The sequence below is a fragment of the Polynucleobacter yangtzensis genome, from assembly GCF_027924165.1.
Classification (GTDB): domain Bacteria; phylum Pseudomonadota; class Gammaproteobacteria; order Burkholderiales; family Burkholderiaceae; genus Polynucleobacter; species Polynucleobacter yangtzensis.
The window spans coordinates 970,975-1,028,149 of the sequence record NZ_AP026973.1; the positions used below are offsets into that span (position 1 = coordinate 970,975).

Annotated in this window: 56 protein-coding genes and 5 tRNA genes (2 of these 61 running past the window's edge); 29 read left to right on the forward strand and 32 right to left on the reverse strand. The window is 45.0% G+C overall.

The window, feature by feature from the left end; translation table 11 throughout:
* Both purL and QMF28_RS05060 read left to right on the forward strand, forming a co-directional pair.
* Positions 1 to 3,594, forward strand: partial view of a phosphoribosylformylglycinamidine synthase gene (gene purL / locus QMF28_RS05055; RefSeq protein ID WP_281743558.1) — the 3' portion only. The gene continues 444 nt to the left of window position 1, outside the view; the window shows 3,594 of its 4,038 coding nt (coding positions 445-4,038); its start codon lies beyond the left edge, outside the window; the stop codon is at positions 3,592 to 3,594.
* 11 nt (positions 3,595 to 3,605) lie between these two features.
* On the forward strand, positions 3,606 to 4,361 hold the full coding sequence (locus QMF28_RS05060; RefSeq protein WP_068322843.1) for a spermine/spermidine synthase domain-containing protein: 756 nt from the start codon (positions 3,606 to 3,608) through the stop codon (positions 4,359 to 4,361).
* 85 nt (positions 4,362 to 4,446) lie between these two features.
* Here QMF28_RS05060 and QMF28_RS05065 read toward each other — a convergent pair whose 3' ends face one another.
* Together QMF28_RS05065 and QMF28_RS05070 are read right to left on the reverse strand one after the other, a co-directional pair.
* A complete protein-coding gene (locus QMF28_RS05065) occupies positions 4,447 to 7,032 on the reverse strand; it encodes a bifunctional aconitate hydratase 2/2-methylisocitrate dehydratase (protein ID WP_281743559.1) in 2,586 nt (861 codons plus the stop codon).
* 209 nt (positions 7,033 to 7,241) lie between these two features.
* Positions 7,242 to 7,469: a superinfection immunity protein gene (locus QMF28_RS05070; protein ID WP_345739822.1), complete on the reverse strand. Its 228-nt coding sequence runs from the start codon at positions 7,467 to 7,469 to the stop codon at positions 7,242 to 7,244.
* 72 nt (positions 7,470 to 7,541) lie between these two features.
* Here QMF28_RS05070 and pyrG point away from each other — a divergent pair, with 72 nt between their 5' ends.
* The 4 genes from pyrG to ftsB are packed head-to-tail and all read left to right on the forward strand — an operon-like array spanning position 7,542 to position 11,738.
* Positions 7,542 to 9,203, forward strand: coding sequence for a CTP synthase (gene pyrG, locus QMF28_RS05075; protein WP_281743562.1), 1,662 nt, complete (start codon positions 7,542 to 7,544; stop codon positions 9,201 to 9,203).
* Between the two features lie 9 nt (positions 9,204 to 9,212).
* On the forward strand, positions 9,213 to 10,076 hold the full coding sequence (gene kdsA / locus QMF28_RS05080) for a 3-deoxy-8-phosphooctulonate synthase (RefSeq protein ID WP_281743564.1): 864 nt from the start codon (positions 9,213 to 9,215) through the stop codon (positions 10,074 to 10,076).
* 51 nt (positions 10,077 to 10,127) lie between these two features.
* A complete protein-coding gene (gene eno, locus QMF28_RS05085; protein WP_068322856.1) occupies positions 10,128 to 11,414 on the forward strand; it encodes a phosphopyruvate hydratase in 1,287 nt (428 codons plus the stop codon).
* Between the two features lie 18 nt (positions 11,415 to 11,432).
* Entirely contained in the window at positions 11,433 to 11,738 is a 306-nt protein-coding gene (gene ftsB, locus QMF28_RS05090; protein ID WP_068322859.1) for a cell division protein FtsB, read from the forward strand.
* 13 nt (positions 11,739 to 11,751) lie between these two features.
* On the opposite strand, the gene hslO is transcribed toward ftsB, so the two are convergent.
* Positions 11,752 to 12,717 (reverse strand): Hsp33 family molecular chaperone HslO, encoded by a 966-nt coding sequence (gene hslO / locus QMF28_RS05095; RefSeq protein WP_281743566.1) that lies wholly within the window; start codon positions 12,715 to 12,717, stop codon positions 11,752 to 11,754.
* A 65-nt stretch (positions 12,718 to 12,782) separates the two neighbouring features.
* Between hslO and gltX the strand changes: the two genes are divergently transcribed.
* The 4 genes from gltX (at position 12,783) to QMF28_RS05115 (ending at position 14,572) form a co-directional block, all read left to right on the forward strand.
* On the forward strand, positions 12,783 to 14,180 hold the full coding sequence (gene gltX / locus QMF28_RS05100; RefSeq protein ID WP_281743567.1) for a glutamate--tRNA ligase: 1,398 nt from the start codon (positions 12,783 to 12,785) through the stop codon (positions 14,178 to 14,180).
* 78 nt (positions 14,181 to 14,258) lie between these two features.
* Positions 14,259 to 14,334: transfer RNA gene (locus QMF28_RS05105), tRNA-Ala, on the forward strand.
* Positions 14,335 to 14,366: 32 nt separating this feature from the next.
* A tRNA-Glu gene (locus QMF28_RS05110) sits at positions 14,367 to 14,442 on the forward strand.
* A gap of 53 nt (positions 14,443 to 14,495) precedes the next feature.
* Positions 14,496 to 14,572, forward strand: a tRNA-Asp gene (locus QMF28_RS05115).
* 80 nt (positions 14,573 to 14,652) lie between these two features.
* Here the strand turns inward: QMF28_RS05115 and QMF28_RS05120 are convergent.
* Positions 14,653 to 15,252 (reverse strand): hypothetical protein, encoded by a 600-nt coding sequence (locus QMF28_RS05120; RefSeq protein WP_281743568.1) that lies wholly within the window; start codon positions 15,250 to 15,252, stop codon positions 14,653 to 14,655.
* Between the two features lie 154 nt (positions 15,253 to 15,406).
* Here QMF28_RS05120 and hyi point away from each other — a divergent pair, with 154 nt between their 5' ends.
* The 4 genes from hyi (at position 15,407) to QMF28_RS05140 (ending at position 18,462) form a co-directional block, all read left to right on the forward strand.
* Complete coding sequence (gene hyi / locus QMF28_RS05125; protein WP_281743569.1) at positions 15,407 to 16,183, forward strand: hydroxypyruvate isomerase; 777 nt, start codon at positions 15,407 to 15,409, stop codon at positions 16,181 to 16,183.
* 35 nt (positions 16,184 to 16,218) lie between these two features.
* Complete coding sequence (locus QMF28_RS05130) at positions 16,219 to 16,806, forward strand: YqiA/YcfP family alpha/beta fold hydrolase (RefSeq protein ID WP_281743571.1); 588 nt, start codon at positions 16,219 to 16,221, stop codon at positions 16,804 to 16,806.
* An 82-nt stretch (positions 16,807 to 16,888) separates the two neighbouring features.
* Positions 16,889 to 17,458, forward strand: a complete 570-nt coding sequence (locus QMF28_RS05135) for an HNH endonuclease (RefSeq protein WP_425594907.1) — start codon at positions 16,889 to 16,891, stop codon at positions 17,456 to 17,458.
* A gap of 101 nt (positions 17,459 to 17,559) precedes the next feature.
* A complete protein-coding gene (locus tag QMF28_RS05140) occupies positions 17,560 to 18,462 on the forward strand; it encodes a DUF3108 domain-containing protein (RefSeq protein WP_281741458.1) in 903 nt (300 codons plus the stop codon).
* Between the two features lie 2 nt (positions 18,463 to 18,464).
* Here the strand turns inward: QMF28_RS05140 and QMF28_RS05145 are convergent, their stop codons facing one another.
* The 6 genes from QMF28_RS05145 to mltG form a co-directional block, all read right to left on the reverse strand.
* Positions 18,465 to 19,022 (reverse strand): ion channel, encoded by a 558-nt coding sequence (locus tag QMF28_RS05145; RefSeq protein WP_281741460.1) that lies wholly within the window; start codon positions 19,020 to 19,022, stop codon positions 18,465 to 18,467.
* Between the two features lie 69 nt (positions 19,023 to 19,091).
* Positions 19,092 to 19,799 carry an ankyrin repeat domain-containing protein gene (locus tag QMF28_RS05150; protein WP_281741462.1) on the reverse strand — a complete coding sequence of 236 codons (708 nt, stop codon included), beginning with the start codon at positions 19,797 to 19,799 and terminating at the stop codon, positions 19,092 to 19,094.
* Positions 19,800 to 19,801: 2 nt separating this feature from the next.
* Positions 19,802 to 20,587 carry a TatD family hydrolase gene (locus QMF28_RS05155; protein ID WP_281741464.1) on the reverse strand — a complete coding sequence of 262 codons (786 nt, stop codon included), beginning with the start codon at positions 20,585 to 20,587 and terminating at the stop codon, positions 19,802 to 19,804.
* Positions 20,588 to 20,617: 30 nt separating this feature from the next.
* Positions 20,618 to 21,739, reverse strand: a complete 1,122-nt coding sequence (locus tag QMF28_RS05160) for a DNA polymerase III subunit delta' (RefSeq protein WP_281741466.1) — start codon at positions 21,737 to 21,739, stop codon at positions 20,618 to 20,620.
* Positions 21,740 to 22,378, reverse strand: a complete 639-nt coding sequence (gene tmk, locus QMF28_RS05165) for a dTMP kinase (RefSeq protein ID WP_281741469.1) — start codon at positions 22,376 to 22,378, stop codon at positions 21,740 to 21,742.
* Positions 22,379 to 22,389: 11 nt separating this feature from the next.
* Positions 22,390 to 23,463, reverse strand: coding sequence for an endolytic transglycosylase MltG (gene mltG, locus QMF28_RS05170; RefSeq protein WP_281741470.1), 1,074 nt, complete (start codon positions 23,461 to 23,463; stop codon positions 22,390 to 22,392).
* A 20-nt stretch (positions 23,464 to 23,483) separates the two neighbouring features.
* Here mltG and ygfZ point away from each other — a divergent pair, with 20 nt between their 5' ends.
* The gene (ygfZ, locus tag QMF28_RS05175; protein WP_281741471.1) at positions 23,484 to 24,491 is read left to right on the forward strand and encodes a CAF17-like 4Fe-4S cluster assembly/insertion protein YgfZ; all 1,008 of its coding nucleotides are present in this window, start codon (positions 23,484 to 23,486) and stop codon (positions 24,489 to 24,491) included.
* 10 nt (positions 24,492 to 24,501) lie between these two features.
* Positions 24,502 to 25,359, forward strand: a complete 858-nt coding sequence (locus tag QMF28_RS05180; protein ID WP_281741472.1) for an NRDE family protein — start codon at positions 24,502 to 24,504, stop codon at positions 25,357 to 25,359.
* A gap of 2 nt (positions 25,360 to 25,361) precedes the next feature.
* Here the strand turns inward: QMF28_RS05180 and QMF28_RS05185 are convergent, their stop codons facing one another.
* On the reverse strand, positions 25,362 to 25,844 hold the full coding sequence (locus QMF28_RS05185) for a PaaI family thioesterase (protein ID WP_068322895.1): 483 nt from the start codon (positions 25,842 to 25,844) through the stop codon (positions 25,362 to 25,364).
* Between the two features lie 53 nt (positions 25,845 to 25,897).
* Here QMF28_RS05185 and QMF28_RS05190 point away from each other — a divergent pair, with 53 nt between their 5' ends.
* From QMF28_RS05190 to QMF28_RS05210, 5 genes are read left to right on the forward strand one after another with little or no spacing between them, the layout of a single operon-like run.
* The gene (locus QMF28_RS05190) at positions 25,898 to 27,364 is read left to right on the forward strand and encodes a protein adenylyltransferase SelO (protein WP_281741475.1); all 1,467 of its coding nucleotides are present in this window, start codon (positions 25,898 to 25,900) and stop codon (positions 27,362 to 27,364) included.
* A 26-nt stretch (positions 27,365 to 27,390) separates the two neighbouring features.
* Positions 27,391 to 27,810, forward strand: coding sequence for a peptide-methionine (R)-S-oxide reductase MsrB (msrB, locus tag QMF28_RS05195; protein WP_281741477.1), 420 nt, complete (start codon positions 27,391 to 27,393; stop codon positions 27,808 to 27,810).
* 22 nt (positions 27,811 to 27,832) lie between these two features.
* A complete protein-coding gene (locus QMF28_RS05200) occupies positions 27,833 to 28,381 on the forward strand; it encodes a septation protein A (protein WP_281741478.1) in 549 nt (182 codons plus the stop codon).
* Positions 28,378 to 28,662, forward strand: a complete 285-nt coding sequence (locus QMF28_RS05205; protein WP_281741479.1) for a BolA family protein — start codon at positions 28,378 to 28,380, stop codon at positions 28,660 to 28,662. The genes QMF28_RS05200 and QMF28_RS05205 overlap by 4 nt, the downstream gene beginning before the upstream one ends.
* Before the next feature lie 45 nt (positions 28,663 to 28,707).
* On the forward strand, positions 28,708 to 29,502 hold the full coding sequence (locus QMF28_RS05210; RefSeq protein ID WP_281741481.1) for a peptidylprolyl isomerase: 795 nt from the start codon (positions 28,708 to 28,710) through the stop codon (positions 29,500 to 29,502).
* A 13-nt stretch (positions 29,503 to 29,515) separates the two neighbouring features.
* Here QMF28_RS05210 and QMF28_RS05215 read toward each other — a convergent pair whose 3' ends face one another.
* The 4 genes from QMF28_RS05215 to QMF28_RS05230 all read right to left on the reverse strand — a co-directional run bounded on the left by QMF28_RS05215 (position 29,516) and on the right by QMF28_RS05230 (position 33,229).
* Positions 29,516 to 30,673: an MFS transporter gene (locus tag QMF28_RS05215; RefSeq protein ID WP_281741483.1), complete on the reverse strand. Its 1,158-nt coding sequence runs from the start codon at positions 30,671 to 30,673 to the stop codon at positions 29,516 to 29,518.
* Positions 30,674 to 30,686: 13 nt separating this feature from the next.
* Positions 30,687 to 31,802: a chorismate synthase gene (gene aroC, locus QMF28_RS05220; RefSeq protein ID WP_281741485.1), complete on the reverse strand. Its 1,116-nt coding sequence runs from the start codon at positions 31,800 to 31,802 to the stop codon at positions 30,687 to 30,689.
* 43 nt (positions 31,803 to 31,845) lie between these two features.
* A complete protein-coding gene (locus QMF28_RS05225; RefSeq protein WP_216214898.1) occupies positions 31,846 to 32,301 on the reverse strand; it encodes a CBS domain-containing protein in 456 nt (151 codons plus the stop codon).
* Positions 32,302 to 32,380: 79 nt separating this feature from the next.
* Positions 32,381 to 33,229 carry a YhjD/YihY/BrkB family envelope integrity protein gene (locus tag QMF28_RS05230; RefSeq protein ID WP_281741487.1) on the reverse strand — a complete coding sequence of 283 codons (849 nt, stop codon included), beginning with the start codon at positions 33,227 to 33,229 and terminating at the stop codon, positions 32,381 to 32,383.
* A 22-nt stretch (positions 33,230 to 33,251) separates the two neighbouring features.
* Between QMF28_RS05230 and wrbA the strand changes: the two genes are divergently transcribed.
* From wrbA to QMF28_RS05250, 4 genes are all read left to right on the forward strand, one after another.
* Positions 33,252 to 33,869, forward strand: a complete 618-nt coding sequence (gene wrbA, locus QMF28_RS05235) for an NAD(P)H:quinone oxidoreductase (protein WP_281741488.1) — start codon at positions 33,252 to 33,254, stop codon at positions 33,867 to 33,869.
* 8 nt (positions 33,870 to 33,877) lie between these two features.
* Positions 33,878 to 34,264 (forward strand): DUF2069 domain-containing protein, encoded by a 387-nt coding sequence (locus QMF28_RS05240; RefSeq protein ID WP_281741489.1) that lies wholly within the window; start codon positions 33,878 to 33,880, stop codon positions 34,262 to 34,264.
* 4 nt (positions 34,265 to 34,268) lie between these two features.
* Positions 34,269 to 35,684, forward strand: a complete 1,416-nt coding sequence (locus tag QMF28_RS05245; RefSeq protein ID WP_281741490.1) for an FAD-binding oxidoreductase — start codon at positions 34,269 to 34,271, stop codon at positions 35,682 to 35,684.
* Between the two features lie 90 nt (positions 35,685 to 35,774).
* On the forward strand, positions 35,775 to 35,960 hold the full coding sequence (locus tag QMF28_RS05250) for a hypothetical protein (protein WP_281741491.1): 186 nt from the start codon (positions 35,775 to 35,777) through the stop codon (positions 35,958 to 35,960).
* Positions 35,961 to 36,016: 56 nt separating this feature from the next.
* Here the strand turns inward: QMF28_RS05250 and QMF28_RS05255 are convergent, their stop codons facing one another.
* The 6 genes from QMF28_RS05255 to QMF28_RS05280 form a co-directional block, all read right to left on the reverse strand.
* On the reverse strand, positions 36,017 to 36,910 hold the full coding sequence (locus QMF28_RS05255; RefSeq protein WP_425594912.1) for an alpha/beta fold hydrolase: 894 nt from the start codon (positions 36,908 to 36,910) through the stop codon (positions 36,017 to 36,019).
* 52 nt (positions 36,911 to 36,962) lie between these two features.
* Complete coding sequence (locus tag QMF28_RS05260; RefSeq protein ID WP_281741493.1) at positions 36,963 to 37,217, reverse strand: EF-hand domain-containing protein; 255 nt, start codon at positions 37,215 to 37,217, stop codon at positions 36,963 to 36,965.
* 9 nt (positions 37,218 to 37,226) lie between these two features.
* A complete protein-coding gene (locus QMF28_RS05265; protein WP_068322940.1) occupies positions 37,227 to 37,910 on the reverse strand; it encodes a DUF3313 domain-containing protein in 684 nt (227 codons plus the stop codon).
* Positions 37,911 to 37,975: 65 nt separating this feature from the next.
* A complete protein-coding gene (locus tag QMF28_RS05270) occupies positions 37,976 to 38,335 on the reverse strand; it encodes a hypothetical protein (RefSeq protein WP_281741494.1) in 360 nt (119 codons plus the stop codon).
* 78 nt (positions 38,336 to 38,413) lie between these two features.
* Positions 38,414 to 38,490 (reverse strand) — tRNA-Arg (locus tag QMF28_RS05275).
* Between the two features lie 38 nt (positions 38,491 to 38,528).
* Positions 38,529 to 38,605: transfer RNA gene (locus QMF28_RS05280), tRNA-Pro, on the reverse strand.
* A gap of 60 nt (positions 38,606 to 38,665) precedes the next feature.
* On the opposite strand from QMF28_RS05280, the gene QMF28_RS05285 reads away from it, so the two are divergent.
* Both QMF28_RS05285 and QMF28_RS05290 read left to right on the forward strand, forming a co-directional pair.
* Positions 38,666 to 39,034: a hypothetical protein gene (locus QMF28_RS05285; protein WP_281741495.1), complete on the forward strand. Its 369-nt coding sequence runs from the start codon at positions 38,666 to 38,668 to the stop codon at positions 39,032 to 39,034.
* Positions 39,035 to 39,116: 82 nt separating this feature from the next.
* Complete coding sequence (locus tag QMF28_RS05290; protein ID WP_281741496.1) at positions 39,117 to 41,213, forward strand: TonB-dependent receptor; 2,097 nt, start codon at positions 39,117 to 39,119, stop codon at positions 41,211 to 41,213.
* A 14-nt stretch (positions 41,214 to 41,227) separates the two neighbouring features.
* Here the strand turns inward: QMF28_RS05290 and glmM are convergent, their stop codons facing one another.
* The 4 genes from glmM to QMF28_RS05310 form a co-directional block, all read right to left on the reverse strand.
* Positions 41,228 to 42,571 (reverse strand): phosphoglucosamine mutase, encoded by a 1,344-nt coding sequence (glmM, locus tag QMF28_RS05295; RefSeq protein WP_281741497.1) that lies wholly within the window; start codon positions 42,569 to 42,571, stop codon positions 41,228 to 41,230.
* Positions 42,572 to 42,588: 17 nt separating this feature from the next.
* Positions 42,589 to 43,464, reverse strand: a complete 876-nt coding sequence (folP, locus tag QMF28_RS05300) for a dihydropteroate synthase (RefSeq protein ID WP_281741498.1) — start codon at positions 43,462 to 43,464, stop codon at positions 42,589 to 42,591.
* A 22-nt stretch (positions 43,465 to 43,486) separates the two neighbouring features.
* Complete coding sequence (gene ftsH, locus QMF28_RS05305) at positions 43,487 to 45,364, reverse strand: ATP-dependent zinc metalloprotease FtsH (protein WP_068322957.1); 1,878 nt, start codon at positions 45,362 to 45,364, stop codon at positions 43,487 to 43,489.
* Between the two features lie 136 nt (positions 45,365 to 45,500).
* Positions 45,501 to 46,175 carry an RlmE family RNA methyltransferase gene (locus tag QMF28_RS05310; RefSeq protein ID WP_281741499.1) on the reverse strand — a complete coding sequence of 225 codons (675 nt, stop codon included), beginning with the start codon at positions 46,173 to 46,175 and terminating at the stop codon, positions 45,501 to 45,503.
* Between the two features lie 125 nt (positions 46,176 to 46,300).
* Here QMF28_RS05310 and QMF28_RS05315 point away from each other — a divergent pair, with 125 nt between their 5' ends.
* Positions 46,301 to 46,927: a YhbY family RNA-binding protein gene (locus QMF28_RS05315; RefSeq protein ID WP_216214927.1), complete on the forward strand. Its 627-nt coding sequence runs from the start codon at positions 46,301 to 46,303 to the stop codon at positions 46,925 to 46,927.
* A 28-nt stretch (positions 46,928 to 46,955) separates the two neighbouring features.
* Here QMF28_RS05315 and QMF28_RS05320 read toward each other — a convergent pair whose 3' ends face one another.
* From QMF28_RS05320 to gloB, 7 genes are all read right to left on the reverse strand, one after another.
* Complete coding sequence (locus tag QMF28_RS05320; RefSeq protein ID WP_281741500.1) at positions 46,956 to 47,429, reverse strand: DUF4149 domain-containing protein; 474 nt, start codon at positions 47,427 to 47,429, stop codon at positions 46,956 to 46,958.
* Positions 47,429 to 47,905, reverse strand: coding sequence for a transcription elongation factor GreA (gene greA / locus QMF28_RS05325; protein WP_068322970.1), 477 nt, complete (start codon positions 47,903 to 47,905; stop codon positions 47,429 to 47,431). Before greA ends, QMF28_RS05320 begins: the two co-directional genes overlap by 1 nt.
* Positions 47,906 to 47,961: 56 nt before the next feature.
* Positions 47,962 to 51,225, reverse strand: coding sequence for a carbamoyl-phosphate synthase large subunit (gene carB, locus QMF28_RS05330; RefSeq protein ID WP_281741501.1), 3,264 nt, complete (start codon positions 51,223 to 51,225; stop codon positions 47,962 to 47,964).
* Positions 51,225 to 52,412 carry a glutamine-hydrolyzing carbamoyl-phosphate synthase small subunit gene (gene carA / locus QMF28_RS05335; RefSeq protein ID WP_281741502.1) on the reverse strand — a complete coding sequence of 396 codons (1,188 nt, stop codon included), beginning with the start codon at positions 52,410 to 52,412 and terminating at the stop codon, positions 51,225 to 51,227. The genes carB and carA overlap by 1 nt, the downstream gene beginning before the upstream one ends.
* 245 nt (positions 52,413 to 52,657) lie before the next feature.
* Complete coding sequence (locus QMF28_RS05340) at positions 52,658 to 54,541, reverse strand: propionate--CoA ligase (protein WP_281741503.1); 1,884 nt, start codon at positions 54,539 to 54,541, stop codon at positions 52,658 to 52,660.
* Positions 54,542 to 54,574: 33 nt separating this feature from the next.
* Positions 54,575 to 56,008 (reverse strand): transglycosylase SLT domain-containing protein, encoded by a 1,434-nt coding sequence (locus tag QMF28_RS05345; RefSeq protein WP_281741504.1) that lies wholly within the window; start codon positions 56,006 to 56,008, stop codon positions 54,575 to 54,577.
* Complete coding sequence (gloB, locus tag QMF28_RS05350) at positions 56,008 to 56,817, reverse strand: hydroxyacylglutathione hydrolase (RefSeq protein ID WP_281741506.1); 810 nt, start codon at positions 56,815 to 56,817, stop codon at positions 56,008 to 56,010. Before gloB ends, QMF28_RS05345 begins: the two co-directional genes overlap by 1 nt.
* A 36-nt stretch (positions 56,818 to 56,853) precedes the next feature.
* On the opposite strand from gloB, the gene QMF28_RS05355 reads away from it, so the two are divergent.
* A protein-coding gene (locus QMF28_RS05355; RefSeq protein ID WP_281741508.1) for a class I SAM-dependent methyltransferase crosses the window boundary here: on the forward strand, positions 56,854 to 57,175 show its 5' end (the start). The gene runs 467 nt beyond the window's last position; the window shows 322 of its 789 coding nt (coding positions 1-322); the start codon lies at positions 56,854 to 56,856; its stop codon lies off the right edge, out of view.

The window sequence follows — 57,175 nt, forward strand, 5'->3', positions numbered from 1 at the left end:
ACTGAAGCGGTTATCGATTCAACCGATGCGGCTAATGCTTTGTATCAATCTTTAGAGGACAAGCCTTTAGCACGCATTCCAGTAATGACTGAGGGCAGAGCAGCTCTTGATAAGGCAAATCAAGATTTAGGTCTTGCCTTATCGGATGATGAAGTTGTTTACCTTGTAGAAAGTTTTACTCGTCTTCAACGCAACCCATCTGATGTTGAGTTGATTATGTTTGCTCAGGCAAATAGCGAGCATTGCCGTCACAAGATCTTTAATTCAAGCTGGACAATTGATGGCGATGATCAAGAACGCTCATTGTTCGCCATGATTCGCAACACTCATCAGCTACATCCAGAGGGTACGATTGTTGCCTACTCCGATAACTCTGCAGTAATGGCTGGATGTGAGGCAGAGACTTGGGTTCCCCAGGGTGCAGATCATCGCTATCAAAAAGATACGCGTTTAGTTCATACCTTAATGAAGGTTGAAACTCATAATCACCCCACAGCCATTGCGCCATTTCCTGGTGCTTCTACTGGTGCTGGTGGAGAGATACGCGATGAGGGTGCAACTGGTGTTGGTGGTCGCCCTAAAGCAGGTCTTACAGGATTCTCTGTCTCTAATTTAAATATTCCAGGTACAGATCTTCCATGGGAAGCTGAGAAATATGGCAAGCCAGAACGCATTGCAACACCATTGCAAATTATGATTGATGGCCCCTTAGGTGGCGCTGCATTTAATAATGAGTTTGGTAGACCAATCTTAGGTGGATATTTCCGTGTATTTGAGCAGACCTTAGATGGAACTCGTCGCGGTTATCACAAGCCCATCATGATTGCAGGTGGTATTGGTAGCATCGACTCAATTCATACTGAGAAAAAAGCAATTCAAGCAGGGCATTTACTTATTCAACTCGGCGGCCCTGGAATGCGTATTGGTATGGGCGGAGCTACTGGTAGCTCTGTTTCAACAGGCACGAATACTGCAGATCTGGATTTTGATTCTGTGCAACGCGGTAATCCAGAAATGGAACGTAGAGCACAAGAAGTGATCAATGCTTGTCGTGCTCTCGGCGATCGCAATCCGATTGTTTCCATTCATGATGTCGGTGCAGGCGGATTATCAAACGCCTTCCCAGAATTAGCCGATGGCGCTGGCCTAGGCGCTGCTTTTAAACTCCGAAACGTGCCCCTTGAAGAAAGTGGCATGAGTCCTGCGGAGATTTGGTGCAACGAGTCTCAAGAGCGTTATGTTTTAGCAATTGAAGCGAAAGATTTAGATTTATTTAAATCATTTTGCGAGCGTGAGCGCTGTCCATTTGCCGTTGTTGGAGAAGCAACTTCTGAGCGTCAGTTAACACTGAGTGATTCTAAGCAGGCTGCCGGCTCAGACGCTGCTTCACCAATTGATATGCCGATGGAGGTATTGCTAGGCAAGCCTCCGAAGATGCATCGAGACGTCAAACGTGTTGCGCAAGAGTTTAAAGAGCTAGACGTAACCGATGCTGATCTAGCCCAATCTATTGCTTGGGTATTACAGCAACCAACGGTTGCTAGTAAATCTTTCTTAATTACGATTGGCGATAGAACTGTTGGCGGTCTTAATGCTCGTGATCAGTTTGTCGGTCCATGGCAGGTTCCTGTCGCTGACTGTGCCGTCACTATGATGGATTACAAGGGCTATCGTGGCGAAGCGATGTCCATGGGAGAAAGAACTCCATTGGCGGTTATCGATGCTCCCGCAGCAGCCCGTATGGCTGTTGGTGAGGCCGTTACAAACCTTTTGGCTGCAGATATTGCAAATCTTCAGGGTGTGAAACTCTCGGCAAACTGGATGGCAGCATGTGGAGCTCCGGGTGAAGATGCCAAGCTTTATGACTCAGTTAAAGCTATTGGTATGGAGTTGTGTCCCGCTCTTGGAATCTCCATTCCAGTAGGAAAAGATTCCTTATCGATGTCCACTGCATGGCAAGATGGTAATGAGGCTAAAAAAGTAGTTGCTCCAGTCTCCTTGATTATTTCTGCATTTTCATCAGTGCAGGATGTTCGCAAGACATCAACTCCACTTCTGCGCTTAAAAGATCAAACCGGATCTCCTTTGGAGACAGAGCTTATTTTGATTGATTTAGGTCGCGGTAAAAATCGCATGGCTGGAAGTATCTTGGCTCAAGTCCTAGACCAGTCAGGGAAAACGGCTCCGGATGTTGATCACCCAGAAGACCTCAAATCTTTAGCCTCTGCAATCATCGCGCTCCGCAAAGAAGGCAAGCTGTTGGCCTATCACGACCGTTCTGACGGCGGATTACTTGCATGCGTTGCAGAGATGGCTTTTGCATCACATTGCGGCATCTCTATGAACGTCGATATGATTGCCATGGATGCAGGGCAGGAGCCAGATTACGGTGATGCTAAGAACTGGGCGCAACAGGTTTCAGGCCGCCGCCATGAGCAAACTATGCGCGCTTTATTCAATGAAGAACTTGGTGCTGTTATTCAGGTACGAAAAGAAGATCGTGACGCTGTATTTGCCACTCTCAGAAAATTAGGTCTTAGCGCTTACAGTCATGTCATTGGTAAGCCAAATACCAACGGTCGTATTGAGATCTGGCGTGATGCCAAGAATATTTTTGCCGAGCCACGAGAAGTGCTGCAAAAAATGTGGGCTAACACTAGTTACCAGATTGCGCGCTTACGCGACAATCCAGCGTGTGCCGATAGCGAATTTGCGCTCTTAGATAATATTGCGGACCCAGGCATGAGCCCGAAGCTCACTTTTGATCCATCAGAAGATGTCGCAGCACCTTTTATTGCTAAAAATGCGCGTCCAAAGGTCGCCATTTTGCGAGAGCAGGGTGTGAATTCTCATGTAGAAATGGCTTACTCGGTTAACTGGGCTGGATTTGATAGCTATGACGTCCATATGTCCGACTTGCTTAGCGGCAAAGCAAAGCTTGAGGACTTTAGAGGTTTAATTGCTTGCGGTGGCTTTAGTTATGGTGATGTGCTGGGCGCTGGCGAAGGATGGGCGAAAACTATTCTCTTTAATCAACAGCTACGCGATCAGTTCTCTACATTCTTTAATCGCCAGGATAGCTTTGCATTAGGCGTCTGTAATGGTTGCCAAATGATGAGCAATCTCTCCGGAATTATTCCGGGTGCTGAAGCATGGCCTAAATTTACTCGCAACCAATCCGAGCAGTATGAAGCTCGCTTGGTGATGGCAGAAATCATGGCATCTCCATCGATCTTTACTCAAGGCATGGAAGGCAGTCAAATTCCCATTGCGATTGCACATGGTGAGGGTTATGCAAACTTTAGCCAACAAGGTAATCTTGAGCAGATTCAAAAGCAGGGATTAGCTTCTTTCCGGTTTGTAGATCATCAAGGTATTCCTACGGAAACTTATCCAATGAACCCCAATGGATCTCCCGGCGGCTTAACGGGCGTTACGACAGCAGATGGACGCTTCATGGTTATGATGCCGCATCCAGAGCGTGTCTTTAGGGCTGTGCAGATGAGTTGGTGTCCACCAGAGTGGTTGGATACCCCTGATGGCGCTAGCCCATGGTTACGCCTTTTCCGCAATGCACGACGTTGGGCTAAATAATCTTTCTATAGATGGAACCGGTTACATTTTCTGAAAGTGGTGGCATACGCTATCTGCACTTTGGTACTGAATTGATTCAAGGGGCTATGCGCTTGCGCGATCCTGATGAGATTTACCTTGAGTACAACCAGCAGATGATGGCCTGGTTATTGTTTTTGGAAACTAAACCTGGAATGCGGATTGCTCAGTTGGGTTTGGGTACTGGTGCATTAACCAAATTTCAGCATCGCTATTGTCCAGCAGTGAAGACCACGGTTGTTGAGCTCAATCCTGCAGTTATCGTTTCGGCTAGATCGATGTTTTTTACGCCTGATGACGATCGTAAATTAGAAACACTTCAAACTGATGCAAAACAGTTTGTGAAAGTTAAGAAATATAAAGGTCTGTTTGATGCCGTCCAAGTTGATTTATATGATGCAATATGTGATGGCCCAGCGGCAAGTTCCCTAGAATTTTATAAAGGTTGCTTCAATATCCTTAAGGGACCAGGTGTAATGACTGTGAATTTATTTTCACGTCATAAAAGTTTTGAAGTGAATCTAAAGAACATCTGCGAAGCATTTGATAATAGGGTTCTGTTATTTCCCGAATCTCATGATTGCAATGTCGTTGCCATCGCTTTCAAGGGCCCTAAACTTGAGGCTGAATGGAAAGATGTCTCAAAGCGAGCTAAATTGATTCTTGAGAAAACTGGGTTACCTACCAATAAGTGGGTTTCCGGCATCAGTCGCGAGAATGCACGCCAAGAATCAAAGCTTTCTATTTAAACTTTCATCAATCAAAGAAAAAAAAGGCGATCATCAGATCGCCTTTTTATATTCGGCACTTCCGAAGAAGCGCTGAAATACCAACTTATACAGTTACTGTATCTGCAACATCGCTAAATGACTTAATCTTGTCAAAATTCATGTAACGATAAACTTCACCAGATTTAGCATTCAAAGATTCAACTTGCTCGAAATACTCTTGAGGCGTTGGTAAACGACCCAAGAGTGCTGCAACAGCTGAGAGCTCAGCAGAAGCCAGATACACACGAGTATCGATACCTAAACGATTCGGGAAGTTACGTGTTGATGTGGAGACTGCAGTAGAGCCTTTGCGGATCTGCGCCTGGTTACCCATACAGAGTGAGCAGCCTGGAGTTTCCATGCGAGCACCTGTAGCACCCAGAATGCCGTAATAGCCTTCTTCGGTCAGAATCATTTGGTCCATCTTGGTAGGAGGGGCTACCCACAAACGAGTAGGCATATCCTTTTTGCCTTGAAGAACTTGACCTGCTGCGCGGAAGTGTCCAATGTTAGTCATGCAAGAGCCGATAAATACCTCATCAATTTTCTCGCCAGAAACTTCAGACAGGAATTTCACATCATCAGGATCGTTAGGGCAGGCCAAGATTGGCTCTTTGATTTCGCTCATGTCGATTTCAATTACTTCAGCATAGTCAGCATTTGCATCGGCCTTGAGTAAATCCGGCTTGGCGATCCAAGCTTCCATTGCTTTAATGCGACGACCTAAAGTGCGCTTATCTTCGTAGCCATTTGCGATCATCCACTTCATCAATGTGATGTTTGAACGCATGTACTCGATGATTGGCTCTTTGCTTAATTGAATAGCGCAACCAGCTGCAGAACGCTCAGCAGAGGCATCAGATAATTCAAATGCTTGTTCAACTTTCAAGTCAGGTAGGCCTTCAATTTCCAGGATGCGACCAGAGAAAACGTTCTTCTTATTCTGCTTTTCAACAGTTAACAAGCCTTTTTTGATGGCATACAGAGGGATCGCATTAACCAAGTCACGCAATGTGATGCCGGGCTGCATTTTTCCTTTGAAGCGAACCAATACAGACTCAGGCATATCCAAAGGCATAACGCCAGTAGCGGCAGCAAATGCCACCAGTCCTGAGCCGGCAGGGAAGGAGATACCAATTGGGAAGCGAGTATGGCTATCGCCACCGGTACCGCAAGTATCAGGCAAGAGCAAACGGTTTAACCAGCTGTGAATTACGCCATCACCTGGACGCAATGCAACGCCGCCGCGGTTAGTCATAAATGCTGGTAACTCATGGTGCGTACGAATGTCTACTGGTTTTGGATATGCGGATGTGTGACAGAAAGATTGCATTACCAAGTCTGCAGAGAATCCTAAGCAAGCCAAGTCTTTCAATTCATCACGAGTCATTGGACCAGTAGTATCTTGTGAGCCTACTGTAGTCATGTGTGGCTCGCAGTATGTATCTGGGCGAACGCCTTGACCTTCTGGTAATCCACATGCACGGCCAACCATCTTCTGAGCCAAGCTGAAACCTTTTTTGTTATCAGGAGGGCTAACAGGAATACGGAATTCAGTAGAGGCTGGCAAACCAAGGGCTGCGCGTGCTTTAGCTGTAAGACCACGACCTACGATTAAAGGTATGCGTCCACCTGCACGAACCTCATCCAGAATCACTGGTGACTTGAGTGAGAAAGAAGCAATTTCTTTACCGTTTTTAAAGGCTTTACCTTCATAAGGGCGGAGTTCAATCTCATCGCCCATATTCATATCAGAGACATTAAGCTCAATCGGCAACGCGCCGGCATCTTCCATAGTGTTAAAGAAGATTGGAGCAATTTTTGTGCCCAAGCAAACACCACCAAAGCGTTTGTTTGGAACAAAAGGAATATCTACACCTGTCCACCACAACACAGAGTTAGTGGCAGATTTACGTGATGAGCCAGTACCAACAACGTCACCTACATAAGCAATTTGGTTCCCTTTTTTCTGCAACTCAGCAATTTGTTTCATTGGACCGCGAACACCAGTTTCATCCGGCTCAATACCTGGACGTGGGTTCTTCAACATCACTGTTGCATGCAAAGGAATATCGGGGCGGCTCCATGCATCAGGAGCGGGTGATAGATCATCAGTATTTGTTTCGCCAGTCACTTTAAATACAGTGAGCTTCATGCTTTCTGGAACGGCAGGACGGCTAGTAAACCATTCGGCATCAGCCCAGCTTTGCAATACTGACTTGGCATTAGCATTGCCTTTTTCCGCCAACTCTTGAACGTCATGGAAGTAGTCAAACATCAATAAAGTTTTCTTGAGTGCAGCAGCTGCAGCGGCGCCACATTCAGCATCACTTAATAACTCAACTAGCGGTTTAATGTTGTAGCCGCCTAGCATGGTACCCAACAATTCAGTAGCTTTGACTCGTGAAATTAAAGGAGATTTATCTGTTCCTTTAGCAATCGCATCTAAAAACTCAGCTTTTACTTTTGCAGCTTCGTCAACGCCAGCAGGAACGCGGTTTGTAATTAACTCTACAAGCTCAGCCTCTTTGCCGGCTGGTGGATTTTTTAGCAATTTAACCAATTCAGCAGTCTGATCTTTGGTTAAAGGTAGTGCGGGGATGCCAAGGGCGGCACGTTCAGCAACTTGGGCGTTATAGGCTTCTAACATTGTGTTTCCTATGAGGTAAAAGTGGTCAATAGAAAGGCCAAAAGGGAATTCTCTCCCGATTAAGCTAATTATAGTTACTTATTTAAGTCTTATATAAGACTTTAAAGGGCAAATTTGCCCTGAAAACGCTCAATCATTGAAAAAATAAGGGTTTTTCCGAAAAAAATCCTCTATTTCATGAGCTTGACGTGGGGTTATTCGACTGAGTCTCAAAGGACTTTCTCTTCCTTCATAGCCCAAACTAAGGCAACTACCCAGCCAATAAGAGACCAACCAAGGAACAGATTCAAGGCAAAGATGGCGCCAGAATTCGCTCTTTTCTTGTTAAATGCGATGGCAAAAGGTAAAAAATAGAAAAGGGAGAGGAGGGTAAGCAGTGCGGCGAATAGAAGGCGCATAGGATCTAAAAATGGGCTAATTTTTATAAGAAACCCCATATTACAGATTTTCAGTTTTGTCCTGGGTGACCCTCTATCGTTATAATTACTTTTTCCAACAGAGCTTAAGCGATGACCAAATACGTTTTTGTCACTGGTGGTGTGGTTTCTTCTTTAGGGAAAGGAATCGCAGCTGCCTCGCTTGCCGCGATTCTCGAATCCCGCGGCCTGAAAGTCACCCTCCTAAAATTAGACCCCTATATTAACGTTGACCCGGGCACCATGAGCCCACTCCAACACGGTGAAGTTTTTGTTACTGAAGATGGCGCAGAAACCGACTTAGATTTAGGTCACTATGAGCGCTTCGTATCTGCAAAGATGCGTAAAAGCAATAACTTCACTACCGGACAGATTTATGAGTCCGTGATTAGCAAAGAGCGTCGCGGTGAATACTTGGGTAAAACAGTTCAAGTTATTCCGCACATCACCAATGAGATTCAAGCATTTGTAGAGCGTGGCGCTAAAGCAAGTCACGACGGTAAGGCAGATGTTGCCATTTGTGAAATTGGTGGCACCGTTGGCGACATTGAGTCCCTACCATTTCTAGAGGCTGCAAGGCAGATGAGCTTGCGTTTGCCTCTTCATGACTGCGCCTTTGTTCATTTGACTCTAGTGCCTTATATCAACAGTGCTGGCGAGCTAAAAACTAAGCCTACACAACACTCAGTACAAAAGTTACGCGAGATTGGCATCATGCCAACTGTATTGCTCTGTCGTGCTGATCGCCCGATTCCGGAGGATGAACGCTCGAAGATTTCACTATTCTCAAACGTCCGGGAAGAGGCCGTTATTTCTGTATGGGATGTAGATACGATTTATAAAATTCCTGAAATGCTGCATGCACAGGGAATGGATGACTTGATTTGCCGTCAATTAGATCTCAAGGCAAAGCCTGCCGATCTTTCTGTATGGGCAAATTTAGTTTATGAGTTAGCCAATCCTAAACATGAAGTGACTATCGGCATGGTCGGCAAGTATGTAGAGTTAACGGAGTCTTACAAGTCTCTGATCGAAGCATTACGTCATGCTGGCATTCATACTCATACACGCGTCAATATCAATTACATTGATTCTGAAGACATCGAAAAAGATGGTGTTGATTGTTTACGAGATCTTGATGCCATATTGGTTCCAGGTGGTTTTGGTAAGCGGGGCACAGAAGGCAAGATTGCTGCCATTCGTTATGCCCGTGAAAACAATGTCCCATATTTAGGTATTTGTTTGGGCATGCAGCTGGCTGTGATTGAATTTGCTCGCCATGTTGCCAATCTTACAAAGGCTAACAGTACCGAATTTGATTCACAAGCCGAGCAACCTGTTGTCGCCCTTATTACTGAGTGGCTTGATAGGGAAGGGCGTGTTGAGAAGCGTACGAATGACTCTGATCTAGGCGGCACTATGCGCCTGGGCTCACAGCGTTGCCCTGTAAAAGTAGGTACTTTAGCTCATCGTATTTATGGTGCTGAAGTGAATGAACGTCATCGCCATCGCTATGAAGTAAACAACACCTACGTTCCCCAATTGGAGCAGTCTGGCTTAATTATTTCTGCCAGAACTCCAAATGAAGGGTTGCCAGAGATGATGGAGTTACCAGCATCAATTCACCCTTGGTTCTTTGGGGTGCAGTTCCACCCAGAATTTACCTCGACTCCACGTGATGGGCATCCATTATTTTCAGCCTTCATCAGCGCTGCATTAGTGCATCAAGAGCTCACTGCAAAGCAGGCGGCATAAAGGAAAAATATGAGCACATTTAAGCTATGCGGCTATGACGTGGGTTTAGATCGTCGCTTCTTTTTAATTGCTGGTCCTTGTGTAATTGAGTCAGAGCAATCTGCTATTGATATTGCCGGCCAATTGAAAGAAATCACTGCTGCTTTGAAGATTCCATTTATCTATAAATCTTCATTTGATAAAGCCAATCGCTCATCCGGTACATCTTTTCGCGGCTTGGGGATGGAAAAGGGCCTTGAGATTTTGGCTAAGGTAAAGAAACAGGTTGGTGTATCTGTTCTGACGGATGTTCATGACATCAGTGAAATTGAGGCTGTTGCCAGTGTTGTAGATGTATTGCAGACACCGGCGTTTCTTTGTAGACAAACTGATTTCATTCGCGCCTGTGCTCAGAGTGGCAAGCCAGTGAATTTCAAAAAAGGGCAATTCCTCTCTCCGCATGAGATGTTGAATGTGATTGAAAAAGCCCGCGCTGCAGCATTAGAAAAAAATCTTCCAGACCAATTTATGGTTTGTGAACGTGGCGCATCTTTTGGATATAACAACCTCGTTTCGGATATGCGCAGCTTGGCAATTTTGCGCGAATCTAAGGCGCCAGTAGTTTTTGATGCAACGCATTCAGTTCAGTTGCCAGGCGGCCAAGGAAGCTCTAGTGGGGGTCAACGAGAATTCGTCCCAGTTTTAGCTCGTGCTGCTGTCGCTGTTGGTATCAGCGGCCTTTTTATGGAAACACATCCTGATCCTGCCAAGGCATTATCTGACGGTCCTAATGCTGTGCCACTCGATCGCATGAAAGAGTTGCTTGCATCATTGGTCGCGCTTGATGACGTTGTTAAATCAACCGGAAATTTTTTAGAAGACAGCTTTAAGTAACTTTTAGTAGATTCGTTAAACCCATTTCATATTGTTTTAAGGAGAAGGTGCATGAGCGCCATTGTTGACATCATCGGTAGAGAAGTTCTAGATTCCCGCGGCAATCCAACGGTTGAGTGCGACGTTTTACTTGAGTCTGGTGTTATGGGACGTGCGGCCGTCCCTTCGGGCGCATCCACAGGTTCACGTGAAGCAATTGAGTTGCGTGATGGCGATAAGGCTCGCTACTTAGGCAAAGGTGTTCTAAAAGCTGTTCAAAACATCAATATTGAAATTGCTGAATCCATTCTAGGTTTGGATGCAAGTGAACAAGCTTTCTTGGATCGCACTCTGATTGAGCTAGATGGCACACACAACAAAGCACGCTTAGGTGCCAATGCAACCTTGGCCGTATCAATGGCAGTTGCTAGAGCCGCTGCTGAAGAGGCTGGATTGCCTTTATATCGCTATTTTGGTGGCTCAGGTGGCATGCAGTTGCCAGTACCAATGATGAATATCGTCAATGGCGGCGCTCATGCTAACAACAGTTTAGATATTCAAGAATTCATGGTGATGCCAGTTGGCGCTGAAAATTTCCGTGATGCTTTGCGCTGTGGCGCCGAGATTTTCCATGAGCTTAAAAAGATTTTGGGTGCGCAGGGTATGCCAACCACAGTTGGTGATGAAGGCGGCTTTGCCCCTAACTTCAAGAGCAATCATGAGTGCTTGCAAACGATTATGAAAGCCATTGAAGGCGCAGGTTACCAAGCTGGCGAAGACGTTCTATTAGCCCTTGATTGCGCTGCTAGCGAATTCTATAAAGATGGTAAATATCATTTGGCTGGCGAAGGCTTGCAGCTCAGCTCAAGCGAGTTCTCAGACTATCTTGGTAACTTGGCAGATCAATTCCCAATCGTTTCGATTGAGGATGGTATGCATGAAAGCGATTGGGATGGATGGGCGGATATCACTAAAAAACTCGGCAAGAAGATTCAGCTGGTTGGTGATGATTTATTTGTTACCAATACACGTATCTTGAAAGAAGGCATTGAGAAGGGCATTGCTAACTCAATCTTGATTAAGATTAACCAAATCGGTACGTTGACAGAAACATTTGCAGCCATCGAAATGGCTAAACGCGCAAATTACACTGCAGTGATTTCACATCGCTCTGGTGAAACTGAAGACAGCACTATTGCTGACATTGCAGTTGGAACAAATGCTGGCCAGATTAAAACTGGTTCACTGTCTCGCTCAGATCGCATTGCAAAATATAACCAACTCTTGCGTATTGAAGAAGATTTGGGCGATGTGGCTACTTACCCAGGTAAGTCAGTCTTTTATAACCTTAAGCGTTAATCTTAAGTTCTAAAAGCGATGCGTATTGTTATCTACTCCATGCTGGTATTGCTAATAGCAATCCAGTACCCGCTTTGGTTGGGTAAGGGTGGGTGGCTCAAAGTGTATGAGATGGAACGGCAAGTAGAGCTTCAAGAGGCTAAAAATAGCCTCTTGGCTTTACGCAACGCAAAGCTTGCTGGCGATGTAAAGGATTTAAAGGATGGCACCCGGGCAATTGAAGAACGTGCCCGTGTTGAGCATGGCCTCATCAAAGAGGGCGAGTTCTTTGTGCAAATTCTGCCAGCAGACAAATCAGCCGACACTAAGGCTACAAAACAGTAAGTCGAAGTATTTCTCAGTGGCCACTAGAAGGTGGTCTTGTAGCATCGCTCAATAAATCCGTTTTAAATACCTGCAGACAATCAACTGCATCAAAGCGATAGGGCTTTGCGCAAAAATCACAAACAGTTTCAACAGCGCCTTGTTCCTCAAGAATGCTCTGAACTTCTTCTTCACCAAGCATACGCAAGATGTCTGCCACCTTATTGCGCGAGCATCTGCATGAAAACCGAATAGTGCGGGCAGGGAAGCTGCGTACACCGTTTTCAGCAGACTCTTCCAGAAAGAGACGTCTCAAAATAGTCTCTGGCGGAAGCGTTAACAACTCTTCATTAGTAATTGTTTCACCAAGGGTTTGAATACGAGACCATCCTTCCTCGGCAACCTGAGGATCCAGGTGAGCATGTCCACCCGAATTCGGTAAGCGTTGAAGTAGTAAGCCGCCTACCTGGGTATCGCTAGACGCAAGCCAAATCTTTGTATCCAACTGCTCAGAATTTTGCATGTAGAGTGTAATCGCTTCCGCAGCGCTAGAAACTGGCTTTATGACCGCGCCTTGATGGTCTTGTAAGGCCACAATACCTTGATAGGGAGCTTGACCAGGCTCACGATCGGAGGGGTCTAGAGTAATTACGAGTCTGCCACTCTGACTGACGTCCAAAAGTTCTGCCAGGCTTGCATCAGGCGCAATTTCGGAAGGATCTACAGACAATTTCACTGTAGCCCTCATGGATAAATCTGATTTACATTCAACTACCAAAAGCTGGATAGGGCCATTGCTTTGGGCTTGAATAATGAGGGTGCCATCAAACTTAAGGCTGGCGCTTAACAAGGTGGCAGCACCCACGAAATCCCCCAGTATTCGACGGACAGCTGGCGGGTCATTACGGCGCTCTAAAACAGCCTGCCAAGCGCTACCAATAGAGACAATTTCTCCCCTAACTGGGGCGCCATCACACATAAATACAAGTAATTCATTCATAGGGCAAAGTATCCACTTTTTTTGGCATTTAGTCATATGAAGCACGACCTGAGATAATGTGATTTATGCATATACGTACACGTTTCGCCCCTAGTCCCACGGGCTTCATTCATCTGGGAAATCTTCGTAGCGCGCTCTATCCATGGGCTTTTGCGCGCCACAATAAAGGAGACTTCATTCTTCGGATTGAAGACACAGACCTTGAGCGCTCCACTCAAGAGGCTGTAGATGTCATTATCGAAGGCATGGCCTGGTTAGGCCTGGATTTAGATGAGGGTCCGATTTATCAGATGCAGAGGATTGATCGGTATCGCGAAGTTGTAAGGCAGATGCTCGAATCTGGACTGGCTTACCCATGCTATATGAGCGAGGAAGAGCTTAACCAATTGCGCGACCAACAAATGGCTAATAAAGAAAAGCCTCGTTACAACGGTCTGTGGAGGCCTGAGCCTGGCAAAACATTGCCTCCTGTGCCAGAGGGTGTGAATCCTGTTATTCGTTTTAAAAATCCTATTGGCGGCTCAGTGATTTGGAATGATGCAGTTAAAGGTCAAATTGAGATTAGCAATGATGAGTTAGACGACTTAGTGATTGCAAGGCCTGATGGAACACCAACCTACAATTTCTGTGTTGTGATTGATGACATGGATATGAAGATTACTCACGTTATTCGCGGCGATGATCACGTTAATAACACCCCTAGGCAGATCAATATTATGAAGGCGCTAGGTGGTACGCCGCCTGTTTACGCTCATTTGCCAACAGTTCTGAATGATTCAGGTGAGAAGATGAGCAAACGAAATGGTGCAATGAGTGTTCGCGATTACCAGAAAGCGGGCTATTTACCCGAAGCTATCCTTAATTATTTAGCGCGCCTCGGATGGTCGCATGGCGATGCTGAAGTCTTCACTAAAGAGCAATTTGTTGGCTGGTTTGATTTAGAAAGTTTGGGACGCTCACCGGCGCAACATAACCCAGAAAAATTACTTTGGCTAAATCATCAATATATTCAGAATGCAGATCCTGAGAAATTGGCAGCAGCCACAAAACCTTTTGCTCATGACTTAGGTATCGATACTGAATCAGGGCCAGATTTTGTAAAAGTAGTGGGTTTACTAAAAGATCGCGCGAATACTTTGATTGAAATTGCAGAGGGTGCAAAGCTGTTTTACTTGCCAGCTCCCGATTTAAGCGCAGATCAAATCAAAGAAAATATCTCTGAATCAGTAGTTCCAGCGCTAAAAGATTTGGTAATTGCTATTTCATCGGCAGAGCCTACAAAAGAGGGGTATGCCGCTGCATTTAAGCAAGTTTTAGCACAGCATCAACTCAAAATGCCAGCTTTGGCGATGCCAGTTAGATACGCTTTATTTGCCACCACCCAAACCCCAGCAATTGATTCTGTGCTGGTCGTATTGGGTAAGGAAGAGGCTATCCAAAGGCTCTCCAAGGTCATCCAATAGAGAATTTGCGCACCTGCACAAAAATAGGATAAAATCTTGGATTGTTTTGAATGTCTTGTAGTTTTATTGCGAGATTTCGGGGGTATAGCTCAGCTGGGAGAGCGCTTGCATGGCATGCAAGAGGTCAGCGGTTCGATCCCGCTTATCTCCACCAAGCATTTAAAATAGTAGTTTGTTGTAGTCCAGGTCCCCATCGTCTAGAGGCCTAGGACATCACCCTTTCACGGTGAGTACGGGGGTTCGAATCCCCCTGGGGACGCCAGATTCTTCTGGCAGCTGTAAAGATGTATGATGTTGAGTTACTCGATGTATTTTGGAGCGGTAGTTCAGTTGGTTAGAATATCGGCCTGTCACGCCGAGGGTCGCGGGTTCGAGTCCCGTCCGTTCCGCCAAGACAATTAAAAAGCCCCCTTAATAGGGGGCTTTTTTATTACTTCAATATTTTGAGTTAATCAAAGAAGAAAGGTCGAGCTTACTTCTTAGGAGTGGTAATGGAAGCAGCCATTGCATCAAAGTAAATCACTTTAACCTGTTCGCCCACCTGAACATCTGCCAATAGAGCAGGGTTCTTTACGGTAACGGTAGTAATCTTACCGCTTGGCCCCTTCACAGAAACCAATTTCTTCTCACGATTGACTTCAACAATATCGGCGATGATGGTTGTCTTGTTCGTAATCGTCTCAGAGGGTTTTTCAGTTGATTTAGATTTTGTTACTGTATTTGTCTCAGTCTTAGAACGTACGCCATCGCTCTTGGTTTTAATCAACTCAATAGCAACCGCTAACTCGTAGTTAACGTTAACGCGGTCACCTTTTTTAATCTGATCAAAATTCTTAATATCCGGACCGGCTACAAATTTAGACTCACCCTCTTTATTTTTGAAGGTAATGGTACGTGTTTTCTTATCAACCTTAACAACTTCACCTTCATATAGCTGATAGATATTATCAGTAACAGCAGCATCGATTACAACTGGCTTAGCGGCACCAGTTGCAGATGGGGACTGGGCGTTAACTGCCGTTGTTCCTGCGAAAAACACAGCAAGCATCATAGCAATCGGAGCAAATTTCATATTAGTTTTCCTTATTTAAATAACTACTAAATTCAATCTTAGCCTATTTGTAAGCCAATGAGACCCATAAATGGGCTCATACCTCTGCAAGACCAAGCCGCCTGAGGGTTTGTTAAGATCAACCAGTACGTTAATTCACTCTAAAGGATGTGAAATGCCCCAGTTTGCAGCCAATCTGACCATGCTATTTAATGAGTATCCTTTTATTGAGCGCTTTGAGAAAGCCGCTAAATCGGGATTTCAGGCAGTGGAATTTCTTTTTCCTTATGCATACTCCCCAAATGAGATTCGCCAACAGCTAGATCAAAATCATCTTCGCTTGGTTCTTCATAATCTGCCGGCAGGAGACTGGGATGCAGGAGAGCGTGGTATAGCTTGTTTGCCAGATCGTATAGAGGAATTCCGGGCGAGCGTTACAAAGGCAATTGAATATGCAACAGTGCTTGGCGTAAACCAACTGAATTGTTTAGCAGGAAAAATCCCCGAAGGAATTGAGCCGGGATTGCTGCGAAAAACATTCATCGCAAACTTAACATACGCTGCAGCAGAGCTTATAAAGGCCAATATTAAATTACTTATTGAGCCAATCAATACGTTTGATATCCCTGGGTTCTATTTATCCAAAACTGATCAGGCATTAGATATCCTGAATGAAGTTGGCTCTGATAATTTATATATCCAATACGATATCTATCATGCACAACGCATGGAAGGCGAGCTTAGTAAAACGCTAGAGAGAAATATTTCTAAGATTGCCCATATTCAGCTGGCTGATAATCCAGGTCGAAATGAGCCCGGTACAGGCGAAATTAATTACGCACACTTATTTAGGCTGCTCGATAAGATTGGGTATGTAGGATGGGTGGGTTGCGAATACAAACCGGCAAACCATACTGAGTCTGGACTGGGTTGGATAAAAGCGCTTAATTAATAGAAATAAATCAACATACTCTGGGACACTCGTACATGCCTTCAACCTTAATCGTTTACCTTCATGGCTTTCGCTCTTCACCGCGCTCAAGTAAAGCAGTAATGACTGGTGACGCAATTAAAGCCTTGTCTACCTCAGAAAACCACATTGAGTGGTATTGCCCTCAACTTGTAGCTTCTCCTCAGGCAAGCATGGATATGGTTAATTCGCACATTACAAAATCTCAGCATGATCGCCTGGTGGTTATTGGATCTTCTTTGGGTGGCTACTATGCAAATTACTTGGCAGAGAAGTATGGATGTAAAGCTGTCGCACTGAATCCCGCCGTTAGAGCCCCCAGAGAGTTGGCAGCACATGTAGGCATGCTTACTTCCTACGATACTGATGAGCCATACGATTTTCGTCCAGAATATATCGATGAATTAAAAGCACTACAGGTAGAGTCAATTACCAATCCTTCCCGCTATTTCTTAATGGCGGCTAAAGGGGATGAGCTTCTTGATTGGCAGGAGATGGTGGATTTTTATAAGGGTGCCGAGCAGTTGGTGCTTGAGGGTAGCGATCATGGAATTGCAGATTACCCAGAACATTTACCAAAGGTATTGAAGTTCATTGCCAAATAGGTTGATTGATTGCAGCCATCTTCTTCTGTAAGATGTTCCAAACGACCGTTATCCACTCGATACGGTCTAGAAAGGAGAGTTTGTGCTGAGCATCTTGAAATTAGACGCAGGTGGAATTCCCCAGGGTTGGGTCAACCCAGAAGAGGCTACGAAGCAATATGCTGATAGCAGCGTCTTATGGACTTTAGGCGATCCCATTTTCAAAATGCGCGGCGGCATTTCTCGCGCGACTGGCAAACAATCCTTCATTGAGCTTCACTCTATCATTGCGGTTAAAGGTAGCGCCAAAATTAATCTCTTTGATGTAGTTCCCGTTATCACAAAACACAAGCTCTATAAACGGGATAGGGGACTATGCGCTTATTGCGGTGATGCCATTCATGAAAACCATGCAGAAGCAGAGCACATCATTCCCAATAGTCGTGGTGGTCAATATAGCTGGATGAATTTAGTCATATCCTGCAGACCATGCAATCAACGCAAAGGTAATCGAACCCCAGAGCAAGCCGGAATGGGCTTGTTGTACACACCCTATTTACCAAGCCTCTATGAGGACATGATTCTTAAGGGGCGTAATATTTTGGCTGATCAAATGGATTTTTTAGCAGCCAACCTCCCTAAAACTAGCCGCCTTTTGGAGGGCTTGTCCTGAGTTTAAAAAGAGGGTGGGGTAGTGATTTTCATTTCCCCAAAATTAAATCATTACGAATTTTTCTTGCTGCCCTGCTACTTTCGATAGTTGGACATTTCGTATTGTTTTTTGGCATACCGTTTTTCTCATACAAGGATCCTCAGCCTATTGCGGAAGATCTCATCATTAGAACGGAGCTAAAAACAGAGCCGCCCAAGAAGATTCAGATGACTAGGGCACCAAAAAAACAGCTTGATAAAAAAAACTTATCTTCGAATTCTCAAGCTGAAGCCATTTCAAGTGGCAACGGAAACCTAGGTGCAAATGGCGATCAGCCTGGAGTTGCATTTAAATTGCCAGAATCAGGAATTATTTATTACGACACATATGTTGATGGCCAACAGTATCAAACCGGCGAGATTGATTGGATTGTTGAGGGGAATAGCTATCGCCTATACATCAACATTCCGTACGCATTTGTTGGCCCATTTATTTTTGAATCACGTGGATCGGTAGATTCCTATGGCATTGCGCCAATCATTTACTGGACGCAACGTGGTACGAAAGCACCACGCTACTCTCGATTTGATCGAAACGATAAAGGGGAAGGGCGGATGTTCTTTTCTGAAAAACCTGAATTTACCCCCGCAATTTTGCCTGGTACCCAAGATCGTTTTAGTCTCATGTTTCAACTTGCCTCATTATTGAATGGTGATAGCAAAATGGATGAGGCTGGCAGTATTCGATCAATTCCAGTTGTCGACTACAACACTCTTGAGATGTGGAATTTCAAAAGCTATGGTGAGTCCCTGTCTGATGACATTCCAAGCATGGGCAAGACTATCAATCGTCACTATGCTCTTATGCAACGTGAAAACGATCCGTATAAGCGCCAAGTAGATATCTGGCTTGCTAAGGACTTGGAGTGGCTCCCAGGACGTATTCGCTCCCTAGAGTCTAATGGCAGGGTGCTGGAGCTTGTTTTTAAGCAAAAAAACCCATTGCCTCCAAACCTAAAACCTTAAGTCTAGAATCCTGTGCCGGATTTTGGACTCTGGTTAGGTCGCCCCAATAGTGCACCCATCATTGAATATAGTGCAGCTCCTGACATTGAAACCGCGAAAATACCAGAGAATGAAATAATGATTGGTAGGATTCTCCAATGCTCAGAGAGCGTGTAGTCTCCATAGCCTACCGTTGTATACATTTCACCAGCAAAATAAAAAGTCTGTGGATTGGTAGCAAATACCTTGAGGGCTACGCAAATGTAAGCCCAAGCAATAATCTCCACAAAATGACTTCCAATGATCAACAGTATTGCGACAAAGTACGACAGGAAGTTTGCGCCATAAACGCGCTTATTTTCGAGTTTACGGTCAATCCAATGGAAAGCACCGGCAATCATTAATACAGCAACACCGTGGAATGTCAGCATTAAACATGCCAAGATCAGAACAATCCAGATCTGACTATTACCCATATCGGTATTGATTTCTGAAAACAGGGTGGTAAAGCTAGGAAGATCTGCATTCTGCAATAGGTTAACTATCGGGAGCTTATCGTCATGAAGGAAGTTAATTGACATGGGATTAAGTGATATAAGTTACAAAGATATCTTATTTGACATAATAATGATTATACGCAGATAGTCAAATTAAGACTTCAGGGGCTCAACTCCTTTAGGCCACTTATAAGGCTGCTTGTATAGCCTTTGCCAGCGTGATAGCAAGCCTTGTGCAATCCATGGCTTCTCATAAATAACAGCTATATCAATTGCGCTAAGACCTTGGGAGTTTCTGAGTTGCAAGTCTGCACCCTTATCAAGCAAGAGCTTTACGAGGACCTCATTGCCGGATTGGACGGCCATCATTAATGGAGTTGTATTTCCCTGACTTAAAGAGTCTATAGAGGCTCCATTGGCAATTAGAAACTGTGCAACATCAAGATGACCTTTAGCGCACGCATAATGCAATGGAGTCCATCCAATATGGTCAACCTGAGCTTTTCGCTGTAAAACAAGGCTCTTTACTACTGGTAAATCACCATTTATAGAGGCAATCATTAAAGGCGTTTCACCAGACTTATTGGAGAGATCTACATCCGTAGCTTTATTAGCAATTAACAAATTAATAACGTCTTCAGATCTATCCTTAATGGCCAAATTGAGCATTGGATCGCCCTTTGGATCTGTTGTATTGGGGCTAACACCTTTTGAAAGCAAACTTTTGACTGTGGTTACATCGTTAAACTTTGCTGCTTTTGCAAAATCTGTAATTTGATCTTCTGTTTGAGCGTATAAGGCCCCATAAAACAATGTTGAGGTGACAAAAAAAGTAGCATAAATATTAAACTTGAATCTCATAATTACGCTCTATCTATTTGAAAACAATCATAAAAATTATTTGAAGTCTGGTTTGCCAATACCTCAATAGGTACCCCCTTTAAATCCGCGATAAATTCACCAACCTTAGAGACCCAAGCAGGCTCATTGGTTTTGCCGCGATATGGAATTGGCGCCAAATAAGGTGAATCTGTCTCTATGAGCATTCTCTCAAGAGGAACTTGCTTACATGTTTCTTGCAAATCTTTGGCGCTTTTGAAGGTCACAATTCCTGAGAAGGAGATGTAAAAACCCATCTCCATTGCGGCCTTTGCCACTTCGTAGGACTCTGTAAAACAGTGCATCACTCCACCGATTCTCTGAGCACCCTCTTCTTTGAGGATTTTGATAGTGTCTTCAGAAGCTGATCGGGTGTGAATAATTAAAGGCTTTTTAGAGGCAATTGATGCTCTTATATGTGTCCTAAAGCGGTCACGCTGCCATTCCATGGATTCATAGCTGCGCTCTCCCATGCGATAGTAGTCAAGGCCAGTTTCACCAATGGCAACTATCTTTGAGTGCTTTAAAGCTGTATCCACTAAAAATTCCAAGCTTGGCTCAGGCGTATCCTCGTAATCTGGGTGCACACCAACGGATGCATAAAGATGCGGATGATCCTGGGCTAGCTTTAATACATTCGGGAAGTCAGGAAGATCTACGGATACACATAATGCATGGCTAACTTTGGCCGACTGCATATTAGCCAGCACTTCTGGCAATCGCGTTTGAAATTCTGGGAAATCGAGGTGGCAGTGGGAGTCAATAAACATAGTACCTATTTTAGTCCGCCCTAGAACAATTTAAGGCTCAAATATCTGCTGATATTGAGAAAGCAGCGACTCTAATTGAATTTTATTTGCAAGGGGGTGATTCTCATGACGACGCGCTTGTACAAGAGATTTCCAAAAGTTATGCAACCTTTGCACATTGGCCAGCTTGGCCAGGCCTTGAAGTACGACTAAATGCTTGGGGTAATAGCGCGGATCCCCACCCTGTGCCACAGACTGCAAATCAGAAACCCAACGTTGCATACTGGCTAAAAGGAAGCCATATTGCGCCTTATGTGTTTTTTCAGCTGCATCAAGCCAGTTAAGTCTGGCGCCCTGGGCCATGGACTGTAGTAGATAGCGGGAGGCCTGGATTGAAATTGTTAACTCATCCTTATCGTCTTTGTTGTGTCTCGCAATGAGGGAGCTCAGAACCGAATATGGCGCCCCACCCTGCTCGTCATAGATGGTCTCCACATCGGCATCAACCACCTTCAACCCTGCGATTTCATTAAGTTGAGTTTTTAGCCAGGAAATGCCTTGCTCGCGATTTGGCCGCGGGGCCGTTAGGTGGCGACAACGAGAACGAATGGTTGGTAATACACGATCCACTCGATCGGCAAGTAATATAAAAATAGTATTTTTTGGTGGCTCTTCCAAAGACTTCAATAATGTATTGGCTGAATCGGAGCGAAGCATTTCGAGCGGATAAATTAATATCACGCGATTTCCACCGCGATGCGAGCCAATGGACAAATTCTCAATCGCATGTCGCGTTTCTTCAATCGAGATATTTTTCTTCTCTTTCTTTTCGCTTGATTCACTATCATCATCACGCGCAGCCTTACCTCTCTTGGGTGCATCCTCGCCCTCATAGTCAGCATGCGGCAAGAGTTTGCGATGGGTCTCAGGAACTAGAGAAATAAAGTCTGGGTGATTGCCGGTGTCAAACCAATGACAGGCTTCACATTGATTACATGGTTTTATAGATTGATCATTGTTTTCGCAAAGTAGCGCTTTTGCTAGTTCAATCGAAAAAGCGAACTTACCAATACCGGACTGACCATGAAGCAAGATGGCATTAGGAAATTGATTAAAGTCCAGACTCTCCCAAAGGGGCTGAAGCCAAGGTGCTATTTGAGTCTTATGATTCACTTAAATGGCAATCTGAATCTGTTTTAAACCATTCCAAATTGCTTCAGGCGTTTGTGTTGCATCCACCAGATGAAAGCGCTTAGGATCTTCCTTTGCTCGACGTAAATATTCTTGACGAACTCTTTCAAAAAAAGATAAGTCCATTTTTTCAAATTTATCTGGTGCGCGAGCTTTCGAGCGGCGAGCCTCGGCAACCTCACCCGGTAAATCAAACAAAATAGTTAAGTTGGGCTGCAGCAGTGAGCCGTCAGGCTGGCCTTGAACCCAGCGCTCTAATGCGTTTAATTTATCCAAGCTCAAACCTCGACCGCCGCCTTGATAAGCAAAGCTGGCATCGGTAAAGCGGTCAGATATCACTATCTTGCCGGCTTCAAGAGCTGGCTCGATGAGTTGGGCAAGATGCTCACGACGTGCCGCAAACATGAGCAAGGCCTCCGTCTCTAAATTCATTGGGGCGTCTAAAAGCAAGGTACGAAGCTTCTCACCTAAAGTAGTCCCTCCAGGCTCACGCGTCATCACTACCTCTTTATCAGGATAACGCTCTTGCATCAAATTTCGAAAAGCATCGACATGTGTACTCTTGCCTGCCCCATCGATTCCTTCGAAGCTGATGAAATATCCTGTATGTGCTGATGTCATATGAAGTGAATTTAGTTACTGTTATTTTTAGGTATTATTTTGCGTTGATATCGATCAACCGCAGTTTCATGCTCTTTTAAGTTTTGTGAAAAATGACTACTGCCATCCCCTTTAGCGACAAAGAATAAAGCATTACTTTTTGCAGGGTGTGCTGCTGCCAGAATTGACTCTTTGCTAGGCATCGCAATGGGGGTTGGAGGCAGACCTTTGTGCATATAGGTATTGTAGGGAGTGTCTCTGCGTAAATCCGCTTTCTTTAAATTTCCGTCAAATTTAGGCCCTATTCCATATATAACCGTAGGATCGGTTTGAAGTGGCATCCCTTTATTAAGTCGGTTGATAAAAACAGCCGAAACTAGATTTCTATCGCTTAGACGGCCAGTTTCTTTCTCTATGATTGATGCCAATATCAATAGCTCATAAGGTGTTTTAAGAGGCAATCCTGGCTCTCTTTGCTCCCAAATTTGCATAAGCTGTTTTTGCATGGCTTGCGCTGCTCGACGATAAATATTGAGATCAAGCTCGTCCGGATCGAAAACATATGTATCGGGTAGAAAAAGACCCTCATCGCTTGAATAGTTTAAATTCAACTGCTGGAGTAGCTCCTTATTATTCATGCCCTTGGTTCGATGGATCATTGCCGACTGTGAATCCATTAATGCTCTCAATTGCCAAATTGTCATTCCAGGAATAATGGCAATGCTCTCTGTAACGCGATCCCCGCGGGCAATTTGCAAAAGCACTTTTCCAAGGCTTGCTCCATTAGGCAATAAATATGTTCCCGGCTTTAGCTTGGAGGCAACCAATAAGCTTCTGGCGCCTAAATGTAGCGCCACTGAATTAACAGCCAATCCTTGCGCTCTTAACTGATCAGAAATGCTTGTTAACCCAGAATTGGGGTTAATCTTCACCCTATAACTAGAGCCAGCAACAGTATTCGACTGATTAGGGACAACTGGGAATAAAAAAATAGTCCCATAAAGAAGGCCTAATAGGACAACAGCGAGGGTAAGCCATTTTTTAAGATCTCGGTATGAGGGCCATCGCTTCATAAAAAAGCCCCTCTTCTGAATTTTTCTACTCATCAGGCTATGATAAAAGGGTCATGACATATTCCACCCAAATCCAGCAAAACTGGCTAGAAAACAGCCCATCCCTACCCTGCAGCCTTACTCAGTGGGGCCTCATCATAGTAGAGGGCTCTGATGCTGCAAGCTTTTTGCAAAATCAATTAACAAACTCTGTCTTGGGGCTCAACCGAACGCTACCTTGTTCAATAGCTCAGGGCTACTTAGGAAGTCGTCTCGTAGGCTATTGCAATCCAAAGGGTCGTTTGTTGGCAAGTGCTTGGCTTGGCTTATTTCCATCTGCACCTGATGGAGAAGACCGATTTGCTTTATTTATCTCAAGAGATATTGCGGCTAGCACCGCTAAACGTTTGTCTATGTATGTACTGCGTTCAAAAGTCAAAGTGACTGATCTTTCTGCAAGCTGGTCAGTTGCAGGTCTTTATGGCTCTGCTGGAATCACAAATAGCGTGAAGCTGGATGATCAGTGTCTAGCTTTGCGATTACCGGATGTTTTGGTTGGATCCCAGTCTATTGCGCGGCTTTTATTGGCACACTCAAATGAGGCACCTTTACAGACTCAAAACTCCAGCGATGTTTTAGGCATCTGGAATGAGCTTGAGATTTTGAGCGCCATCCCAAGGATTGTTCAAGCTACGCAAGAGCAGTTTGTACCGCAAATGATTAATTTTGAATCCGTCGCCGGCGTAGACTTTAAAAAAGGCTGTTACCCAGGACAAGAAATTGTTGCGCGCAGCCAATATCGAGGCGCAATTAAGCGAAGACTTCAGCTGGCGCACGCAATTGCTACTGAGCAGGATGAACAATATGCATTGCCTGGTTCTGAACTTTTTCACAGTAATGATCCTGGACAACCAGCTGGAATGATTGTTTTATCAACCAAGCACCCCGCCGACTCTGGGCGTATTGATCTACAAATTGAGTGCAAGCTAGAGGCGCTTGAAGGCGGTGAAATTCACCTGGGTAGCGCTACTGGACCTGTGTTAAAAGTAGATTCATTGCCATATCCTTTGATAGAAATTTAATACTTTTTTTATGTGCCTCATTCTTTTCGCATGGAACTCTCATCCAGACTACTCTCTGGTGGTTGCAGCCAACCGCGATGAGTTTTATGAGAGGGATACAGAGGGAGTTTCTTGGTGGCCAGAACACCCACACGTTCTTGCGGGGAGAGATCGTGCAGATGTTGTGGGGAGTCCAGGGACCTGGCTCGGCTTTACTAAGACGGGTAAATTCGCAGCTTTAACCAATGTAAGGGCTCCAAGCGAAAAAAATCCAGATGCTAGAACTCGTGGCGAACTGTCATTAATGTATTTGACCAGCAACGATCGTCCAACGGAGTTTGTTCAAGGAAATTCAAAACGATTTTCACAATACAACGGCTTTAATTTGCTCATGGCCGATCTTAGTGATCCAGCAAAAGCAGAAATGCATTGGGTCAGCAATCGTATGATGATGGGTCAAAACGTTCGTCCCCGTAAAGTGTTTCCACCTCAACCCCTGGAGCCAGGAGTCTACGGACTATCCAATGCAATGCTTGATACACCTTGGCCTAAGGTAAATCATCGTATTGCAGCATTTGCCCAGACATTGGCAATGGACCAAGGCAGCCTCAAGAATGCAGATCAGTATTTAAAACTGTTGGCTGACACCCATCATGCAAGCGATCATGAGCTCCCTAATACAGGTGTTAGCAAGGAATGGGAAAAAGCGCTCTCCCCTGCATTTATTAAAACACCTTCTTATGGAACTCGCTCCAGCACCGTTCTTAGAATTAGGAAAGATGGGCAGTTTGAATTAGTCGAGCGCCGCTTTGATTCATCCGGAACGGTTGGACATGACGTTGTGACGGGAGCGCTTAGCTCGGCCTCTGACTCTAATTTATCTGTATAGCGTTAGTCGAAGCGACCATCGTCGTTCACAATACGTGCACCATCGGCATTACGTGTTGCCAAGCGCTTCAGAAACTTAAATGTCCCGGTGGCCATGCAACATATTTCACCTTGATCGTTATAGAGCTTGGCTTCACAGAAAGCCATGGTTGCAGTTCTTCGAACTGTATCCGCTTTAACACGCAACACCCCAGTTGCGGCCTGCATGAAATTATTCTTCATTTCAATGGTGACAACACTGCGGTCGCCGGGATCACCAGAGCGAGCGGCAACTGCCATAGCCACATCCATTAACGTTAACAATACGCCACCATGGGCTACTTCCCAGGTATTGTTATGTTCAGGTTTAAGGGCTAGCAAAATCTCCCCTTTACCCATCTCTGCGCTTAGGCAACGAACGCCAAGAAGCTTTAGGAAAGGAACATTCAATTCTTCCCCTAAATTGGCCAGCTGGGTCTGTGGATTGATTTGGACTTGTTTATTCATTGAATAATTTTAGAGGCATGTACGTGTTTTGGTAAATCCCCCTAGAATAGCTTATGGCCTTTATATTCAGTGGCGATGACGTTTGCCAAGTAACCACACCAACACCAATCCCTGCACCCTACTGGGTTGCATTTTCACCTTCGTCGGCAAACCTCATTGGCATCGAATTGGATGAAAGTGGTCTACCAGTGGACAAGGAATGGCTAGGAGTTTTGTCTGGAAACCAATTAAATACTAGTGATCGTCAATTTCCCAATCCAATAGCAACCGTCTATAGTGGCCACCAATTTGGAGTATGGGCCGGACAACTGGGTGATGGGCGAGCAATTTTATTGGGTGATATTGCCGATCAAGAGTTGCAACTCAAAGGCGCAGGCATTACTCGTTTTTCACGAATGGGCGATGGGAGAGCAGTACTTCGATCTTCAATCAGAGAGTTTCTGTGTAGTGAAGCAATGTACGCTCTGGGCATTCCAACCACAAGAGCTCTATCAGTCGTTGGATCTGATTTGCCGGTTAGAAGAGAGACTCTCGAAACCGCCGCAGTTTGTGCACGACTTGCTCCTAGCTTTTTAAGAATTGGCCACTTTGAACACTTTGCTTCGCTAGATGATGTTGATCGCTTGAGAGGGTTTGCGGATTATTTAATTCAATACCACTACCCTGATTCTCAAAATGCCGATGAGCCTTATTTAAGCCTCTTTCAAGAAATCTGCACTCGCAATGCTAGGCTTGTAGCCCAGTGGCAAGCCGTTGGCTTTTGTCATGGCGTACTTAATAGCGATAACATCAGCGTCCTTGGTCTAACAATGGACTATGGACCATTCGGATTCTTGGATCAATTTCAGATTGATCACATTTGCAACCATAGTGATCAAGGTGGAAGATATGCATATCATCGCCAACCTCAGATCATGCACTGGAATATGGCATGCCTTGCCAGCGCAATGATCCCTTTGCTGGCAGATAAGTCCGATGAAGCATTGGCGCAAGATCGGTTGCGATCTGCTCTAGAACAGTTTCCAGTGATATATGCCCAGACATGGCAATCCCTGTTTCGCAGAAAACTTGGATTTACGACTTCTCAAGAGGGAGATATAGCCCTTATAGAGAGGTTATTGCAGGCCATGCATGACTCGAAGGTAGATTTCACCAACTTCTTTCGAAGTCTAGGCAAGCTGAGGGTTGGTGAGGCAATTTCACAAAACTCATTGAGGGATGAATTTATAGATAGAGAAACGATTGATCAGTGGTTCGTTGACTATACAGAGCGATTAAAAGCTGAATCTTGTCCCGATGAGGTTCGACAGCATGCTATGAATCAAATAAATCCAAAATACATATTACGAAATCATTTGGCTCAGACTGCAATTGAAAAGGCTCAAGATAAAGATTTTTCAGAGGTCACCAAGCTTCTCCAAATTTTGAGCAAACCCTTTGATGAGCAGTCAGAATATGAAGCTTACTCTATGGCACCACCTCCTAATGCACAGGCAGTAGAAGTAAGCTGCTCATCCTAAATTGAATCTAATATATCTACCCTGGATTGAAAATGAAGAAAACCGACCAAGAATATAAGCAGTCACTTAGTGACATTGAGTATCGAGTGACGCGTCAAGCGGCAACCGAAAGACCATTTACCGGGAAGTATTGGGATCACTGGGACAAAGGCCGCTATAAGTGTGTCTGCTGCGATACGCCACTCTTTTTATCAGAAACCAAATTTGATGCAGGTTGTGGTTGGCCCAGCTATAACGCCCCGGAAGTTGCCTCCTCCATCAAGGAAATTCGGGATACCAGCCATGGCATGATTCGCACCGAGGTCCGCTGTGCTCATTGTGATGCTCATTTGGGTCACGTATTTGAAGATGGGCCGATGCCAACTGGCTTGCGATATTGCATCAACTCAGCTTCTTTAAGTTTTGAGCCAAATTCCAATACAACTCCGGTAAAGACTGACAAGTAAAAAATACCGGGATAATCTACCTATGAAATTTTTATTCGACCTCTTCCCCATCATCCTATTTTTTGTCGCCTTTAAGCTTGGCGATATCTACACAGCCACGATTGTTGCGATGATTGCCACCATTGGCCAGATACTTTGGGTCTATTATCGCCATCGCAAAATTGATGCGATGCAATGGATCAGCTTGGTAATGATTGTTGTATTCGGTAGCTTAACTATTTTTTTGCATGACAAGACATTCATTCAACTAAAGCCAACTGCTCTTTATTGGCTCTTTTCTGGCGCTCTATTTATTAGCGCGCAATTCTTTCAAAAAAACTGGATACAGGTATTGATGGGTAAGCAGGTAACACTGAAAGAAAAAAGTGCCCATTCTGTTTGGCATCAACTCAATATGGCATGGGCCGTATTCTTTTTTGTGATGGGCGCTCTCAATCTTTATATTGCCTTTGAATTTTCTGAGGAAACCTGGGTCAACTTTAAGTTATTTGGTAGCACCGGCTTATTGCTGTTGTTTGTCATTATTCAAGGCGTTTGGCTCTCTAAACATATGGAGCACCCCAGCGAATGAATGTGAATCAACAAAGAATTGCAGCTTTTGACCAAGACTTGCGAAAAGCTTTTCAGGTTCAAACCTTAGTGATTGATGATGAAAGTCATCTTCATGCTGGACATGCTGGCGCAGCTAGCGGCGGCGGTCATTTCAAGTTAGAAATCGTTGCTCCGGAATTTAAGGGTTTAAACCTAGTGGCTCGCCACAGGGCTGTGTATGCCGCTCTAAATCGCCATATTCCCAAGGAAATTCATGCTTTAACCATTGTTGCTTTAGCGCCGGATGAAGTTTCTAAATAAGGCTGCCTTAAAATAGCCCCATCTTTTATTAACCTATCAAATACTATGTTCACTAAACATCAATTACTTTCAATCAGCCTTCTGAGCGCCTCCCTTTTGACTTCAGGTGCGTATGCGCAAAATGCAGTCATCGTGAACGGCAAATCTATTCCAAAAGCGCAGCTTGATAAATTGGTTCAACGTTCAGGTCAACCAGATAATCCTCAAGTACGCGACCAGGCGCGCGAGATGCTTGTGACTCGTGAACTCATTTTGCAAGAGGCCGACAAACGGGGCGTTATTCAAAAAGAAGCTGTTCGTGAGCAGCTAGAACAAGCTCGTATTGGCGTACTAGTATCTGCTGTGTTCGAAGATTTTGTTGAAAAAGAAGGTGTTGCCGAGTCTGATCTTAAAGCTGCTTATGAGTCTATTAAAGCCCAATACACCGGCAAGGAATATCACGTTGAGCACATCCTAGTCGAAAAGGAATCAGATGCAAAGGCAATCATTGCCCAGTTAAAGGCAGGAGCTAATTTTGAAGAGATTGCTAAAGCTAAATCAATGGACCCGGGCTCAGCTAAAAATGGTGGCGATCTTGGCTGGGTAAGCGATAAGGCGCTAGTACCAGAGTTCTCAAAGGCAATGGTTCAGCTGAAGAACGGACAAATTACAGATAAGCCTGTTAAATCTCAATTTGGTTGGCACATCATTAAGATGATTGATTCTCGTGATGTAAAAGCTCCAAGCATGGAAGAAATGAAGGATCAGCTTAAACAAATGATCATGTCTGATAAGAATTGGCAAAAAGCGAAATTTGCAGAGATGATGCAAAAACTCCGTGCCAAGGCAAAGGTTCAATAAGAATCTTAAGGTTTTATCTGGCGGGGTAACGTCGCGGTCTGAGTTTTTGGATTGCCATGCCCGCCAGTCCGCATGCAAATGCAGACATTACAAAAACATCTCTAGGCTGCGACGCCTCCCATATCCAGCCAGCACATAGACCACCTAACGTTCCACCCAAACCATATGAAATGGTTGCCATTAAGGCTTGGCCTCTAGCCTGTACTGGCCCCATAAACCAATGCTGCAATAACTTAGTGGCGGCGCTATGGTGGGCTGCAAAAGTGCCCGCATGCATTAATTGCGCCACAATTAAGACTGATGTGATGGGTAAGAAGGCGATCAAGATAAAGCGAATAACGCCAATACCAAAGGCAGCTTGCAAAATAACTTCAGCATCCAATCTGCTTAGCACTTTGCTTTGGAAATAAAAAAAGATGACTTCTGCAGCGACGCCAAGCGCCCAAAAGAGACCTATTTCAAATTTATCGTATCCCAAGTCAGCGAGATAAAGAGAGTAAAAAACGTACAGCGATGCATGTGCAAAAATCATAAAAAATCCGGACAGCAGAAACCAGCGAACGTCAGGATTAAAGAGCACAATTAACAACTCTCCTTTCACCATTTTGCGTCGCCCCATCTTTGGCTCGTGCAGGCAAAAGGTAATTAGAGCCAAGGCAAATAAGACTACCGTGCCTACGATTGGGTATAACTCAATAGTTTTGCGCTGGAATAACTCACCAGCAGCAAGAACCATAGCTATAAAGCCAATAGAGCCCCATAAGCGCAAGCGTCCATAGCGCTTATCAAAAGAATTGTCTTTATATAAAGCATGAATAGTGGCGGACTCACCCAGGGGCATCAAACTACTCAAGATGGTGTGCAGAACAAACATCCAAATGAAAAAACCAATGTAGTCTTGTAAAAAATAAATGCATAAGAAAATAAGTGCAGCCAGACAGGCGCAAAAACGAATAATGCCAATGCGACTTGATAGGTAGTCTGACAACCAACCCCAGGAGAAAGGACCAACAATTCTGGTGATCTGCAACATAGACATCAGCGCCGCTATCTCAATTACGCTAAAGCCCCTCTCTAAAAAGAAGAGGCTTGCGTACGGCGATACCAATCCAACATAAGCGAAATATAAAAAGAAAAAGGACCCGAAGGCCCAGCGAAGCGAAGGCGTCATTTAATCAGCCAAATCAATCGCGAAAAGATCCAGGTTGTGCGGCCGGGATCGATGCAGTAGATTCTGAAACATCAGCACATTGAGCGCGATGGCGTAAAGCATGATCCATCAACACTAGAGCAAGCATTGCCTCGGCAATCGGCGTTGCGCGTATACCAACGCAAGGGTCGTGACGACCCTTTGTTTGAACGGTTATGGGTTTGCCATTTAGATCTACTGACTGCTTAGGACTCATAATGCTTGAGGTAGGCTTGATCGCAATGGATACGCGTAAATCCTGCCCAGTACTAATCCCGCCAAGAGTTCCGCCAGAATTGTTCGTAGCAAAACCATCTGGGTGAAGCTCATCCCCATGCTCGCTACCACGCTGAGCAACAGATTTAAAGCCTGCACCAATCTCAACACCCTTCACCGCATTAATACCCATCATGGCATGCGCAATATCAGCATCCAACTTATCAAATAATGGCTCGCCTAGACCTACCGGCACATTGCGAGCGCGAACTTCAATACGCGCACCACAGGAGTCCCCTGCTTTGCGCAGGTCATCCATATATGTCTCAAGCTGAGGAATCATTTCTGCATTTGCAGCAAAGAAAGGATTCTTCTCGATTTCTGCAGCGTCTTTAAATGGGATTTCCAGCTCGCCTAATTGACTCATATAGCCATAGAACTCAGTGCCATATTTTTCGTGCAACCATTTTTTTGCAATCGCAGCAGCAGCTACAACTGGAGCTGTTAAACGTGCAGAAGATCTTCCACCACCTCTAGGATCGCGAATACCATACTTGGTTTGGTATGCATAATCTGCATGACCTGGTCTAAAGGTCTGCAAAATATCACCATAGTCTTGGCTACGTTGATCAGTATTGCGAATTAATAGTGCAATCGGAGTACCGGTAGTTTTACCCTCAAAAACACCAGAAAGAATTTCAACCTTATCCTCCTCCTTGCGCTGAGTAACGTGTCTTGAAGTGCCGGGCTTACGTCGATCCAAATCAAGCTGAATGTCAGCCTCAGAAAGCTCCATGCCTGGTGGGCAGCCGTCAACCACCGCTCCAATAGCCGGACCATGGGATTCACCAAAAGTGGTGATCGTAAAGAGAAGGCCTAATGTATTTCCTGACATACCGACATTATGTCATTTGTCAGAAAATGAGGGTAAGAACAGCTTAAGAGGCTGTTTTTTCAGTATCTTCAGGCCAGTCGCGAATATAGGCTTTGAGCATTGTGTTTTCAAAGTCTTGGGCTTCAACTACGGATTTCGCAACGTCGTAGAAAGAAATTACACCCATCAACATCTTTTGGTCGACCACCGGCAGATATCGGGCGTGGTCAACCAACATCATGCGGCGCACTTCATCAATCTCAGTTTCCATATTGCATGTCAGAGGCTTTTGATTCATAACCGAGCTAACCTGCAATCCCTCAAGCTTGCCATGATGCTTTGCTAATGCGGCAATAACTTCTCTGAAAGTCAGAATGCCAACCAGCTTGTCATACTCCATGACAACCAGGGAGCCAATATCGTGTTCGCTCATCACTAGAACCGCCGTTTGTAGTGCTGTATCCGGAGCTACCGTAAAAAGGGTGCTGCCCTTAACGCGCAATATGTCACGAACTTTCATTTGATCTCCAAAAAACAATGCATGTATGTGTTCAATATAGACTTAAGACCACTCTGAATCAAGGGTTAAGTCATTACTTTTAGTAACGAATAACCCTAATGAAGCCACTGCGGATTTCTGGAAGATTTGCCACAAGTACCGCACCAGTCAAGGTAATCCACCAGGTCATATAAATCCACATCAAACCCAGAGGGAAGATGGCAAAAGCCCCGTAAACCGTCTTATAAAAGGCGGTATGACTTAAAAAAATAGCGAAGCCAAATTTCATTAACTCAAATGCAAGAGCAGCCACTAGAGCGCCGGTAAAGGCGTCGCGCCACAGGATTTTTGCATATGGCAGAACTTTGTAGACAACCGCATAAACAGCAATCGCCAAGCAAATAGGGGCAATAGTAGCCACCAATTGAAAGCCAAAAGATACTGCGCTGATCCAACCTTCCGACGCGCTAAATAAAACACCGCTGAGGTAGATGCCAATACCCAGCAGTATTGGCCCTAATATTGTTGCGGCACTGTAAATAGCAATTTTTTTGTAGAGTGGTCGACTTTTATTAACTTTAAAAATCTGATTAAAGGCGCCCTCAATCACCGCCAAAGTCATAATTGTGGTGATAATCAAGCCCGCCAAACCTACGAATGTTAGGCCCTTGGCCTGTGAAGAAAACTGATCCAAGTAAACAAATACTTGTTGATTGATGCCGCCAGGCATATAGGTATCCAAAAGCCACGTTTTAAAAGCATTTTTCACCTGAATAACACTTGGCAAGTAACCAATTAACATGGTGGCTATAGTCACCATGGGGACCATTGATAAGGTCGTCGTAAAAGCTAGGCTCGCAGCAATTTGCTTTAAATTTTGACCACGATTGCGCTCCCAGATCTCTTTTCCAAGAGAGAGCCATAATTGGGGGTTACGAATGAGGCGCATCGCCGTATCATAAGAGATCAATATGAGCCAACCTGATATTTTAGTTTTGTACTACTCCCGTTATGGTGCAACAAAGGACCTAGCGCGCTTGATAGCCGAGGGCATTGAAAGCGTTCAGGGGGTAAATGCCCGCCTAAGAACGGTACCCGCGATCTCTACCGTTTGCGAAGCAACAGAGGTCTCTGTGCCTCAAGATGGGGCGCCTTATGTGGAGTATTCAGACCTGCAGGAGTGTATTGGACTTGCATTAGGGTCCCCTACCCGTTTTGGCAATATGGCGGCACCCATGAAATACTTTTGGGATGGCAGTTCATCCGAGTGGATGAATGGCGCCTTAATTGGTAAGCCCGCCTGCGTCTTTACCAGCACTGGCAGCATGCATGGCGGACAAGAAAGCACTCTGTTGACGATGATGATTCCACTATTTCATCACGGCATGATGTTGATGGGTATCCCTTATAGCGAGCCAGATCTGATGTCATCAAACACAGGAGGTAGTCCTTACGGCGTTACCCATCTTGCCCATGCAGACGGTCGCGCACCCATCAGCCTCGAAGAACAGCGTTTAGCTAAGGCTCAAGGAAAACGTTTAGCCGAAACAGCTTTAAAGCTGCACCTCAATAAAAAGCAAGGCATTTAAAGCGCGTCATGATTAAAAAGATCCTCGATAAGAATCCCTACCAACTCATAGCTACTGCTGCGTTTGTAGACTTATTCATTCTTTGTGTGGCTTGGGAGTGGTTCATATCGCCCCTACGCCCTGGTGGATCCTGGCTAATACTTAAAGGTATTCCATTGTTGTTTGCCATTCCCGGCCTATGGAAGGGAAATGTCTACACCATGCAGTGGGCCTCAATGTTGATCTTGCTGTATGTCACTGAAGGCTTAGTGCGCATCCTAGAAACTGGCGCTAACTTTTGGCTTGCAGCGATTGAAACGTTATTCGCAACCGTTGGTTTTGTTTGCTTGTTGATGTATTTAAAGCCAATTAAAAAAGAGGCTAAAGCTTTAAAGAAGATTTCTGCAGAAAAATAAAGCAATGCAAAACTTCATCAATCAACTATCCCAGGTTCTTGAGAAAAAATATATTCTGACTCAAGACGAAGATAAAGCACCCTACTTAACTGATTGGCGAAAACGATTTACCGGAAAAGCATTTGCTATTTTGTTGCCTAGTACCAGCAATGAAGTTGCAGCAATCGTAAAGCTATGCGCTCAGTACCAAATTGCACTGGTTCCACAAGGTGGGCATACTGGTTTTTGTGGCGGCGCTACTCCAGACAATAGTGGTAAGCAAGTGATACTTAATCTCAAGCGAATGAATCAAATTCGCGAGATTGATATCGCAAACCAAACGATTACCCTCGAGGCTGGTTGCATCTTGCAATCCGTACAAGAAAAGGCTGCAGAGAATGGCTATCTGTTCCCGCTTAGTCTTGGTGCCGAGGGTAGCTGCATGATTGGCGGCAACCTAGCAACCAATGCCGGCGGAACTAATGTTTTGCGCTATGGCAATACTCGGGATCTTTGTCTGGGACTTGAAGTAGTCACTGCCAAAGGAGAGATTTGGAATGGCATTAAGGGGTTGCGTAAAGACAATACAGGTTATGACTTGCGTGACCTATTCATTGGATCAGAAGGCACCCTCGGCATTATTACGGCAGCAGTTATGAAGCTTTACCCCCTGCCCGTTTCGCAATGGACAACCTTAGTTGCTTGCGAGAACATTGCATCGACTATTGCGTTGCTAACTCTCTTTCAAAAACGGGCAAACTCTTTGCTTACGGGTTTTGAAATGATGACTCGAGAATCCCTGAATCTAAATGAAAAACACTTTCCGCAAATGGCCAACCCTTTGCAAGGAAATCCGCCATATACAGTCTTGATCGAATTGTCAGATCACGAAAGCGAAGAACATGTTAGGCAACTTCTTGAAACCATTCTGGAGGATGCTTTTGAGAAATCAATTATTAGCGATGCGGTAATCGCCAGCAACCTAACTCAAGCTAATTCGTTTTGGCATATGCGTGAACACATCACACTTGCGCAAGCCGAAGAAGGCGCTAATCTGAAACATGACATTACCATCCCCCTTTCTTCCCTTGATAGCTTTATTCGGGAGACTGATGAATTAATGAGAGAAAAGTTTCCGGGTGTCAGAATCATCAATTTTGGACACCTTGGCGATGGAAATCTGCATTACAACATCGCCCCGCCCTTGGGCACTGACCCAAAAACCTTTAACGAAACCAACGAAAAGCTCATACATGAGCTGGTCTATGGCCAGGTTGAGAGATGTAAAGGCTCTATCTCTGCGGAACATGGGGTTGGACAGCTCAAATTAGACGATCTAAGGGGTCACAAGGGCGAGGTTGCTCATGATCTTATGAAGATGCTCAAAACGGCTCTAGACCCCCAAAATATCCTTAATCCCCATAAAGTTGTCTCCATTTAAGGAAATTAAGTAGTTTTTTGATAAATATTTTGTAATTCATGTCATCTCGACCCCTTTTTCATGCGTTGTATGGTCATGGAGGTGACAAAAATGTCAACAAGACTCAAACGTTGGGCCCGTGCAATTCAACAGATCGACTTGTCCAAAAGGACGCCTGAAGTAGCGATTGGCTATTTAGATAGCAAATATCGCGATATCGCCTGGCGCTACATCCGTATCCTAGGCTTTGAACGCACGATCACCTTCATGGCTAGCAACAACTTTCACCCAGAGTGATGATTGAAAAAAACCCTAAATATATGATTTATTTAGGGTTTTTTTACTTCGATGTTTTACCTGAAAAAGTCCCTAGCCTCATCTATTAATAGACCCGGGATCTCCTCTGGGATGTAATGACCACTGGGTACAGCTCTACCTGTGACGTTCGCTGCTACGCTTCGCCAGTCATCAAGTGGCTTAAAGCACTGATTGACTAGTCCATGCTCCCCCCAGAGAACCTTTAGAGGCATTTTTAATTGAATGCCCGTAGCACGGTCTGAGCGATCGTGAATCAAATCAATTGAGGCTGCAGCGCGATAATCCTCGCACATTGCATGCATGCATTCAGTGTTGCTAGCGCCAGCTAAATATTCTGCCCATCTATCAGCTGAAAATATACCCGTACCGGCATGACGACCCATATGATTTTTTAACCAATACCCTGGGTTTGCACCAATCATCGTTTCAGGCACTGGCTCGGGTTGAATTAAGAAAAACCAATGCCAATAGCCTTTTGCAAATGCCATGGTTGAGCCTTCATACATCGTTAATGTTGGAGAAATATCCAGAACCATTAGACGAAGTACGCTATCAGGAAAATCTAGAGCCAAACGATGAGAAACCCGCCCACCTCTATCGTGCCCAAGCAAAAAGAATTGATCAAATCCTAACACTTGCATTAGCGAGTGTTGATCTGCGGCCATTGAGCGTTTTGAATAGGTGGAATGATCTGTTTTGCCGTGAGGCTTTGAAGATGCACCATAGCCCCTTAGATCAGAAGCGACAACCGTGAAATTTTTCGCCAGCTCAGGAGCAACTTGACTCCAAATTGCTTTGGTTTGAGGAAAGCCATGCAGTAACAATAAAGGAGGACCGCTGCCACCAATTAAATAAGCAATTTCAATTGGACCGTCATCCGATGAAACGGTAATCTTATTTTCTGTAAATCCAGGAAAGGAAACTGCCATCATTCACCCAATAAAAAAGAGCCTCGACAGAGGCTCTTGTGTTTTCATACGATTATCTATTTGCCATTGCCTGAATTTCAGCAACGGTAACGTAACCTTTACCAGAGGAATCAATATAACTAAAGTTGCTGTAGATGCGAGGCATACAACCCTTCGCCTCTTCCTTGGTTAGCTTCCCATCTTTATTAGTGTCGCACTTTGCAAAGCGCTCAACAATTTCCTGGTCCCGAGATGCTTCATCTGCATGAGCCAATATGGGGGCTGCCATCAGAATGCTGAGAGCTAAGGCAAGGGATGACATTTTCATATGGAGTTCTTATTTACCAGTTGGAGTTGGATTGGCTGATGTTTCTAATGCAGTGCGAACTACCTTTTTAGCCATGGCAATGAAAGAATCTGCAGACCCAGCATTTGTTCGGAAGGATTCGCCTTGAACGGTAATTAAACCCTCACCCAATAGTTGTTTAGATTGACTATCAGTAATTTTACTTTCGACTAACAGTGCAGGTGTTTTAGCATTAACACCACCAGCATAAGCAGCAGCATTCATGGCTAAACCAATAGGAGTGAAGTTCCAAGGCTGCAAGCTATTCGCGGAGCTTTCTGCACCAGTAATACCAACTGAAATACGCGCTACTCCTGGACCAGGTTTAGTGACAATGCGAATATTGCCGCGCGAATTTACAGCTTCAACCATAGATTCCTGTAAAGCTGCTTTTGCTTTATTTATCAACTCAAGACTGACATCTTTGGTTGCATTTTGATTCAAGTAAATTGGATCAAGAATGACGGCTGTATATGCTCCTGGGTTTACACCCGAAACACGATATCTCCAAACTCGTGTATCGCTGTCGCTTGTCGCCATTGGAACCAAAAGGTTGTAATCAGGCAAAAATCCAGATCTCGGCATTGATTCAGTCGCTAATTTCGGCGCGTTGCTGCAAGCAGACAAAGCAATTGCTGTAGCAAAAGAGACTAGCAATACATTCATTTTTTTCATAGCGTTTCCATGGGTTAATTACTTGGTTAGGGATTTCTGATACAGAAGATCATACCTACTTCAAATTATTCTGGTGCAGGGCAAGGTAATGTTCCGCCGGTCTTTTTATGGATCTGAGGCTTGCAATCATTTTGAGTGGGAATTATTGCCCTAGGTTCTGATGGCGCAATCCCTTGATTAGTTGTAGGAGCAACGGTGGCTGAGCTACTTGCAACAGGCGTAGCCTTTGCAGGCGCCAACCCTACCTCTCTATAAAAGGCCTTATCCGATCCGGGGCATGGCATGAGAGCGCCTGTTTTCGGATTAACAACATCTTTGCACTGTGGATTAGCTTCAAGTCTCGCTTCCAATTTCGCCACAGAGCATGCAGGAAGCAAAAAAACAAGGCTGAGCAAGGAGCAAATCTTGAATGAAATAGTGTTCATCGATGCATTCTAAGTCACTGTAAGCCAAATAAAAGGCAGTTAGGCAACAATTTAGAGCATACGAACAAATGAGGGGGGTGGCCTGCCCAGCACGATTCGAACGTGCGACCTACGCCTTAGAAGGGCGTTGCTCTATCCAGCTGAGCTATAGGCAGTGAGTACTGGGACTGAAAATCGTAAAACAAAGAGAAAGTGGTCGGAGTACAAGGATTCGAACCTTGGACCCCCTGCTCCCAAAGCAGGTGCGCTACCAGGCTGCGCTACACTCCGACGGAACCCATATTCTACACCGAGAGCGCTATTGCAGGCAAATCCTGTAAGATTCATGCCATGGTTGCCTATTTTTCAAGCAAATTTAAGAAGCAAATTCAAGTTGGCCTGAGCATTGCTTTGCTTGCATTTTGCTTGCTGGGAACCCGCTGGGTAGGCCTTTCTCATAGTATTTCTCATGCGAATTTCCAAAGCCAAACTGAAATAAGCTCGACTGCGGTTGATGCAGCACCATCTCAAAATCACAATTCAGACGTATGCCATTTATTCGATGCGCTTACCTTGGCTGGATTTGTTGCCGCTGACACAATCAATCCCGTAGCACACAGCAACCATACAAATCAGTCTGATTGTTACGATACCCGCTGCATAGCTCAGGCCTTCATTGAGCACTACCAATCAAGAGCGCCACCAACCCTTCTTTCATAAATCGCTATAGAGATTAGATCCAGCATCTAGTTAAAGATTTATTTGCTTGCATCACTTGGTTGCAAGAATTAAAGGGTTTCAAATGAAGTATAAAAAATTATTAAAGCCGCGCATTATGTGTGTGCTAGTGGGTGCCATTTTCAGCTCTTATGCTTTTTCACAAAATCAAACTCCCAGTCTAGAGATTACTGCCACTGGCAGTCAAGAGGCTACACAAAGTATTTTGACGCCAACAAAGGTACTTCAAGGGGATGAGTTAGCAAACAAATTAGGCGGCACCCTGGGCGCAACATTGGCTAATGAGTTGGGTGTATCGGCAACTGGTTATGGCGCAGGATCATCCCGACCTGTTATTCGCGGTCTAGAAGGCTCGCGCGTACAAATTCTACAAAATGGACTATCAGTCGGGGATGTATCTAATATTTCCCAAGATCATGCTGTTGGTAATAATATGCAAAACACTCATCAAGTAGAGATATTGCGTGGTGCAGCCGCCCTCCTTTATGGCTCAGGATCTAGCGGCGGTCTTGTAAACGTTGTCAATGACCGAATCTTGACTAATTTACCTGATCGACCAACCGGTGCATTTAATACCAGTTATGAAACTGTAAATAATGGTCGCGCTGGATCCATTGAGGTTGATGGAGCTATAGGATCAGTTGCCGTTCACGTGGATACCGCAATTAACAACGCAAATAATTATTCAATTCCTGGTAGCTCAACACAATCACAGGGTGAGCCTGTCGGTGGATGGACCGTCCCACCAGAAGGAAATGGTGGCAATAATTACACTGGAAAATTACCCAATACTTTTAGTAATCAAAATAATTTAGGTTTCGGTGTTTCATACATCGGTAAATCGGGTTATACCGGCGTCTCTGTAGAACGTCTAAATAATAACTATGGGATTCCAACGCCTGAGGGTGGATCAATAAACCAGTCACAAAATCGTTATGACTTACAACATCAAACACGTGACCCATTTAGCGGATTCTCATCCTTTAAATTTAGTGCCGCTAACTCCAATTACAACCACACAGAATTTAACAATACTGGCGAAGCAGCTGCCCTCTGGAAAAATTTAGCAAATGAAGCGCGCTTCGAGCTAACTCATAATCCCTTATTTGGCTGGAAAGGTACGTTTGGCGCCCAAGTAACCGCTGCGTCTTTAAATGCTACAGAGGTGGGCACTGGAAGTTATGCAATTGTTCCCCCTACGAAAACAAATTCCAATGCCCTATTTTGGATTGAGGAAGGCAAATGGAATAGTCTGCAAGGCAGTCTTGGTCTGAGATACAGCAATGTAGCTCAAAACCCTAACACTGCTACAGTACTCGAAGCTCAAGACACAACTGCCGGCACTCTTACGCCGGGAATTACTTTGCAAGACCGTAATTTCAATTTGATGTCATATTCAGCTGGCGGTCTATGGAATTTTATGCAAGGTCATGGATTGGGTGTGGCATACACAGTTTCGCAACGTGCTCCAAGTGCTCAGGAGCTGTACTCTTATGGCGCCCATGAATCGACGGCTACATTTGATATTGGCAACCCTAATTTAAGCAAGGAAGTCTCCCACAACCTAGAGTTCAACTTTCAAAAGAATTTAGGAATTCTTCGTAGCAAAGCCAGTATCTACGCCAATCGTTTTAATAACTATATTTACGGCTACTACACTGGAAATGCCATCAATAATGGTGGCCAGGAAGGCGACGGTTTTAGTGTTGTTACTGCACAGCAAGCTGCCGCAACCATTAAAGGTATCGAAGGTGAAATTACCTATAACTGGCGAGAACCAGGTCTTGGAGGCAGAATCTTTGGTGATGCCTCTCAGGGAACATTTGATGCTGGAGGAAACCTTCCATTGCAACCGGCGCCCCGCTTAGGTGCCGAAATTGCTCATCAAAAAGATGGCTGGCTAACGAATGCTAGTTACACCTATAGCTATCAACAAAATCGTTTAGCGAATTGGGAACAAGGTCCAGCACCAAGTTACAACCTTTTGAATGCCGGCATTTCTTACACTGAGAAAATTCAGCAGGTGAATTGGACTATTTATCTCAATATGAAAAATTTGCTTAATGAGCAAATTCGCTATGCAACAACACCTATGGCTGTAAGACTCTATGCGCCTCAACCCGGAAGAAGTTTCATGGTCGGACTTAGAGGTACATTCTAAGTAGATTTATCTTACTAAGCAGTAGGCACTAAATCGGCAATACTTTTGGCGGCGCTCATGGCTACAGCGCCGTCCTTAGTCTCCACCATCACACGCAATAAAGGCTCGGTACCAGAAGCGCGAATTAACACCCTACCGATATCTTTGAGATTATTCTCAACCAATGAAATTTGTTTTTTGAGAGCCTCATCAGATTTCCAGTCGTAGCCAGGCTTAAATCTTACATTTAAGAGCACTTGCGGAAAAATGCTTACTGCATCCAATAGCTGCGCAAGGCTCTTCTTGGTTTGACTCATAACAGTTAATACCTGGAGCGCTGCGATGGTGCCGTCACCTGTTGAATGGCGATCTAAGCAAAGTAAATGCCCAGAGCCTTCTCCGCCAACATGCCAACCATTCTTTTTGAGAAGCTCTAAAACATAGCGATCGCCAACATTGGCACGCTCAAATCCAATGCCGAGCTCTTTGATGGCATTTTCAACAGCCAGATTGGTCATCAATGTGCCGACGACACCACCAACCATGTCGCCATGGTCAACGCGATCTTTAGCCAAGACATAAAGCAACTCATCACCATTAAACAATCTACCGGATGCATCAACCATTTGCAAGCGATCAGCATCTCCATCCAAGGCTACGCCAATATCTGCTTTTACTTCCTGAACTTTTGCAATCAAAGCTGCAGGCGCGGTAGCACCGCAACCATCATTAATGTTTCGACCGTTGGGATGAACACCTATAGAGATTACTTCAGCACCCAACTCATGGAAAACATGTGGAGCAGTATGATAGGCAGCGCCGTTAGCGCAATCAACTACGATCTTCAATCCCTTTAGATTGAGGTGACCAGGAACGGTTGATTTACAAAACTCAATATATCTACCTGCTGCATCATCTAAACGAAAAGCTTTACCCAAATCTTTAGAGCTTACGCAGCCGATTGGGTTTTCTAACTCTTTTTCAATAGCAAGCTCAAAGTCATCTGAAAATTTATCCCCTTCTGCAGAGAAAAATTTAATACCGTTATCTTGATAAGGATTGTGAGATGCGGAAATTACTAATCCTGCAGATAAGCGTAAGGCTCTCGTGAGATAAGCAACTCCGGGTGTTGGTATAGGACCGCAAAGCATCACATCCACGCCAGCAGCAGCAAAGCCTGCCTCCAATGCTGCCTCCAACAAGTATCCAGAAACACGGGTATCTTTACCTATCAAAACCTTGCAACGCTCCCCTCGCTTAGCATTGCGTGTTAATACCTTGCCAGCCGCATAACCCAAGCGAGTCATAAATTCTGGAACGATAGGAAATTGACCCACCTCTCCTCGGATTCCATCGGTTCCAAAGTATTGTTTTTTCATGGGATTAATTATAAAACTTAGGCTGACATATCTAGTTGAATAGCTTCCCATAGCTTTAGAGCATCAACAGTTTCGGCTACGTCGTGAACCCGCACAATAGTGGCCCCGCGATCTGCCGCCATAATGGCTGCAGCAATACTAGCAGCCATTCGGTTATTGGTGTCCTTGCCGGTTATTTTGCCAATCATGGATTTGCGAGAGATGCCAGCCAATACGGGAAACCCTAATGATGAAAATTCAGCAAAATTAGTCAACATATTGAGGTTGTGCTCCAGGCTTTTACCAAAACCAAAGCCTGGATCAATAGCAATGCGATCACTTGCAATGCCAGAAGAAATTATGAGGTCAGCTTGACCTTTTAGGAACTGCTTTACTTCAGCAATCACATTTATATATTCGGGATTAAATTGCATCGTTAGAGGATCGCGTTGCATATGCATCAATACAATGCCGCAATTTTGGCTTTCTAATACAGCGTCAACAGCGCCAGTTTGTCTAAGCGCCCAAATATCATTGACACAATCCACACCAGCATTCAGTGCTTGGCGCATTGTTTCTGACTTGTAGGTATCGATTGAAAGTGGAACTCCGCAATCTTTGAGCGCCTCAATTACAGGCAGTACCCTATCAAGTTCTTCTTGCAGTCCAACGGGTTCTGCACCAGGTCTGGTTGATTCGCCGCCGATATCGATGAGATCAACACCATCAGCAAGCATGCGTTCAGCCTGTGCAATTGCATCTTTAGGCGATCTAAATTTACCGCCATCTGAAAATGAATCTGGGGTGGCATTCAGAATGCCCATGACTATTGGGCGATTACGTTTAGCAAAATCAAAAAGAAAGCGCCCACAACGCCATGTTGCGGGCTTGGTTTGAATGCTTTGATTTAGCATCAAAGGCTAAAGCAATTCCTATTTATGCCGTTGCCGGTGCACCACCGGTCGCGGGACCAGGCGTGCCAGCCGAATTACCGAACTGGGTTGCTGGCGGGGGCTTAGGTGACCGTGGTGGACGACCTTCCATAATGTCATTGATCTGCTCTGCATCAAGCGTTTCCCACTCAAGCAATGCGGCAACCATAGCCTCAACCTTGTCACGATTTTGCTCCAAGATTGATCTCGCTAAAGCATATTGACTATCAATCAACGTACGAATTTCTGCGTCCACTTTTTGTTGAGTCAATTCAGAGACAGTCTTAGTGCTATTGCGACCAAAAATACTTTCAGATTCGGTATCAACATAAACCATCGTGCCTAAGCTATCGCTCATGCCATACCGGGTAACCATATCGCGAGCCATCTTAGTAGCACGCTCAAAGTCATTTGATGCCCCTGTACTCATGGAGTGCAAGAAAACTTCTTCAGCAGCACGTCCGCCAAACAGAATAGCCAACTCTTCCAACATGCGATCTTTATAAAGGTTCACACGATCGAATTCAGGTAGCTGCCAAGTAACACCTAATGCCATACCACGAGGCATGATCGTGACTTTGTGTACAGGATCAGCTTTAGGCAATACTTTGGCAACTACAGCATGGCCAGACTCGTGATAGGCCGTATTACGGCGCTCTTCTTCACGCATCACAGCAGATTTGCGCTCAGGACCCATATAGATCTTATCTTTAGCATCCTCAAAGTCCTTCATATCAACCGAGCGCTTATTGCGGCGCGCAGCAAACAATGCAGCTTCATTGACTAGGTTTGCTAGGTCGGCGCCAGAGAAGCCAGGTGTTCCGCGCGCTAATACAGCCGCATTTACATCAGGATCGATAGGAACCTTACGCATATGCACTTGCAAGATCTGCTCGCGACCACGAATGTCAGGCAAGCCAACATGAACTTGACGATCAAAACGACCAGGACGGAGCAATGCTTTATCCAATACATCAGAGCGGTTGGTTGCAGCAACAACGATCACGCCGCTATTACTCTCAAAACCATCCATCTCAACCAACATTTGATTCAATGTTTGTTCACGCTCGTCATTGCCGCCACCCATACCGGCGCCGCGATGACGACCTACTGCATCAATCTCATCAATAAAGATGATGCAAGGAGAATTTTTCTTCGCATTTTCAAACATGTCACGTACACGTGATGCTCCAACACCAACAAACATTTCTACGAAATCAGAACCTGAAATCGAAAAGAAGGGAACCTTTGCTTCGCCAGCAATGGCACGTGCCAATAGGGTTTTACCGGTGCCTGGAGGACCAACAAGCAACACACCATGAGGAATCCGGCCACCCAGCTTTTGGAATTTCTGAGGATCTTTTAAGAAATCTACTAACTCAAAGACTTCTTCTTTTGCTTCGTCGCAACCAGCAACATCGGCAAAAGTAACTGTATTGCTGTTCTCATCAATCAAACGAGCTTTTGATTTACCAAAAGAGAATGCGCCGCCTTTGCCACCACCCTGCATTTGACGCATCATGAAAAACCAGAAACCAATAATTAAAAGAGTTGGTCCAAGATAGTACAAAGCAGACACCAACATATTTGGCTCATCATCCGCCTTACCTGTAACTTGAACGCCATACTTCATGAGGTCGCCTACCATCCAGATATCGCCTGGAGAGGTGATGGAATATTTAGCGCCATCAGCAGGTGTCACTTGCAATGTGCGACCTTGCACATCAACGCGCTTTACTTTTCCGGCTTTAGCGTCATCCATGAACTGTGAATAGGTGACCTGAGTTTGGTCCTTAGGCTTATCAAACTGCTTGAAAACAGTAAAAAGCACTAAGCCCACAATGAGCCACACACCGATTTTTTGGAACATATTGCTGTTCAAAATGAGTCCTTTTCTGGATTGAGCCAGGAGTTAAAGCAAATCGCTTCCTAAGTATTTGATTCTACTACCACCCTTTTTCAAGAGCTAATGGCATATTTATTTAATAAACCCCCTACAAATTCAGGGTTTTTGGTCATTATTTGGGTGGTTTTAGGTTTCTTCCAAGGAGGAATATCTCTGAAGAGCGGGCTCTTGATGCCTTAGGCTTGCGGGGGGCTACGGTTTTAAAGACCCTTTTAAAGGATTCGACAATCTGGCTATAGCCACTACCGTTAAAGCACTTGATTAATAAAGCACCCTCAGGCTTGAGATGTGCCACAGCAAAATCTAAGGCTATTTCAGCCAAAAAGGCCATTCTGGCAGCATCGGCAACGCCAACACCAGATAAATTAGGGGCCATATCCGAAAGGACTAAATCTACCTTTCCCTCGGCTTCTTTAGGTAATAAGGCCTCAAGCGCAGCTAGCCCTTCATCCTCACGAAAATCACCCTGAATAAAGCTCACATCCGCAATATCTTCCATAGGCAAAATATCAATCGCAATAATTTGGCCATCTGGTTTGCCAGACTCAATTTTTGGATTGGTTTTACCAAGCTCCGTTAGACGATTGCGGGCGTACTGAGACCAGCTCCCTGGGGCGCTACCCAAATCGACAATCGTCATGCCTGCTTTAATGAGATGATCTTGCTCGTCAATTTCGCTGAGCTTGTATACCGCTCTAGCGCGATAGCCCTCTTTTTGAGCCATCTTCACATAGGGATCGGTTAAATGATCCTGCAACCAACTTTTATTAAATTTATTCTTTGCCACAACTTACCCACTTTCGCGCTCCATTTTCCTAGTTTCTTCCGGCTAAAGCAAAAGGAATCTAGAAAAAACCCATAAATTGGCTTTATTGGACTGATTTTGCTGGTGAATGCTCTATCATCGAGCCCATGACTGCACTCATCCTTACCCCCGCACAACGCAAATCTCTCAAAGCTGACGCACATGATTTAAGTCCTGTGGTGATGGTCGGCGGCGATGGCTTAACACCCGCTGTAATCAAAGAAGCAAAATTAGCCATTAATCATCATGGTTTGATTAAGATTCGCGTTTTTGGCGATGATCGTGAGGCTCGTACTGCAATCTATGAAGAGCTCTGCGATAAATTAGATGCTGCTCCAGTACAACATATCGGCAAATTATTGGTGCTATGGAAACCAAAAGATGCTGTTGATGAAGCATTCAGTAATTTAGGTCGATCAAGCAAGCAAACTAAAAAAACTTTGCAAGCGCCTCGCACTAAGCGTCAGCCAAATCGCACTGCAACTAAAACTGGTGTTCGTACTAGCACTTCCGAAAGATCGGATCGTCGCTCTGCGTCTAACAAGTCGCCTTTTGAACGCGCGGCTGCTGTGAAGTCTGCTACGCCAAAGAAAAGAGTTTTACGATCAGAGGCAGCTGAATCCAAAATTGGCTGGTCTTCGCCTGGTTACAGAAAAGCTACTGCAGCGCCAGCGCCCATTAAGAAACGTAAAGTGCGTATGAGCAGCACTAAGAAAAAATCTTTGGGCTCCTAAGACTTCTTTTGATTCGTTAAAAACGCCGCTAGTCGGCGTTTTTTGTTGCCCGCCACACGAAGACAATGCCCAGCAAAGTTTGGAGCATGTAGATTGCGCTTGAAACGCCATGCAAGCGACTAAAAAGAACAGCGTGAGTGGACTCTCGGACAGATAGACCCAAATACAAAGCTTGATCTCGCAAAGAATTCATCCAAGGAATGATGATAAAAGCAGCAGCTATCGCACATGCCAGCATTCCTAACAATATCCAACGATCTATTCGATATTGAGGCTTACCTACGCGTACAAAGTAATTGGCAAGCACCATCAGAACAATACTTGTTAGGACGCTTATGTATGCGGTTGACTTGAATAAGTTTGCCGCGACCATTCCAGCGACCTGACGATCCCCTAGACTCGAAAAGAGTGTCGGGACAACGAGAAATCCAATGGTCAATAAACAGCCGACCCAGAGACCCGAAAGCAGGTTAAAAATTCTCTGGGAATATGTTTGAAACATTAAACGTAGCGAACGGCCAATATTTCAACTTCGCGGTTACCGCCTGGAGCTTGAACGGCAACAACGTCGCCCTCTTCCTTGCTAATTAACGCGCGCGCAATAGGCGAACTAATGGAAATCTTATTTAAAGCGATATCAGCCTCGTCATCACCCACAATTTGGTAGGTCAACTTGGTGCCATCTTCAAGATCCTCGAGGTCAACGGTAGCGCCAAATACGACACGCCCAGTAACGTCAAGAGAGGAAGGATCAATAATCTGGGCTGCAGACAGCTTGCCCTCTAGCTCTTGGATGCGACCTTCAATAAAACCCTGCTTTTCTTTGGCGGCATCATATTCTGCATTCTCAGAGAGATCGCCCTGAGCTCGTGCTTCAGAAATAGCAATGATGACCGCAGGACGCTCTACATGCTTTAAGCGGTGCAGTTCTTCCTTAAGAAGTTCTGCGCCGCGCTTAGTAATTGGAATTGTGCTCATGCTACTTACCTAACTTAAAATCCTGCGCAAAATTACGCATAAAAACTGATTTTAGATTAAATAAGCGTCCGATGTAAGTTTTGCAATGAATAGACCTCGAGCGACTCTAACTTGCCATTTTGAGATGCCAATAAACCATCCATTACTGCACGTGCCGCACTAATGGTTGTGTAGTAAGTCACACCATTAGCCTGAGCACTGGTACGAATAGACCTAGAGTCAGCAATGGCAGTGCGGGTTTCATCCACAGTAGTGAATACCAAAGAAATTTCGCCATTCTTGATGAAATCAACAATGTGAGGACGTCCATCCTTGACCTTATTTACCACTCTTACAGGCAATCCAGCCGCTTCAATTGCAGCGGCAGTACCCTTTGTAGCGACCATTGGGAAACCGAGCTGATGCAATAACTTGGCAACTTCAATCGCCTTTGGCTTATCGCTATCCTTTACAGTCAAAAGAACAGTTCCGCTCTTAGGTAGCTTAATGCCTGCACCCAATTGAGACTTGAACAAGGCCTCGCCAAAGGTTTTACCAACACCCATCACCTCACCAGTTGAGCGCATTTCTGGCCCAAGGATTGGATCGATACCAGGGAATTTATTAAATGGGAATACCGCTTCTTTCACAGAGAAGTATGGAGGTTTCACTTCAGCAGTAATGCCTTGCTGAGCAAGCGTTTGACCAACCATACAACGAGCAGCTATCTTAGCCAGTTGTAAACCAGTGGCTTTGGAAACGAAAGGCACGGTGCGGGAAGCGCGTGGATTTACTTCAAGAACATAGATAACATCATTGCCATCTACATTTTGTATAGCAAATTGAACGTTCATTAGACCAATAACATTCAATCCCTTGGCCATAGCTGCAGTTTGACGCTTAATTTCTTCTACTGTTTTATCGGATAAAGAATAAGGGGGCAAGGAACAGGCTGAGTCACCAGAGTGAACGCCGGCTTGTTCAATATGCTCCATAACGCCACCGATGAATACTTTTTCGCCATCACTAATACAGTCAACATCACACTCGATCGCATCATTTAAGAAGCGATCTAGCAAAACAGGAGAGTCATGGGAGACTTTGACAGCTTCTCGCATATAGCGCTCTAGGTCACGTCCATCATGAACGATCTCCATGGCACGACCACCCAAAACATAGGAAGGACGCACAACTAATGGATAACCAATTTCTTCAGCTAACTTGAGAGCCTCTTCTTCGGTACGCGCAGTGCGATTTGGTGGTTGACGTAAGCCCAAGTCTTGCAATAATTTTTGGAAGCGTTCACGATCTTCTGCGGCATCAATCATGTCAGGTGATGTGCCGATAATCGGAACGCCGTTACGCTCAAGATCCAATGCCAGCTTCAAAGGAGTTTGACCGCCGTACTGGACGATGACGCCCTTTGGCTTTTCCTTGGCTACGATCTCAAGAACATCCTCAAGAGTTAATGGCTCAAAGTACAAACGATCAGACGTATCGTAATCAGTTGAAACTGTTTCAGGATTGCAGTTGACCATAATGGTTTCGTAACCATCATCGCGCATTGCTAAGGCCGCATGTACACAGCAATAGTCAAACTCAATGCCTTGACCAATTCTATTCGGGCCACCACCCAGAACCATAATCTTGTCTTTATTGGTTGGGTTGGACTCGCACTCACCATGCTCAGCTTCATAGGTTGAATACAAATACGCAGTATTTGTTGAGAACTCAGCAGCGCAGGTATCCACACGTTTATAGACAGGGACCACCTTTAAGCGGTGACGTGCAGCACGAACGGAGGCAGCATCAATACCAAGTAACTTTGCTAAACGACGATCAGAGAAGCCCTTCTGTTTCACAAAGCGTAGCTCTGGGGCAGTAAGACTGTCAATTTTGCGTTGCTTTAACTCAGCTTCAATCGTAATGAGCTCTTCGATTTGCTCTAAGAACCAAGGGTCAACTTTGGTTTCTGAATAAATCTCATCAAGACCCATGCCCATACGGAAAGCATCGGCCAAATACCAAATACGGTCTGGGCCCGGCTCATTAATTTCGTTAATGATGTCATCGAGATCTGTAGACACTTCATCCAGACCATCGACACCGACTTCTAAGCCGCGCAACGCTTTTTGGAATGACTCTTGGAAGGTGCGGCCAATAGCCATCACTTCTCCAACAGATTTCATTTGAGTGGTTAAGCGTGAGTCTGCTTGCGGGAACTTCTCGAACGCGAAGCGTGGAATTTTTGTTACTACATAGTCGATTGATGGCTCAAAAGATGCTGGCGTTGCTCCACCAGTAATATCATTTTTAAGTTCATCTAATGTGTATCCAACCGCTAATTTGGCTGCTATCTTTGCAATTGGGAAACCAGTTGCTTTGGAGGCCAATGCAGATGAACGCGAAACCCGTGGATTCATCTCAATGACAATCATGCGACCATCAACTGGGTTGATCGAGAACTGAACGTTTGATCCACCAGTGTCAACACCGATTTCTCGTAATACTGCAATCGATGCGTTACGCATGATTTGATATTCTTTATCAGTCAAAGTTTGCGCAGGAGCAACGGTAATGGAGTCACCCGTATGAACTCCCATTGGGTCTAAGTTTTCAATCGAGCAAACAATGATGCAGTTGTCATTGCGATCACGCACCACTTCCATCTCAAACTCTTTCCAACCAAGCAAAGATTCCTCGATGAGAAGTTCGCGAGTTGGGGATAAATCGAGACCGCGTTTGCAAATCTCTTCAAATTCTTCGCGGTTATAAGCAATACCGCCACCAGATCCACCCATGGTGAATGACGGGCGAATAACAACCGGGAATCCTGAGCTGCCTGTTTCCTGTTGTATACGCTGTTGCACTTCGTGCGCTTCGTCCATCGAGTGCGCAATACCAGACTTGGCAGAGCCTAGACCAATCTTGGTCATGGCCTCTTTAAATTTCTGACGATCTTCCGCTTTGTCAATCGCTTCAGGAGATGCACCAATAAGCTCGCATCCGTATTTTTCTAACACGCCATGACGATGCAGATCTAATGCGCAGTTCAGTGCTGTTTGACCACCCATCGTTGGCAATATCGCATCTGGTTTTTCAGTGGCAATAATGCGCTCTACCACTTCCCAAGTAATCGGCTCAATGTAAGTCACATCAGCCATTTCAGGATCTGTCATGATGGTCGCAGGATTACTATTTACCAATATGACTTTGTAACCCTCGTCACGCAGCGCTTTACATGCTTGAGCGCCAGAATAGTCAAACTCACAAGCCTGACCAATCACAATTGGCCCTGCACCAATAATCAGAATGCTCTTAATGTCGCTACGCTTAGGCATTATTTGCCCTCCTTCTTGCTGGCAGCATTCATGAGCTCCACAAAACGATCAAATAAATAGGCAATGTCATGAGGTCCAGGTGAGGCCTCAGGATGTCCTTGGAAACACAGGGCCGGCTTATCTTTCCAAGCCAAACCTTGTAAAGAACCATCAAACAAAGAAACATGGGTTACACGAATACTGTCCGGCAATGTATTGGCATCAACTGCAAAACCATGGTTCTGAGAAGTAATTGCCACACGACCAGTATCCAAATCTTTCACTGGGTGGTTTGCGCCATGGTGACCAAACTTCATCTTCAACGTTTTTGCACCAGCAGCAAGACCCATAATTTGATGGCCTAAGCAGATACCAAAAGTTGGAACACCTTTTTCAATGATTTCTTTTGCAGCAGTAATTGCGTAATCACATGGACCGGGATCTCCAGGGCCATTCGAAAAGAAGACGCCATCAGGGTTCATAGCCAACACTTCAGCTGCACTAGTTTGTGCTGGCACTACCGTCAATTGACAGCCACGCTCAGCAAGCATGCGAAGAATATTGCGCTTCACACCAAAGTCATAAGCAACAACTTTCTTAACTGGCTTGCTTGTATCTAGGCCTCTATATGCAGGCTTGCCATTAGGACCGTGCAGATCCCATTCAGCTTCACGCCACTCATAAGACTTATTAGTTGTAACTACCTTAGCAAGGTCCAACCCTGACATACCTGGAAAAGCCTTGGCAAGCTCAAGAGCCTGTTTGCCTAAAGTCTCATAATCATCGCCCACCTTGCCGGCAACGATTGCGCCTGATTGGGCGCCTTTGTCTCGCAAAATTCTGGTGAGCTTACGAGTATCGATTCCAGCAATGCCTAAAACACCAGCTTTAGTGAGGTAGCTATCAAGAGAGTCTTCCGAGCGGAAGTTAGATACGCGCTTTGGGAGGTCTTTAATGACTAATCCCGCTGAATGTATTTGATCGGATTCTGCATCCTGAGCGTTCACACCGACGTTACCAATATGGGGGTAAGTCAAAGTAACAATTTGCCGTGAGTAGCTAGGATCAGTAATGATCTCCTGATATCCAGTCAACGCTGTATTGAAAACAACTTCGCCGGTAGTTTCGCCTGGGGCGCCAATACTGAATCCGGGAAATAAAGTGCCGTCGGCTAAGGCCAACACGGCTGGGGGAAAAGAAGGAAGCAAGGGTGACAAACCATCTCCAGTCCCTGCTCCATCCGACGCTCAAAACCCTCAAAAAGACCAACCCGAGGATGTTTTTGCGGGAGGTGAGTGTCTTTAAGCGCTAGGGTATTTAATTAGTTTCGAACCTTGCAATCATACCATTTCTGCTCGTAAACCCTTGAATATCCAGTCAAATGGGGCTTACAAAGGAGAAAGCCCCTCCAACCTGATGGCTGGCGGAGCTTTTTGGCCAAGATTAAGGGTTTTTAAGCCTTAGCGCTTTGCTCAATAATGGTCTTAATTTGAGCCAATACGGCCTGGTCGTCCATGGTGCTGATATCACCAGGATCACGACCCTCGGCAACGGCCTGGAGCGCGCGGCGCACAATCTTGCCTGAACGCGTTTTTGGCAGTGCCGTGACAATGTAAACACGACCTGGGCGAGCAATAGCACCTAGAGTTGTATCTACAGTTTTCATACATTCCGCTTCTAAGGTGGCGATATTTGAGGCGTCCTTAGGGATCACGAAAGCAATCGCAGCCTGACCTTTAAGCTTGTCCTCAATACCTACTACTGCTACCTCTGAAATATTGGGATGGCTAGAAATGCTCTCTTCAATTTCGCGAGTACCCAAACGATGTCCGGCAACGTTAATGACGTCATCTGTTCGACCAAGAATGAAGAAGTAACCATCCTTGTCTTTGATACCCCAGTCGAAGGTCGAATAAATTAACTTGCCTGGAATAGTTTCCCAATAGGTGCTGACAAAACGCTTATCGTCACCCCAAACCGTTTGCATACAGCCTGGAGGCAATGGCCCTTCGATGGCGATAACCCCTTTTTGATCTGGACCCAACTCTTCAGATGTAGCGTCATCAAGCAACTTCATGTTGTAGCCAAATGATGGCACACCTGGTGAGCCAAATTTATGCGGCATCACTTCTACGCCACGTTGAATTGCCAGCATCGGCCAGCCAGTCTCTGTTTGCCAGTAGTTATCGACAATCGGCTTATTAATAGCGCCATGAATCCAACTTGCAGTTGGCTCATCCAAAGGCTCGCCAGCCAAAAACAATGCACGTAATTTAGAAAGATCATGTTTAGTCAAGAATGAAGGATCTTGTTTCTTGAGCACACGAACTGCTGTTGGCGCAGAGAACATGACAGAAACTTTATATTTATCTACCAGCTCCCACCAGATACCAGCATCAGGACGCAAAGGTGTGCCCTCATACATGATTGTGGCCATGCCTGAAAGTAATGGCGCATAAATAATGTAGCTATGACCAACCACCCAGCCAATGTCTGAGGTGCAGAACATTGTCTCGCCTGGATTGCCAGTGAAAATATGCTTCATCGAAGCAGCGAGCGCAACAGCATAACCACCGGTATCACGTTGCACACCTTTTGGTTTTCCTGTCGTGCCAGATGTATACAAAATATAGGAAGGATGTGTAGCATCAACCCACTCAACTGGAACGACATCGTGGAGGTGCTTTTGACGCTCAGTTGCATAGTCCAAATCTCGTCCAGCAACAGTCGTGAACTCAGTTAAGCCACGGTTCACAATCAACACTTTTTCTGGCTTGTATTCAGCCAATGTGATTGCCTCATCCAATAATGGCTTATATGGAACTGCTTTGCCGCCACGCGCACCAGCTTCTGCAGTAACAATAAGCTTAGGTTTTGCATCATCAATTCGCGAAGCAAGGCTGTGTGATGCGAAGCCGCCAAATACAACAGAGTGAATTGCGCCAATACGAGCACAGGCCAACATTGCAAAACATGCTTCAGCAATCATTGGCATATAAATGAGCACACGATCGCCCTTTTGAATGCCATTTGCTTTATAGATTGCAGCCATACGATTAACTTCTTCGTATAGCTCTTTAAATGTGTAAGTTTTCTCTTGATTGGTTTCTGTTGAAACGGCAACTAGAGCGATTTGATCCGGGCGATCTTTGAGGTGGCGATCTACTGCGTTGTAGCAAAGATTTGTAAGTCCACCCTCAAACCATTTTGCAAATGGCGGGTTGTTGTAGTTCAGAACCTTATCGAATGGCTTTTCCCAGTGAATTAACTGCGCTTGCTCACCCCAAAATCCGTCTGGGTCTTTAATTGAGCGTTCGTGGTGTGCTTTATAGGACATGGTCAACCTGATTTCTTTAAAAAGTTACTGTAATTACTGGCTTTTGCTCGCCCCTTTACTGCCGTTGTTGCTATTGGAGGCGGCTGAATTACCATTTTTCGCAGATTTTGCAAGCCCTGTCGATGCGGATTTATGCTGAGATGCAGCATTTTTTTCAGAAGAATTACCCTTAGAGGGGGTTTTTCCTGTTGTTTTGCTTGTTGTAGCTGGGGCGCACTTTGCTGTCTTGCCACCTTTCCCGGTATTTACTGGTTTTGGGCACTTAGGCGTAGGCGGTGCGGGCTTCTCTAAGCTTAAGCTGGCATTTTCTGCCATGGCGGTCGATACATCTCCAGGACGGCGATTAGTTTTAGGAATCAATACCGTAGACCCTGAACGTATTCTCATTCCCCGCGGTATGCCGTTCACTTCTCTTAGGGTATCTACATCTACACCCAAGGTTTTCGCCGCTTGATCCACGCTTTCAGTCCTAGAGACTTGAACAGCCGTCCATGAAGAAAGCGGTTTGTCGTATTGCTTCAAGTTGGCCTGAAAGATTTCGGCATGAGCAAATGGCAAGAGGATTTGCTGATTTGCATTACTCAGAATGACTGGTTTGTTAAATGAGGGATTGAGGCTATGAAATTCATCCGAAGGAATTTCAGCCAATTTAATTACTAGGGCTACGTCAATATCACTCCCTACATCTACTGCAACAAAGTATGGATGGTTTTCAAGTTCTGGCAACACGATGCCATACGCTTGTGGATCCAAAACAATTTGACGATAGGCCATTAACTTAGGCACATAATTTCGGGTCTCGCGAGGTAAAGTCAGACTCTCATAATCTGTTGGTAATCCGGCTACAGCATTACGCTTTTGTGCTTTTGCAATATTCCCTGCGCCCCAGTTATATGCGGCTAATGCCAGCTCCCAGCTACCAAATTGGTTATGCAAGCGCTGCAAGTAATCTAATGCTGCATCAGTTGATTGAACTACATCTCGTCGCTCATCCCTAAATACGTTTTGCGTTAAGCGAAAATCTTTACCAGTGGCTGGCATAAATTGCCATAAGCCCACCGCTTTTGCGCTTGACTTAGCGTGCGTAACAAATGCGCTCTCTACAAATGGGAGCAACGCAATCTCAGTTGGCATATTTCGTGCATTGACTTCTTGAACAATGTAAAACAAATAGCGCGAAGAGCGCGTCATTGAACGATTGACATAATCAGGTCTAGCAGCGAGCCAACGGACTTGCTCAATTTCTAATGGCGTATTCATGGGCTCCATTTGGAAGCCATCACGGATGCGTATCCATAAGTTATCCGAAGGTGCGTATATCTTGCTTACCGATTGGTTTTTTAGGTTTACGCGAGTAGCTTTAGACGATTTTGGATTGGCCTTTGTTGGGGTATCAGATGACCAATCTCCGGTGCCGGCACAACCACTCAAGAAAGCAACAATCAATGCTGCATAAAGCATGCGCATCAGAAGCGATCTTTCCAAGCACGAATAACTGCTAGGACGTGAGCGGGGCTTGGCAGCTCCACCTGCCCTGAAACCTCTTTTGCCATTGCAATCACTTCAGGCTGATCACAGCGCATAAAAGGGTTAACTTGCAGCTCTTGACCGATCGTAGTGGGAAGCGTAGGCACCCCCTGCTCTCGTAAAGATTTCGCCTGCTCTGCCCATGCAACTAAATTATGGTTATTAGGTTCAACAGCCAATGCAAAGCGAATATTAGATAAGGTGTATTCGTGCGTACAGTAAACCAAAGTATTTTTTGGCAACGCAGCAAACTTACTTAAAGATTCACTCATCTGAGTAGGTGTGCCCTCAAACAATCTTCCGCAACCAGAGGCAAATAAAGTATCCCCACAGAACAACATAGGCTCTACAACGTTAGCCTGCATATTGGCAAAATAAGCAATATGGCTCAGGGTATGGCCGGGCACTTCAAATATTTTCAAGCTAATTCGTGGAGAAGCAATTTCAATTTTGTCGTCTTGCATTGCAACCACAGTTCGACCGGGAATGTTATCTCCCACTGGCCCGTAGACAGGAATATTGGATCCTAACTTTTCCAGTAAGGACAAAATTCCACCCGTATGGTCAGCGTGGTGATGCGTAATTAAGATTCCCTTGAGAGCTAATTTATTTGCCTTTAGAAATTCAAGGGTCGGCTCAGCATCCCCCGGATCGACAACCAATGCATTGCTACCATCGTGAATGCACCAAATGTAGTTATCATCAAAGGCCGGTATGGGCCAGACTTGCAATAAAGTATTCTTATCCATGTACTCATGATACCAACCCCTCCCATCCCCTCTCAGATGCCTGCACCCCCATGGAGCTCTTGGGAAAAGTGGCTCCAATCCCCTCCAGGTCGCTATGTGCTCAATTGGGAGCAGCAATGCTTTGATCAAATCGTTGCCGATGTCTTTGGGTTTCATGCTGTCCAAATTGGCTTGCCACAAATGAACACGCTTAGCGAGAATCGGATGCCCTTGCAGGCACTTCTGATTCACTCAAACGATAATCTCTCTGATGCTGCTCGATTTAACTGGCATTTAATAGAAGCTAGCCCTACTGAACTCCCTTTTGCTAGCGAGAGCCTGGATTTAATAGTTCTCCCACATGTTTTGGAATTTGCAT

Coding starts and splice junctions, on each gene's coding strand:
- QMF28_RS05060 (WP_068322843.1), top strand. CDS start 3,606: ATGGAACCGGTTACATTTTCTGAAAGTGGTGGCATACGCTATCTGCAC.
- QMF28_RS05065 (WP_281743559.1), bottom strand. CDS start 7,032: ATGTTAGAAGCCTATAACGCCCAAGTTGCTGAACGTGCCGCCCTTGGC.
- QMF28_RS05070 (WP_345739822.1), bottom strand. CDS start 7,469: ATGGGGTTTCTTATAAAAATTAGCCCATTTTTAGATCCTATGCGCCTT.
- pyrG (WP_281743562.1), top strand. CDS start 7,542: ATGACCAAATACGTTTTTGTCACTGGTGGTGTGGTTTCTTCTTTAGGG.
- kdsA (WP_281743564.1), top strand. CDS start 9,213: ATGAGCACATTTAAGCTATGCGGCTATGACGTGGGTTTAGATCGTCGC.
- eno (WP_068322856.1), top strand. CDS start 10,128: ATGAGCGCCATTGTTGACATCATCGGTAGAGAAGTTCTAGATTCCCGC.
- ftsB (WP_068322859.1), top strand. CDS start 11,433: ATGCGTATTGTTATCTACTCCATGCTGGTATTGCTAATAGCAATCCAG.
- hslO (WP_281743566.1), bottom strand. CDS start 12,717: ATGAATGAATTACTTGTATTTATGTGTGATGGCGCCCCAGTTAGGGGA.
- gltX (WP_281743567.1), top strand. CDS start 12,783: ATGCATATACGTACACGTTTCGCCCCTAGTCCCACGGGCTTCATTCAT.
- QMF28_RS05120 (WP_281743568.1), bottom strand. CDS start 15,252: ATGAAATTTGCTCCGATTGCTATGATGCTTGCTGTGTTTTTCGCAGGA.
- hyi (WP_281743569.1), top strand. CDS start 15,407: ATGCCCCAGTTTGCAGCCAATCTGACCATGCTATTTAATGAGTATCCT.
- QMF28_RS05130 (WP_281743571.1), top strand. CDS start 16,219: ATGCCTTCAACCTTAATCGTTTACCTTCATGGCTTTCGCTCTTCACCG.
- QMF28_RS05145 (WP_281741460.1), bottom strand. CDS start 19,022: ATGTCAATTAACTTCCTTCATGACGATAAGCTCCCGATAGTTAACCTA.
- QMF28_RS05150 (WP_281741462.1), bottom strand. CDS start 19,799: ATGAGATTCAAGTTTAATATTTATGCTACTTTTTTTGTCACCTCAACA.
- QMF28_RS05155 (WP_281741464.1), bottom strand. CDS start 20,587: ATGTTTATTGACTCCCACTGCCACCTCGATTTCCCAGAATTTCAAACG.
- tmk (WP_281741469.1), bottom strand. CDS start 22,378: ATGACATCAGCACATACAGGATATTTCATCAGCTTCGAAGGAATCGAT.
- mltG (WP_281741470.1), bottom strand. CDS start 23,463: ATGAGTAGAAAAATTCAGAAGAGGGGCTTTTTTATGAAGCGATGGCCC.
- ygfZ (WP_281741471.1), top strand. CDS start 23,484: ATGACATATTCCACCCAAATCCAGCAAAACTGGCTAGAAAACAGCCCA.
- QMF28_RS05180 (WP_281741472.1), top strand. CDS start 24,502: ATGTGCCTCATTCTTTTCGCATGGAACTCTCATCCAGACTACTCTCTG.
- QMF28_RS05185 (WP_068322895.1), bottom strand. CDS start 25,844: ATGAATAAACAAGTCCAAATCAATCCACAGACCCAGCTGGCCAATTTA.
- QMF28_RS05190 (WP_281741475.1), top strand. CDS start 25,898: ATGGCCTTTATATTCAGTGGCGATGACGTTTGCCAAGTAACCACACCA.
- QMF28_RS05200 (WP_281741478.1), top strand. CDS start 27,833: ATGAAATTTTTATTCGACCTCTTCCCCATCATCCTATTTTTTGTCGCC.
- QMF28_RS05205 (WP_281741479.1), top strand. CDS start 28,378: ATGAATGTGAATCAACAAAGAATTGCAGCTTTTGACCAAGACTTGCGA.
- QMF28_RS05210 (WP_281741481.1), top strand. CDS start 28,708: ATGTTCACTAAACATCAATTACTTTCAATCAGCCTTCTGAGCGCCTCC.
- QMF28_RS05215 (WP_281741483.1), bottom strand. CDS start 30,673: ATGACGCCTTCGCTTCGCTGGGCCTTCGGGTCCTTTTTCTTTTTATAT.
- aroC (WP_281741485.1), bottom strand. CDS start 31,802: ATGTCAGGAAATACATTAGGCCTTCTCTTTACGATCACCACTTTTGGT.
- QMF28_RS05225 (WP_216214898.1), bottom strand. CDS start 32,301: ATGAAAGTTCGTGACATATTGCGCGTTAAGGGCAGCACCCTTTTTACG.
- QMF28_RS05230 (WP_281741487.1), bottom strand. CDS start 33,229: ATGCGCCTCATTCGTAACCCCCAATTATGGCTCTCTCTTGGAAAAGAG.
- wrbA (WP_281741488.1), top strand. CDS start 33,252: ATGAGCCAACCTGATATTTTAGTTTTGTACTACTCCCGTTATGGTGCA.
- QMF28_RS05240 (WP_281741489.1), top strand. CDS start 33,878: ATGATTAAAAAGATCCTCGATAAGAATCCCTACCAACTCATAGCTACT.
- QMF28_RS05245 (WP_281741490.1), top strand. CDS start 34,269: ATGCAAAACTTCATCAATCAACTATCCCAGGTTCTTGAGAAAAAATAT.
- QMF28_RS05250 (WP_281741491.1), top strand. CDS start 35,775: ATGTCAACAAGACTCAAACGTTGGGCCCGTGCAATTCAACAGATCGAC.
- QMF28_RS05255 (WP_425594912.1), bottom strand. CDS start 36,910: ATGGCAGTTTCCTTTCCTGGATTTACAGAAAATAAGATTACCGTTTCA.
- QMF28_RS05260 (WP_281741493.1), bottom strand. CDS start 37,217: ATGAAAATGTCATCCCTTGCCTTAGCTCTCAGCATTCTGATGGCAGCC.
- QMF28_RS05265 (WP_068322940.1), bottom strand. CDS start 37,910: ATGAAAAAAATGAATGTATTGCTAGTCTCTTTTGCTACAGCAATTGCT.
- QMF28_RS05270 (WP_281741494.1), bottom strand. CDS start 38,335: ATGAACACTATTTCATTCAAGATTTGCTCCTTGCTCAGCCTTGTTTTT.
- QMF28_RS05285 (WP_281741495.1), top strand. CDS start 38,666: ATGGTTGCCTATTTTTCAAGCAAATTTAAGAAGCAAATTCAAGTTGGC.
- QMF28_RS05290 (WP_281741496.1), top strand. CDS start 39,117: ATGAAGTATAAAAAATTATTAAAGCCGCGCATTATGTGTGTGCTAGTG.
- glmM (WP_281741497.1), bottom strand. CDS start 42,571: ATGAAAAAACAATACTTTGGAACCGATGGAATCCGAGGAGAGGTGGGT.
- folP (WP_281741498.1), bottom strand. CDS start 43,464: ATGCTAAATCAAAGCATTCAAACCAAGCCCGCAACATGGCGTTGTGGG.
- QMF28_RS05315 (WP_216214927.1), top strand. CDS start 46,301: ATGACTGCACTCATCCTTACCCCCGCACAACGCAAATCTCTCAAAGCT.
- QMF28_RS05320 (WP_281741500.1), bottom strand. CDS start 47,429: ATGTTTCAAACATATTCCCAGAGAATTTTTAACCTGCTTTCGGGTCTC.
- greA (WP_068322970.1), bottom strand. CDS start 47,905: ATGAGCACAATTCCAATTACTAAGCGCGGCGCAGAACTTCTTAAGGAA.
- carB (WP_281741501.1), bottom strand. CDS start 51,225: ATGCCTAAGCGTAGCGACATTAAGAGCATTCTGATTATTGGTGCAGGG.
- QMF28_RS05340 (WP_281741503.1), bottom strand. CDS start 54,541: ATGTCCTATAAAGCACACCACGAACGCTCAATTAAAGACCCAGACGGA.
- QMF28_RS05345 (WP_281741504.1), bottom strand. CDS start 56,008: ATGCGCATGCTTTATGCAGCATTGATTGTTGCTTTCTTGAGTGGTTGT.
- gloB (WP_281741506.1), bottom strand. CDS start 56,817: ATGGATAAGAATACTTTATTGCAAGTCTGGCCCATACCGGCCTTTGAT.